Consider the following 55781-nt stretch of genomic DNA (forward strand, 5'->3'; position numbering starts at 1 on the left):
CGCCGGCCGTGCCGAATGGTCTCGTTACATGCAGATTCTTGATCGGCAGCTCGCCGCCACCGGTGCGTATGTGGCCGGCGACATGTTCACCCTGGCTGACATCCCCATCGGCCTTTCGGTCAACCGGTGGTTCGAGACGCCTTTCGAGCATCCTCATTTGCCAGCCGTCAGGGCGTATTACGAACGCTTGAGCAAGCGCCGGGCATTTTGCCTGCATGGCAGAAACGGCACCCCCTGAGCGCACTGCTGCCACACTCGACCGCTGCGCCGCCCTGGCAGAACTGATCTATAGGGCTGCGTAGCGGCCCACGTGCCCACCGCCCACGGACTACCCTCATGCCGCACACTTATCAAGGCAGCTGCCTTTGCGCCGCTGTCAGCTATCAGCTGCTCACAGCCCCCAAAGCGCTCACCCATTGCCATTGCAGCCAGTGCCGCAAAGGCCACGGGGCGGCGTTTGCTAGCTATGCCAGCGTACCCCGCAACGCACTCAAGGTACTGACCGGCGCAGACACGATCAGCACCTATCACTCCTCGCCTTCGGTACAACGCGAATTCTGCGCACGCTGTGGCTCGAACCTGTTCTGGTCACGCGCCGAGGGTGAATTCAGCGACTGGGTATCGGTGGCCCTGGCCACACTGGACACGCCCTTCACGCCACACAGCCAAAAGCACATTTACCTCGACGCCAAGGCGCCTTGGTACACCCCTGTCGAACCCAGTGCGCCTGGCGCCTAGGCGCCTTGCAGCACGCTCTAGCGTGGCTGCAACAGCTTCGCCAAGACGAACGTCACAACCACCGCCAGCAACACCGCCAGCGAAATCGACAGCACTGCGCCCCACTGCAACAGCGTACTTTGCAGGGCCAGGTAGAAGCCCACCACGCCCACCGCGCCAATGGCATTGCCACGCACGATCGCGCCCAACTCGTGGCGCCCGCCCTGGACGTGGGCAAATACTGCAAGCGGCCATGCGATTACCGGGACCGGCGCCAGCATCCCACTGACCACCGGCCCGAGCATCGTTGCACTGGCCGTGATCACCAACAGCAACAAGGTGGCGGTCATCATGCGCATCGGGATGACCCAGCGCGGCATCGGCACGTAACGCGCTGAACGGGCCTGGGCCGGTTGCGAGGTAGCGACGACGATGGCGACGACCAGTAACAGCGTGGCAACGACAGACAGCGCCACCCAGCCCAGGTGGCTGGTCGCCAAGGCGGCCACAGCAAAGAACAGCAGCGCTACGCTGCAGCCGACAAACGCACTGACGCGTTGGGTCACCCAGTAGTAGAACAAACAGGTCGCTTGCACGGCGGCCACCCCCGCCAATGCCCCAGGTACGGCCTGCGACGCGAACACCTCGCCCTGTTCAAGGCTGAGAAACAGCATCACCAGCGCTGAGGTGACAGGCAGCCCCGAGAGCAGCCCGCCAATTTGCGTACCCCAACGTTTGCCCGCCAGCGAGATGGCCAGCATGAGGGTGGGTGTCATGAGTAGTTTGAGGTAGAAGGCAGTCATGCAGAGGTTCGGATCAGAAGGGAGGGATCAAGCCTTGCGCAGTCGCGCGCGGGTTGCTTGGCAGAGCCTCATGCTAGCCGAATTGCACTTCTGCCCACCAGCGGCGAACGCGCCGGCCCCGTCACAAATGCGCCAGCCGCTCCCGCAAGAACCCGACAAAGGTTTGCACCGCCCGCGCCACCTGGCGATGCTGCGGATACACCGCCGACAACTGCAACGCCGGCGGCGTCCAGTCTTCCAGCAACGTCACCAAGCGGCCATCCGTCAGTGCCTGGCCAACGATGAACGTTGGCAGGTACGTCACGCCCATCCCCGCTATCGCCGCATCCCTGAGCATTTCGCCATTGTTGGCGCGCATCCGCCCCGCCACCGCAATTGCCTGCGTCTTGCCGCCCTGTTTGAACTGCCACTGCACCTGCCGTGAATGCCCATAAGGCAGGCAGTCATGCCGGGCCAACTGCTCGGGGAATGCGGGCACCCCCTGCGCCTCAAGATAGGCCGGGCTTGCGCAGTACACCCGTTCAACACCGGCAATACGCCGCGCGATGAGGCTGGAGTCCTCCAGCGCGCCAATGCGCAAGGCCAGGTCATAGCCTTCGCCGATCAGGTCCACGGCCCGGTCGCTGAGGTCCACTTCTACATCCACCTGCGGGTGCAACTGCAGAAATTCGGTCAGCAGGCACCCCAGGTGGGCCATGGCGAACGACAGCGGCGCACTCAGGCGCAAGGTGCCGCGCAAGGCCTGGGCCTGGCCGCTGATGTCGTGCTCCACCTGCTGCACTTCGCCCAGCAAGCGCAACGCCGACTGGTAATAGTGCTGCCCCAGCGGAGTGGCGTCCAGGCGCCGTGTCGAGCGGTTGAGCAGGCGCACGCCCAGGCGTTCTTCAAGTTGCATCAGGCGCCGGCTGACCGATTGCTTGGACATGCCCAGACGGTCCGCCGCAGCGGTGAAACTACCGGCTTCCATGACCTGGGCGAAGATCCGCATGTCTTCGTAAGGGTTCATTGTCTCGTTCCTGGTGACAGTCAAACGCTTTATAGCCGCTTTTTCCCACGAAGGCATCTCCTTAATCTACTCGCAAGTCACAGCGATGGCCCTTAAGGCCAGGCAATGCGCCCCTCTTAAACACTTGCATAGAAAAGGATTCGCACATGAACATTGTCCACAAGGCACTCACTACTAGCCTCCTTGCCCTCTCCGTTTCCACTGCGTTCGCAGCAGGCAGCCCAGGCGTCGAGCAGCACACCCAGGCCTTCCTCGAAGCCCTGGAAAAGGGCGGCGGCAAGCCTCTGGAACAGCTCGCGCCGAAGGACGCCCGTGCAGTGCTGACCGGTGCTCAATCGTCGGTCAAGGTTGACCTGTCCGGCATCGAAGTCAAAGCACACACGATCCAGGCCAACGGCGAGACAATCACGCTGCAAGTTGTCCGCCCGGCCAATGTGAAGGGTGAATTGCCGGTGTTCATGTTCTTCCACGGCGGCGGCTGGGTACTGGGCGATTTCCCGACTCACCAGCGGCTGATTCGCGACCTGGTGGTCGGTTCCGGCGCGGTAGCGGTGTACGTGGACTACACGCCTTCACCTGAAGCGCACTACCCCACTGCCATCAACCAGGCTTATGCCGCCACCCGCTGGGTGGCCGAGCATGGCAAAGCGATTGGCGTGGATGGCAAGCGCCTGGCCGTGGCCGGCAACAGCGTCGGCGGCAACATGGCCGCAGTGGTCGCGCTCAAGGCCAAGGAGGCCGGTACCCCTAAGCTGCGCTTCCAGTTGCTGCTGTGGCCGGTGACCGATGCCAGCTTCGAGACCGGCTCGTACAAGCAGTTCGCTGAGGGGCACTTCCTCACGACGGGCATGATGAAGTGGTTCTGGAATAACTACACCACTGACGCCAAGGCACGTGAGCAAATCTACGCCTCGCCGCTGCGCGCCAGCAGCGAGCAGCTTAAAGGCCTGCCGCCAGCGCTGGTGCAGACCGCAGAGTTCGATGTGTTGCGTGATGAGGGCGAGGCCTATGCACGCAAGCTGGATGCGGCGGGGGTGACGGTGACTGCGGTGCGGTACAACGGGATGATTCATGACTATGGGTTATTGAACCCGCTGAGCCAGGTACCTGAAGTGAAAGCGGCGATGCGCCAGGCGGCTGGGGAGCTGAAGGTGCACCTTCAATAAATCCAGACACAAAGGCCCGCGCGATCGGGTCTTTGTGGTTGCGCGTGCCATTGCTACCTGTTCTTCCGAAACCCACTTACAACGAGAGGGCGATGGCGTTCGGGTGCGCCAGGAGCAGTTGCTGCAACTTGGCAATGGCCAGGATGCAGAAGTCCTGGTTTTCGACTTGCGCCCTCATGAGTTGCCAGGCATGCCGTAAAACGATGCCGGCCCTGATCACCTCAGGGCTCAAACCCTTCGACGATGATCACTTCAGCCTTCGCCACACCTTGGCGGTGGCTGCAGGCCTCCTGATAAAGCGCGGACCGATAACAGGCCACCGCCTGCTCGTAAGAGTCGAACTCGATCACCACGCTGCGCTGCGGCGTCGGCCGCCCTTCCATCGCCTCGCTACGCCCGCCCCGCGCCAGAAACCGCCCACCGAATGCGGCGAAGGCAGCGGGCGCGCGCTGGGTGTATTGCTGGTATTGCTCGGGGTCGGTCACATCCACGTGGGCGATCCAATACGCTTTCATCCGCTGCTCTCCTGTTGCAAAAGTATTTGTGTATGATGGTATACCATAAAAATCACCCCACCACAGCGAGCGTGCAGCATGGCTTTCAACAGCATCGAAGAACTTCTCGAGGACTACCGGCAAGGCAAGATGGTCCTGCTGGTGGACGATGAGGACCGGGAAAACGAAGGCGACCTGCTGATCGCCGCCGAGCGCTGTGACGCCCAGGCCATCAACTTCATGGCCCGCGAAGCGCGTGGCCTGATCTGCCTGACGCTGACCGACGATCATTGTCAGCGCCTGGGCCTGGAGCAGATGGTACCGGCCAACGGCAGCGTGTTCAGCACCGCCTTCACCGTGTCGATCGAGGCCGCCACTGGCGTCACTACCGGTATTTCCGCTGCCGATCGTGCGCGCACCGTGGCAGCGGCCATGGCGCCGAACGCGCGCCCGGAAGACCTGGTGCAGCCTGGGCATATCTTCCCCCTGCGCGCCCGCGAAGGCGGCGTGCTGACCCGCGCCGGCCACACCGAAGCGGGCTGCGACCTGGCGCGCCTGGCCGGTTTCACAGCCGCCTCGGTGATCGTCGAAGTGCTCAATGACGACGGCACCATGGCGCGCCGCCCGGACCTGGAAGTGTTCGCCGCCAGGCACGGCATCAAGATCGGCACCATTGCCGATTTGATCCACTACCGCCTGAGCACCGAGCAGACCATCAAGCGCATCGGCGAGCGCGAATTGCCCACCGTGCACGGCACCTTCCGCCTGGTGACCTATGAAGACCGCATCGAAGGTGGCGTGCACATGGCCATGGTCATGGGCGACATCCGCCGCGAGCAACCGACGCTGGTGCGCGTGCATGTGATCGACCCGCTGCGCGACCTGGTCGGCGCCGAATACGCCGGCCCGGCCAACTGGACATTGTGGGCGGCGCTACAGAAGGTCGCAGAAGAAGGCACCGGCGTGGTGGTGATCCTGGCCAACCATGAGTCTTCGCAGGCGTTGCTCGAACGCGTTCCGCAGCTGACCCAGCCGGTGCGGCCTTACCAGCGCGGGCAGTCGAAGGTGTATTCGGAAGTCGGCACCGGTGCACAGATTTTGCAGGACCTGGGCGTAGGCAAGCTGCGCCACCTTGGGCCGCCGCTCAAGTATGCAGGGTTGGCAGGGTATGAGCTGGAGGTGGTGCAGAGCATACCGTTCGATCCAGAGCTGGCTAGCTGAAACCTCTGCCCTAACGCCCACGCCGTGTAGGAACAGCCTTGTGCTGCGAAGAGGCCGGTACTTACCCAAAGAAGGGTCCTGTTTGCACCGGCCTCTTCGCCGCACAAGGCTGCGCCTACAGCACGTGGAGGCGATGGTTGGAAAGGTTGGAGTGATGGCCGGTCGCCTCCGCCTCTTGCCAAAAGTTTGGAATACCATAATATGATATCCCGTAGACCTTGAATGTGCAGGCCGGCACCTACACTCACAATCGGCCACCGACACTTTGTTTTAGCTGCTCCCCGAATACTGTTGGCGGGCGCACCAAAAAGCCCCGCCTCGAATAACAAAAGCAACGAGGGCGTAACCATGCTGTTGAGCAAACGTGTAACCGCAGTGCTGTCCGCCAGCCTGCTGACCCTGGCGTGTCAGGCCACGCAGGCCGCTGACAGCCTGAACTTCGTCAGTTGGGGCGGTACCACCCAGGACGCCCAGAAAGAAGCATGGGCCGTACCCTTCTCCAAAGCGACCAACATCAAAGTCGTCCAAGACGGCCCTACCGACTACGGCAAGCTCAAGGCCATGGTCGAAAGCGGCAACGTGCAGTGGGACGTGGTCGACGTCGAAGCCGACTTCGCCCTGCGCGCCGCCAGTGAAGGCCTGCTCGAGCCGCTGGATTTCAACACCGTCAAAAAAGACCGCATCGACCCGCGCTTCGTGTCCGACCATGGCGTCGGCTCGTTCTTCTTCTCGTTCGTGCTCGGCTACAACGAAGGCAAGCTGGGTGCCAACAAGCCGGTAGACTGGACCTCGTTGTTCGACACCAAGACCTACCCCGGCAAGCGCGCCCTGTACAAATGGCCGAGCCCTGGCGTGCTGGAACTGGCGCTGCTGGCCGACGGCGTGCCCGCCGACAAGCTCTACCCGCTGGACCTGGACCGCGCTTTCAAAAAGCTCGACACCATCAAGAAAGATATCGTCTGGTGGGGTGGCGGCGCGCAGTCGCAGCAACTGCTGGCCTCTGGTGAAGCCTCGCTCGGCCAGTTCTGGAACGGCCGCGTGTATGCCTTGCAGCAAGACGGTGCACCGGTGGGCGTGAGCTGGAAGCAGAACCTGGTCATGGCCGACTTCCTGGTCATCCCCAAGGGTGCCAAGAACAAGGACGCGGCCATGAAGTTCCTGGCCAACGCCAGCAGCCCCGAAGGCCAGGCGGAGTTCGCCAACCTGACCGCTTACGCGCCGGTCAACCTGGACAGCGTGCCCAAGCTCAAAGCCGACCTGGCGCCTAATCTGCCGACCGCCTATGCCCAGGACCAGGTGACACTGGACTTTGCTTACTGGGCGAAAAACGGCCAGGCCATCGCCGCACGCTGGAATGAGTGGTTGGTCAAATGAAAGTCGCCATCAACGCCCTGCACAACGCGCAAGGTGCCCCCACGGGCGCCGGCGCCCCGGGAACGGCCCCCCGCCGTGTGAGCCTGGGCCAGCGCTGGAAAGGCAGCCGCAACCTGCTGCCTGCCCTGCTGTTCCTTGGCCTGTTCTTCTTCGCCCCGCTGATCGGCCTGTTGCTGCGCGGCGTGCTGGAGCCAGTGCCAGGCCTGGGTAACTACGAGCAGTTGTTCGCCAACTCGGCTTATGCGCGGGTGCTGTTCAACACCTTCTCGGTGGCAGGCGTGGTGACCCTGATCAGTGTGCTGCTGGGCTTCCCGCTGGCCTGGGCCATCACCCTGGTGCCTAACGGCTGGGGCCGCTGGTTGCTGAACATCGTGCTGCTGTCGATGTGGACCAGCCTGCTGGCGCGCACCTACTCGTGGCTGGTGCTGCTGCAAAGCTCGGGTGTGATCAACAAGGCGTTGATGGCCATGGGCATCATCGATACCCCGCTGGAGATGGTGCACAACCTCACCGGCGTGGTGATCGGCATGAGCTACATCATGATCCCGTTCATCGTGCTGCCGCTGCAGGCGACCATGCACGCCATCGACCCGATGGTGCTGCAAGCCGGGTCGATTTGCGGGGCCAGCCCGTGGACCAACTTCTGGAAGTTGTTCCTGCCGCTGTGCCGCTCGGGGCTGTTCTCGGGGGCGTTGATGGTGTTCGTCATGTCGCTCGGTTACTACGTTACGCCGGCCCTGCTCGGTGGTGCGCAGAACATGATGCTGCCCGAATTCATCATTCAACAGGTGCAGTCGTTCCTCAACTGGGGCCTGGCCAGCGCCGCCGCCGCACTGCTGGTGGTGATCACCTTGGTGCTCTTCTACCTGTACCTGAAGCTGCAGCCGGAATCCCCGGTCGGCAACGCGAGGTAATCCGCCATGCTCCTGTCACCCAATGCCATGGGCCGCCCGCTGCGTACGGGCCTGTACCTGACCACCGGGGTCATCGCGGCCTTCCTGCTGCTGCCGGTGGTGTTCATCGTGCTGCTGTCGTTCGGCTCTTCGCAGTGGCTGGTGTTCCCACCGCCGGGCTGGACCTTCAAGTGGTACGGCCAGTTCTTCTCTAACCCGGAGTGGATGGATGCCGCCCTGGCCAGCCTCAAGGTCGCCGTGCTGACCACTGTTGCCGCAGTGCTGCTGGGCCTGCCGACGGCGTTTGCCCTGGTGCGCGGCCGCTTCCCCGGCCGTGAGATGCTCTACGGCCTGTTCACCATGCCGATGATCGTGCCGCTGGTGATCATCGCCGTCGCGGTGTATGCGCTGTTTCTCAAACTGGGCTACACCGGCACGCTGTTCGCGTTCGTGGTCAGCCACGTGATCGTCGCCCTGCCCTTCACCATTATCTCGATCATCAACTCGCTGAAGCTGTTCGACCAGTCGATCGAAGATGCCGCGGTCATCTGCGGCGCCTCGCGCCTGCAGGCGATTTTCAAGGTGACCTTCCCGGCCATTCGCCCGGGCATGATCGCCGGCGGCCTGTTCGCCTTCCTCGTCTCGTGGGATGAAGTGGTGCTCAGCGTGATGATGGCCAGCCCCGACCTGCAGACCCTGCCCGTGAAGATGTGGACCACCCTGCGCCAGGACCTGAGCCCGGTGATCGCCGTCGCCTCGACGCTGCTGATCGGCCTGTCCCTGCTTGTGATGGTCATTGCCGCCGCTTTGCGCCGGCGCACCGAAGTCAACGCCTGAGCGCCCGGAGAAAACAACAATGAGTGCAGTGATCAAAGACAACGCGCACAACAAGACCCTGGTCAGCCTGCGCGGCCTGAACAAGCACTACGGCGACTTCACCGCCGTGGACAACCTGGACCTCGAAATCCAGGACGGCGAGTTCCTCACCTTCCTCGGCTCCAGCGGTTCGGGCAAGTCCACCACCCTGTCGATGCTAGCCGGTTTCGAAACCCCCAGCAGCGGCGAGATTCTGGTCGAGGGCCAGTCGCTGGTGAACGTACCGCCGCACAAGCGTGATATCGGCATGGTGTTCCAGCGTTATTCGCTGTTCCCGCACCTGAACGTGCGTGACAACATCGCCTTCCCCCTGGCCATCCGCAAACTCGGCGCCGCCGAGATCAACAAGCGGGTCGATGCCATGCTCAAGCTGGTGCAGCTGGAAAAGTTCGCTCACCGCAAGCCTTCGCAAATGTCGGGCGGCCAACAGCAACGGGTGGCGATCGCCCGCGCGCTGGTTTATGAGCCCCGCATCCTGCTGATGGACGAGCCGCTCGGCGCATTGGATAAAAAGCTGCGTGAGGACCTGCAGGACGAACTGCGCCAGTTGCACCGCCGCTTAGGCATCACCATCGTCTACGTCACCCACGACCAGGAAGAGGCCATGCGCCTGTCCCAGCGCATCGCCATCTTCAGCCATGGCAAGATCGTTGGGTTGGGCAGTGGCTATGACCTTTACCAGAACCCGCCGAACGCGTTCGTCGCCTCATTCCTGGGCAATTCCAACTTCCTGCGGATCAAGGCCAGCAGCAATGGCGCGGGCAGTTTCGAGGGCCAGCCGGTGGCCATCCGTCTGACCGCCGGGTTGGCTGCCGAGCAGCAGGCATTGATCATGGTACGCCCGGAAAAAGCCCTGGCACTGACCGCCGCCCAAGCCGCCGCGCAACCCCTGCCAGCGGGCTGGAACGAGGTGCGGGCCAAGGTCGCCGAAGTGTTGTTCCTGGGTGAAAGCCAAACGTGCCATGTGGTCACTGCCGGCGGTACCGAAATGACCGTGAAGGCGCTGTCTGCGGCAGGCATGCCGATGCAGCCGGGGGATACCGTGAACGTGCGCTGGGCCGTGGCCGATGCCTGCATCTATACCGAGTGGGCGGAGAGTGACCTGAGCAAGTCGGCAGGCGCGCACTGATTTAGCAGCAACCTGTGGGAGCACCTGTCTTGTGGTGCTTGTACCGGCCTCTTCGCGGGCAAACCAGCTCCCACAGGATTAACGCCCTCCCAACTGCCTGTCATATTTCTATCACGCCACCGTCGTAATCTGCCGGGCAACTCTGTGCCATAGGTTGCCCGGCATGCCCCGCCTGCTGCTCATTCTTCTTGCCCTGCTTCCGCTGTCGGCTCTGGCCGATTTTGCGCATTTGCGCGTGCAGGGCTCCAACACCATCGGCGCGGCCTTGCTGCCGGCTTTGGTGCAAGGGCAATTACGGGCTCAAGGTGCAACGGCGATTGAACAGGTCCCCGGCACACACACTAACGAAACCGTCATCACCGCCCGCGACGTTCGCGGGCAACCGCTGCGTATCGACATCGCCGCGCATGGTTCCAGCACCGGCTTTGCAGCGTTGGGCCGGGGCGAGGCCGACCTGGCTGCCGCCTCGCGGCCGATCAACGATACAGAAGTTCAGCAACTGCATGCCCTGGGTGACCTGCGTGCGGCCAGCGCCGAACAGGTCATCGGCCTCGATGGCGTGGCGGTGATCGTCCACCCCGACAACCCAGTGCCGCAACTGACCACGCTGCAACTGGCGCAGATCTTCTCCGGGCACATCCAGCGCTGGGACCAGGTGGGCATTGCGGGTGGGAAGATTCACCTTTATGCCCGCGACGACCGTTCCGGCACCTTCGAAACCTTCAAGGCACTGGTGCTCGACCCTAATCAAGGCGAGCTGTCTGCCAAGGCTCAGCGTTTTGAATCCAGCGACACGCTGGCCGAGCGGGTCACCGCCGACCGCCAGGCCATCGGTTTCAGCAGCCTGGCGGCAGTACACGGGGCCAAGGTGCTGGCCGTCGCCCAGGGCGATGCACCGGCCATGCTGCCGCAGCGCTCGCTCGTGGCCAGCGAGGACTACCCACTATCGCGGCGCCTGTATTTCTACCTGCCAGCCAACCCCAAGCCTCAGGCCAAGGCCCTGGCCGACTTCGCCCAGAGCCCAGCCGGCCAGGCCATCGTCGCGCAACTGGGTTTCGTTTCGCAGCAGGTCAAGGCCCAAGCGGTCCCCCCACAGGCCGACATGCCGCCACGCTACCGCACACTGGCCGAGCAAGCGCAGCGGTTGAGCGTGAATTTTCGCTTTCAGGAGGGCAGCGCCAGCCTCGACAACAAAGCGTTGCGCGATGTGCAGCGGGTAGCCGAGTACCTGCGCCAGGCCGGCAAGCTGCAGAGCAAGGCGGTGCTGGTGGGCTTTGGTGACCCCAAGGAGACACCCGGGCGCGCGGCGCTGCTTTCGCGCTTACGGGCGTTGGCGGTTCGTCGCGAGCTGGCACGCGATGGCGTGGACGTGCTGGAAGTGACCGGCATGGGCGACGAACTGCCCGTGGCAGGGAACGACCAGGAGCAAGGCCGCTTGCGCAATCGGCGGGTAGAAGTGTGGGTGTATTAAGGCGTCACCCGCCGGGTGCCAGGCAAAGAAATGTAACAGGTCTGCATTCGGCATCCCGCGCAAACGGGACTAGGCTCAAGCCCATGTGATACCGGGCCCCTCTGACGGCTGCCAAGCCGCCATGTCGGATCACTGTTGCCTTGCAACGTCGACAATCAAGGAGGGGCTCATGACGGCTCTGCAGACATTCCTCACCACTCCGTTTCTCGGTACCAGCACCTGGTTGTGGCTGGTGTTCATCGCCATCGTCATCGGTTTACTGGTACTCGACCTGGGCGTGCTGCACCGCCAGGACCGCGAGATCGAAATGCGCGAAAGCCTGCTGCTCTACTCGGGCTATTTCAGTGTCGGCGTGCTGTTTGGCGTCTGGGTCTGGTATGAGCTGGGCGCGCAGTCGGCGCTGGAGTTCTACACCGGGTTCCTGGTCGAGCAGTCGCTGTCGATGGACAACGTGTTCGTCATGGCGATGATCTTCGGCTTCTTCGCCATCCCCCGCCGCTATCAGCACCGCGTGCTGTTCTGGGGCATCCTGGGCGTAGTGTTCCTGCGGGCGATCATGATCGGCGTGGGTGCGACACTGGTGCAGAACTTCGAATGGGTACTGTACATCTTTGGCGCCTTCCTGCTGTTTACCGGGGTGAAGATGGCACTGTCGAAGGAGGACAGCCATCCGGACCTGGCCAACAACCCAATCTTGAAATTCGTGCGCCGGCACATGCGGGTTACCGACCAGATCCACGGCTCGCACTTCTTCGTGCGCCAGACCCCGCCAGGGCAAAGCAAGGCGCTGCGGTATGCCACCCCGCTGTTTCTGGCCCTGGTACTGATCGAACTGGCCGACCTGGTGTTTGCGGTCGACAGCGTGCCGGCGATCTTCGCCATTACCCAGGACCCGTTCATTGTCTATACCTCGAACATCTTTGCCATCCTCGGCTTGCGCTCGCTGTACTTCGCCTTGTCGGCGTTGATGCACCGGTTTATCTACCTCAAGTACGCGCTGGCGTTGGTGTTGATCTTCATTGGTTGCAAGATCTTCTACCACGGGATGGTCGGCAAGGTGCCGGCGTTGCTGTCGCTGGGGGTGACGTTTGGGTTGTTGCTGGGTGGGGTGGTGGTGTCGTTGGTCAAGACGCGGGGGGGTAAGGTAGCGGTGGATGAGGCCAGCATGGAGCCGCTTTCGGCGGGGAAAGCTGAGGGTGATAAAAAAGAGAAAGACCCGCAATTGCGGGTCTGAATCGGCTACTTATATTTGAACAGTGCCCATATAACAAACATCCAAATAGTGCCCGCCATGCTCAGCCACGCTGAGAGTGCAAGCTTGCGCTTAAGGCAAAGCGGTAAAGCCGCCAGCTCCTTCAAATCCAAGCGCCCTGCACGCGATTCGATCCAAGGAAACGCAACGAGCCCACTCACCGTGCAAACAAGAAGCCATCGCCACTTGAAACCGCCACTCCGCCAAGCACCCTTTACTGTTTGAAAATAAGGATTACTGGTGATAGCCGAACAGGCAACCTCGTAATCCTTAGTCATGGTTATATATGCACTTATAGCAATTCCCGGCAGACCTATTACAAAGGGGCTGAGTAAAAGCATAAGCTTTGCCATTGCTGGCCAGCCCGTAATGTCAATCATGGGTGACCTCGTAAATAAAATCTCCCGCTGACTCACCAAATGCCGCGCCAGCAGTACTTCCTGCTAGGCCTCCTGCCCCAACTAATACGATCCCGCATATCGGTATGGCGAGACCTGCCGTCCCAATGGACAAAGCGCCGCACAAAGTACCGGCTACCGTGCCTACAGCTGCAGAAGCAAGTGTCCCTCCGACAAATCCACCGGAAAAACTGCCCGCTTCAGTGAACCGAATTCTCTTGCAAGCGGCGGTCTCACCCGCTCGACATACGTCCTGAACCTTCAAGTACGACGAAGTGCCGCCGATCCCAACCCCCACATGTCCACCAGACTTTAAATACTGACTAAGTTTCGCAACCCTGTCCAAGTGCGTCGCATACCCCGGTATCTGCCCCGCCCCACCCGCTTTCGACCAATGGTGCACCAGGCTCTTGGTCGAAATATTCAGACTCTTCTTCAGCCGCTCATAACTCCCCAAGTTCAGCTGCTTGTTAAGCAATGCCGCCTTCAACTGTCCATCCAGTTGCTGCAACAGCTCACGCCGCGAGACGAAGAATTCGCGACTGTTCAAGTGCCCATGCCGCATAAACTCGCGCTGATGCAATTGCTCGATCTGGTTCAAGGTGTTGCGGACCTGTTTCAACCCTTGATCCAGCATGTCCTTGCCCACGCCCATCGATTGGCTGGCATTGCTGAGCAAGCCGGCAATATCAGCCTGGTGCTTCATCATGAAATCCGATTCGGCAAAATCCAGCGCCGCCAACGCGTGCCGGGCGTCCTGAGCGGCAGCCATCAGCTTGGCTTCCTCACGGGTACAGGCATCGCCATTATCTGGGTCACCAATGACGAAAATTTCCCCAGCCTTGAATCCTTGATCGTAGGTAGGATTAAGCCGCTGCAAACGGGAAATGGGTAACGTGGCGTCCTGCTCGGCCAACCGCAGCAGAACCTGAGAGAACGACATACTTCTGGGAACCACATAAAAGCCCGGTTCCATTGTCCCCGGCAATGCTGTAACTGACCCTCGCGAGCAGTTGCCTGCTTGAGCACCCGCGGATGGCACAATAGACATTACGCGGTTAGACGCCAAAGTCCGCAGAGGTGGCGGTGCCACATCCAGCGGTGCTACGACTCGGTTACTACCGGGCGGGCAACCACAGTTCACCAGCGCCCCATCCATGGCCACGGCATGGCCATCAGAGAAGAAATGCAAAACGCCTTCAGCGACGGTCCCTTCATCGCCGCAGAGGGGACAGGGTGTTGTCCTGTCGCCCTCCCTGAGCACCCTACGCCCGTCGCTCAAATAGCAGGGATCAGTCGCGATGCAAACAGCGCCCGTCGTGGTGACATCACCGTCTACCGCCTGACCTTTTCCTCCCAGGTTGACACGCATCGACACGCTCTCTGTGCATAGGTGAGGTGTCGAAACCTAACAGCTGCAACAGCGCTTTTAGTGCCTGAACGTCAAAACCAGACACTTCCTACAGCAATTACGAAATCTGCTTACAAATCACTTGGAACTACGCAACATCTCCACCGGCACATACTTGCCAATCTCATACTTTCCAATCGCGGCCCGATGCACTTCATCCGGCCCGTCGGCCAGGCGCAAGGTGCGCTGCATGGCGTACATATACGCCAGTGGGAAATCACCGCTCACCCCGGCGCCACCATGCATCTGGATCGCCCGGTCAATCACCTTCAAGGCCACATTCGGCGCCACTACTTTGATCTGCGCGATTTCGCTGCGGGCCACTTTGTTGCCGACCGTGTCCATCATGTAGGCCGCTTTCAGCGTCAACAGGCGGGCCATGTCGATTTCCATGCGCGAGTCGGCGATCTTGTCGACGTTGCCGCCCAGGCGGGCCAGCGGGCGGCCGAAGGCTGTGCGCTCCACGGAGCGTTTGCACATCAATTCCAGCGCCCGTTCGGCCATGCCGACCGAGCGCATGCAGTGGTGGATGCGGCCTGGGCCGAGGCGGCCCTGGGCGATTTCGAAGCCACGGCCCTCACCCAGAATCACGTTCTCGTAAGGCACCCGCACGTTCTCGAACAACACCTCGGCATGGCCATGCGGCGCGTCGTCGTAACCGAACACCGGCAGCGGCCGGACGATCTTCACGCCAGGCGCGTCGGTTGGCACCAGCACCATCGAGTGCTGCTGATGGCGCGGCCCTTCGGGGTCGGACAGGCCCATGAAGATCATGACCTTGCAGCGCGGGTCACAGGCCCCGGAGGTCCACCACTTGCGGCCATTGATCACCCACTCATCGCCATCACGCACAGCGGTGGCGGCCATGTTGGTGGCGTCCGAGGAGGCCACGTCCGGCTCGGTCATGGCGAAGGCCGAGCGGATCTCCCCGCGCAGCAGGGGCTCCAGCCACTGGCGTTTCTGCGCCTCGCTGCCATAACGCACCAGCACTTCCATGTTGCCGGTGTCCGGTGCCGAGCAGTTGAACGGCTCTGGCCCGAGCAGCGAGCGGCCCATGATTTCGGCCAGCGGGGCATATTCCAGGTTGCTCAGCCCGGCGCCGTACTCCGACTCAGGCAAGAAGAGGTTCCACAGCCCCTCGGCGCGGGCCTTGGCCTTGAGCTCTTCCATGATCGCGGTGGGCTGCCAGCGATCCCCCTCGGCGACCTGGCGCTCGAACACCGCCTCGGCGGGATAGACATAGGCATCCATGAACGCGGTGACGCGCTCACGCAATGCCTGGACCTTGGGCGAATAGGCGAAATCCATCGGGGCTACCTTCACGGTTCGTAGGACATGGGCCAGAGCCTAGAGCAGCACGCGCCCATCCACCTAGTCTATTTTCCGCGTGTATAAACATTCATAACCGATATATGATCGGGCAATAATTCCAACAACGAGCGGCGCACATGAACCTCAGCAAGGTCGACCTCAACCTGTTCATCGTCTTCGACGCGATCTACACCGAAGCCAACCTGACCCGCGCCGGGCAAATTGTCGGCATCACCCAACCGGCGGTGTCCAATGCCCTGTCGCGGCTGCGCGAAACCTTCAACGACCCGCTGTTCGTGCGCACCGCACAAGGCATGGTGCCCACGCCGATGGCGCAGAACATCATCGGCCCAGTGCGCAACGCCCTTGCCCTGCTGCGCACCTCGGTGCAAGAAAGCCGCATCTTCAACCCGCAACAGGCCAACAAGACCTTCCGCATCAGCATGACCGACCTGACCGAGGCGGTGATCCTGCCGCCGCTGTTCCAGCGCCTGCGCCGCCTGGCGCCTTCGGTGCTGATCGAGAGCTTCCTGTGCAAACGTCGCGAAACCACCAAGGAACTGGCAGCCGGGCGGCTGGACTTTGCCGTCGACGCCCCGCTGAACACCGACCCGCAGGTACGCCACGTCAAACTGATGCAAGACCGCTATGTCTGCGCCCTGCGCCAGGGCCACCCGCTGGCCGACAGCAAACTGACCCTCGACAGCTACCTGGGCATGACCCATATCCATATCTCCAGCCGCCGCAATGGCCTCGGCTATGTGGACCTGGCCCTGGGCAAGATGGGCGTGCAACGCAAGGTGGCCTTGCGCTCCCAGCACTACCTGATGGCGTCGCAGGTGCTGCAGCAGACCGACATGGTGATGACCGTCCCCGAGCGTTTCGCCCGCCGCCATCAACTGCGCTACCAGGCGTTGCCTGTGGATGTACCAGCGCTGGAAACCCACCTGTACTGGCATGAAAGCACGGATCAGGACCCCGCCAACCGCTGGATGCGCGAGCAGATCATCGAGTTGTGCGAACGGGTGGTGGCGGAGGAAGAACGCACGCTGGAACCGGCCTGACGCTGCTGTGATGGGACGGACGCCTGTCTGCTGGAGAATTTTTTTCTCCACCAGCCTAAATTAGAAGAATTATTTACCAAACAGGTGCGAATCAACTAAACAGAAGGCAAAAATTGTTGGCCAAGGGCCGGGTACGCTTACTGCAACGATCACTGAATCCCACGTGACAGACACGGACCCGCCCCATGCCCAGCGCCCCGCTCTACTTCGACTACGCCGCCACCACGCCCGTTGACGACCGCGTCATCGAAACGATGCTCGCCTGCCTTGGCCGCCAAGCCAACTTCGGTAACCCCGCATCCAGTGGCCACGCCTATGGCCAAGCAGCCCGCAATGCTGTGGAGCAGGCGCGCCAGCAGGTCGCCGAACGCGTCGGCGCCCGCGCCGATGAGCTGGTGTGGACATCAGGCGCTACCGAGTCCAACAACCTTGCGCTCAAGGGCATCGCCCAGGGCATTGGCGAGCCGGGACACCTGATCACCAGCCAGCTGGAACACAAGGCCGTGCTCGACACGGTCGCTGAACTGGAGCGCCAAGGTTGGGCCGTTACCCGCCTGGCTGTGGATGCTTCGGGCCTGATCCAGCCTGAAGCCGTGCAGGCGGCACTGCAGGCCGATACCCGCCTGGTCTCGCTGATGGCGGTCAATAACGAACTGGGCACCGTGACCGATTTTGCGGCGATTGGCGAGCGCGTGCGTGCCCACGGTGCGCTGTTGCATGTGGACGCCGCGCAGGCGGTGGGCAAACTGGCCATCGACCTGGCAGCAATGGCGGTGGACCTGATGTCGTTCTCGGCCCACAAAGTCTACGGCCCAAAAGGCATCGGCGCGCTCTACGTCGGGCCGCGCGCGCGCGAGCTGATGCGTGCGCAGATGCACGGTGGCGGGCATGAACACGGGCTGCGTTCGGGCACCCTGGCGACCCACCAGATTGTCGGCATGGGCAGCGCCTTTGCCCTGGCCGGCCAGCCGGGGGACAGCGAACACCAGCGCATCGAGCACCTGTCCCAGAAGCTGCGCGATGGGTTGTTGGCCTTGCCAGCGGTCAGCCTCAATGGTTGCGACACACAGCGCATTGCGCATACCTTGAACCTGTGCATCCAGAGCCGAGGCTTCAACAGTGCAGCGTTGGCCAGTGAGTTGGCATTGTCGACCACGTCAGCGTGTAATTCGGCGAGCAATGCGCCATCGCATGTGCTGCTGGCACTGGGGCTGGATGAAAGCCGGGCACGTAACAGCGTGCGGTTGAGCATTGGGCGGTTCAGCACCGAGGCTGAAGTGGACAAGGCAATCGAGGTGTTTGCCAGGGCTGTGACAGCGGCGTCAGTGTCGTTGTGGTAAAGCTGGCGCCGACGTCCTAGGCCGATGTAGGAGCAGCCTTGCGCTGCGAAGAGGCCGGTGAAATACAGCGAATCTTGGCTGCTTTCACCGGCCTCTTCGCAGCACAAGGCTGCTCCTACAGGCTCAGAGAAAGGCGCTCAGAGAAAGGTAAACACCTTCGAAGCCGGCAACCGCGACTTGCTCAGCCCCGCATTGAAGTCAGCCTCACTCCGATAGCCCAGGCTCATGATCACCACACTGGTGTAGCCCTGCTCGCGCAGCCCCAGCTCGGCATCCAGCGCCTTGCTGTCGAAGCCCTCGATCGGCGTCGCATCCAGGCCATGTGCCGCAGCCCCAAGCAGTGCAGTGCCCAAGGCCAGGTAGGTCTGCTTTTCCATCCAGTGCTGCACGTCTTTCTGGTCGAAGCGGTGCAGGTCGACGTAGTGACGACGGCTCTGGTTCTGCCCGGCGCGGGCCTGTTCATCGCGAAAACGGCCATCAGCGGCTTCCTGCGCGAGCACCGCATCCAAATGGGCCTCGGTCATCTCGGTACGGGTGCAGAACACGATCACATGGGACGCATCGAGAATCTTCGGCGTGTTGTAGGCGAAGCGCTCTTGGGTGCTCTTGGCCAACCGCGCCTTGCCTTCGGCGCTGTCAGCGACGATGAAGTGCCAAGGCTGTGAGTTGACCGACGATGGGCTGTGGCGCAGTTGCTCGAGCAACGCATCGAGGGTGGCCTGGGGAATGCGACGCGAGGCGTCATAAGCCTTGGTGGTGTAGCGGCGCTTGGCCAGGGAAACGGTATCCATGCAACAACTCCTGCAATGAAACGGGATTTGTCGCGCATCTTATCTTTCCTGCAGATAAGAAAAACCGGCAAACTACAGCAACACTTTCATCCTGCGAGTGAAAATGCTGCGCATCACCGACCTTGAACTGTTCGTACGCAGCAGCGTGCTGGGCAGCTTCACTGCCGCCGCCCATGAGGCCGAACTGCTGCCGGGCCAGGTGGCCGCCGCCATCAAACGCCTGGAGCGCGAGCTGGACGTGCGCCTGTTTGCGCGGACCACCCGCAGCCTGCGCCTGACCGCTGCGGGCGAGTTGTACTTGCCGACCGCGCAGAATGTGCTGGAAAGCCTGCGCCAGGGCCGCGAGGACCTGCACGGTAATGCCAGTAGCTTGCGCGGCATCCTGCAGGTTTCAGCCCCTTCGGACATGGGCCGCAACATGCTGCTGCCCTGGTTGAGCGCCTTTCGCCGCGAGCACCCAGCGCTGCACCTGCGCTTCTTTCTGTCCGACCAGATGGCCGACCTTAATCGCGACCCGGTGGACATCGCCATCCGCTACGGCCTCAACCAAGATGCCAACTACATCGCCCTGCCCCTGGCCAACTGGAACCGCCGGGTACTGGTCGCTTCCCCCGATTACCTCGCGCGCCACGGCCGGCCACTGACGCCAGAGGCCCTGCAGCAACATGCCTGCCTGTTGTACATGCAACAGAACCGGGTCTATGACAAATGGCGGGTGGGTAACCGCACCGTGCAGGTGCGTGGGCCGCTGGTCAGCGACGACGCCGATGTGATCCGCCGCCTGGCGCTGCTGGGTGAAGGTATCGTCTACAAGTCGTGGCTGGATGTCAGCGCCGACATCGAGGCAGGCGCACTGGAGATTCTGCTGCCCGAATACCTGGGCGAGCCAACGCCGGTCACCTTGGTCTGCCCGCACCGCAAGCAGCTGACGCCAGCAGTGACACAGCTGCACCTGTGGCTGCGCGAACGCTTCGAGGCCCTGCGGCCGCGGCTGCTGAACAAGGGCTGCACAATCGTTCCAGACTGAACCCCACGCGTGCGCTAAGGTAGCGTTTTACCCCCACGGCCTGCCCCCATGAGCAACTGGATCGACCTCAAACAAGACGCCGACACCGGCATCGAGTCGGTCCGCGCGCATTTTGTCGGGCATGCCTACGACCCGCACTGGCACGACAGTTTCCTGGTCGGCGTCACCGAGCAAGGTGTGCAGCAGTTCAACTGCCGGCGGGTACGCCATCGCAGCACGCCGGGCCAGGTGTTTCTGCTCGAGCCCGGCGACATCCACGACGGCCTTGCACCGACCGAGGAAGGCTTCACCTACTCGACGCTGTACCTGGAGCCTGCCTGGCTGGACGATCAATTGCGGGCCTTGTTCGAACACGCACCCAGCGCCGGCCTGCCCAGCTTTGCCGATACCTTGTGCCACGATGAGCGCCTGGCCCGCGCCACCGCGCTGGCCTTTAACAGCGTGCACTACCAGGACCTGCGCATTGTCCGCCAGACCGCCATGGACGACCTGCTGGCCTGCCTGACCCGCCATCTGCACTGGCGCAAACGCGTCAACCCCGACCCGCGCCTGCCGTTGACCGCGCAGCGGGCGCGTGACTACCTGCATGCTCACCTGGACCGCGACATCGGCCTGGAAGACCTGGCCCAGGCCTGCGGCGTCGACCGTTTTCGCCTGACCCGGGCGTTCAAAGCCGCCTTCGGCCTGGCCCCGCACGCCTACCTGATCCAGTTGCGCCTGGCCCGCGCGCGGCGCCTGCTCAGCCAAGGCCAGACACCTGCTGAAGTGGCCATGGCGCTGGGCTTTGCCGACCAGAGCCACTTGGGGCGCTGGTTCCGCCGGGCGTATCGGTTGACCCCGGCCGACTACCGCAGGCGCTGCTCAAACCTTCCAGACTGACTGCAGCCGGGCAGCGAACATGGCGCTTCGAACCCTCGGAGCCTTGTGCCATGTCGCAGACGTTGTTGCCTTTCATCCTCTTCGCCCTGGTGGCCAGCATCAGCCCCGGGCCGACCAATCTGTTGATCCTGGCACATGGCGCACGGCAGGGCTTGCGGGCAAGCGTGGCGCCCATCCTGGCCGGCTGTGGCGCGGCGGCGGCCGTGGTGTTGCTGGTCGGGCTGGGGCTGGGCGAGCTGTTACTGCGCCATCCACTGGCCCAGCGGCTGATGAGCTGGGCCGGCGTGCTGTGGTTGAGTTGGCTGGCGTGGCGCATTCTGCGCAGCGCTGGGCAGCCCGTGGACATCAACGCAGACAAGCCTTTGGATGCGCTCAGCGCGGCGTCGCTGCAAGTGGTGAACCCGAAAGTGTGGATGATGGCCGTGGCCGTGATCGGGGTATTTGCCGCGCCGGCACTGCCGGTGTGGCAGTTGGCGCTGGTGTTTCTGCTGATTGCCCTGCCGTGCATGACGGCCTGGGCACTGCTGGGGGTGGGAAGTGCACGCTGGTTGCAAGCGCCTGCGCGGTTGCTGTGGTTCAACCGGGGGTTGGCGGTGGTGTTGCTGGTGTCGGCTTGGGCGACGCTGCTGGGTTGATTGTGATGTTGGCTTTGCCGGCCTCTTCGCGGGCAAGCCCGCTCCCACAGGTACTGAACTACTCTCCAGACTGATGGGGATCCTGTGGGAGCGGGCTTGCCCGCGAAGAGGCCTGTACAGGCAAATCAGCCACCTAAGGCATCACGAAACCGCCGGGTACTGGCCGCCGCCAGCAGCAACCCGACAACCGCGACACAGCCTCCGACCAGGCCGATGTCGGCCACGTCCATCTGGCTGCTGACGATACTGCCCAGCAATGCCCCGCCACCAATACCGATGTTGTAAATGCCCGAGAACAAGGCCATGGCCACGTCCGTGGCATCGGACGCCAACTTCAGTGTCTTGGACTGCAGCGACAGGCTGAAGCTCAAGATCGCCACGCCCCAGAACATGCTCAACACAGCAAACGCATAGAAGTTGCCCGACAACGGCAACATCAACAGCAGGCAGGCCGCCAGCAGGCCAATCGAGCCCACCAGAAAACCCTGGGGGAAGCGGTCGCTGTAACGGCTGAACAGCACCGAGCCGAATACGCCGGCGCCACCAAACAACAGCAGCAGCAACGTGGTGCGCTCACCGCTGATCTGCGCCACATGCAGGGCAAACGGTTCGATGTAGCTGTAGGCGGTGAACTGCGCAGTGATCACCAGCGTCACCAACAGGTAGGTGATCACCAGGGCCGGGCGCTTGAACAGGATCGGCAAACTGCGCAGCGAACCGGAGTTCTGGCTGGGCAGCAGCGGCAACGACTTCATCAAGCACAGCATGGTGGCCAATGCCACCCCGGCAATGCTGAGGAACGTCACGCGCCAGCCCAGGGCCTCACCCACCACACGGCCCAGCGGGATACCCAACACCATCGCCAGGGTAGTGCCGGTGGCCAGCAGGCCCAGCGCTTTGGCCTGCTGGCCAGGCGGCGCCACACGCACGGCCAGCGACGCGGTAATCGCCCAGAACACGGCGTGGGCCAAGGCGATACCGATGCGGCTCACCAGCAACATGGCAAAGCTCTGCGACAGCCACGACAACAGGTGGCTGACGATGAACACCAGAAACACGAACAGCAGCAGGCGCCGGCGCTCGATGTTGCGGGTCAGCAGCATCATCGGCAGCGACGCCAGGGCCACGACCCAGGCATAGATGGTCAGCATCAGGCCGACCTGGGCAGTGCTCATGTCGAAACTGCGGCCAATGTCGCTGAGCAACGCCACCGGGACAAACTCGGTGGTGTTGAAGATGAAGGCCGCGAGGGCCAGGGCGATCACGCTCAGCCAGCTGCCGTTACCGGTGGTCGGCGGCACATCGGTGGGTAGGGGTCCGTTCATGGGTGGGGTTCTAGTCTCCGCAGGCATGGCGAAAAAACGCGCGTCAGGGGCCAAGTATCGGCCGCGCTGAGGCACGGGTTTGTTATTGGAAGGAATGCCGGCATGGTACGCGTCAATACCGGGCCTCACAACCAGCGGCACATTGCGAGTAACATGCCCGCTTAATGTGAATTGCAAGCGGAACAAGGAGCCCGATCCGCCCATGGACAAGCAACAACCCCAGCAGCAGTGGCAGCAGGCGGTCACCACCTACGCCCAGGCCATCAACCGCTACGTCGCGCAAGGCTGCGCACAGGGCTGGGACAACCTCGAAGAACCACAGCCTGCGGCCACCGAGCACCTGCTCGACGCCTGGCAGGCCGCCTTGGAAGCGATCAACCTGCCGGGTGTGGACGAACAGCAACGCCAAGCCTTCCGCGCCGCCTGGCCGCCTGCCCACCTGCCGCTGGTGCCGCTGCTCGATGCGCATGGGCAAGGCATCTGCAGCGTCCTGCTGCTGGACGACGGCAGCCTGCTCGCGCGCATTGGCATGCCCTATGAAAAGGGCCAAGTGGTTCGCATCGATCAACAAGGCGTGACGCCCGTCATCGGTATCGAGCACTTCGGGCGCTGCCCGCAGCGCCGCTACTTTGCCCTGGCCAACGCCGAGGGCGTGCGCGTGACCGATGGCTGGGGCGGCCCGCAGGTCGCTCGCCTGGCCTGGCCTAGCGGGCTCGAAGGCCTGCCAGCGGGTTACCCGTTCGAGCCGCTCGACCTGCCACCCACACCCACCAGCCTGGTGCCCTTCGCCGATGGCCAGCGGGTGCTGCTGGTGAGCGCCGAGGGTATTTACCTGCTGGCCGCCGAAGGTGCCACCCGGCTGCTGCCACGCCAGTCGCAGATACTCGAGGAACTGGCCGAAGGCACCGACCCGGACGATATTGCCCTGGGCCTGGCCATGGAGCACGGTGCAGTGTCGCCGGACGGGCGCCTGATCGTGGTGGGTGAACAATGCAGCCGCCACCTGGTGCTGAATGACCAGTTGGAGGAAGTGGCGCAGATCGGCCCCGGCGGCGAATACCCGCACTTCGCCCTGTTCAACCGCAGCGGCGACCAGTTGATCGTCAATGCCTGCCACTTCTACAACGGCGGCACACTGGGGGTACGCGTGGCAGACCTTGCGGGCCTGGACACCGACTATTACAGCGAAGACCCACGCACCCCACTGCTGCAAGACGGAGCGCGGGTGTATGCCGGGGTCGCAGGCGATGGCGAGTACATCGTCGGCGATGCCTACGGCTACCTGCGGGCCTTTGGCGAAGAGGGCACGGAACATTGGCAGCACTTCCTGGGGTCGACCATCAGCGCCATGGACATCAGCACCGATGGACGCACGCTGGTTGCGGCGAGCCATGCCGGGTTCATCTCGGTGATTGCGCTGGGCAGTGGACGGCCTGAGTGGCAGATCGGTACCGGCGAGCATGGTGAAGTGCGGCGCTGGTTGTTCTGGAAGGGGTGGGACAAGGCGCTGGTCTGGTAGATCTGCACTGGCTTCTTCGCGGGCAAGTCGGACCGCGAAGAGGCCAGTACAGACGACTACTCGATCAGCCCTGAAGCGTGGCCATGTCGATCACAAAGCGGTACTTCACATCCCCAGCAATCATCCGCTCGTAAGCCTGGTTGATATTACGAATATCGAGCATCTCGATATCGCAACGGATGTCGTGCTCCGCACAGAAATCCAGCACTTCCTGAGTCTCGGCGATGCCGCCGATCAGCGAGCCGGCCAGTACCCGACGCTTGAGCACCAAGTTGGCCGCGTGCAGCGCCGGTTCAATCGGTTCGATCAGGCCGACCAGAATATGCACACCATCGAAGGTGAGGGTTTCCAGGTACGGATTGAGGTCGTGCTGCACCGGAATGGTGTCGAGCAGGAAGTCGAAGCGACCTGCCGCGGCGCGCATCTGCTCGTCATCGGTGGACACGATCACATGGTCGGCACCCTGGCGGCGCGCTTCCTCGGCCTTGGCTGGCGAACGGGTGAACAAGGTCACTTCCGCGCCCAGCGCCTTGGCCAGTTTGATACCCATGTGGCCGAGGCCGCCCATGCCCAGGATGCCTACCTTGTGGCCAGGGCCAACGCCGTGGTGCTTGAGCGGCGAATAGGTGGTGATACCGGCGCACAATATCGGCGCGGCGCTGGGCAGGTCCATGCCGGCAGGGATACGCACCACAAAGTGCTCGCTGACGACGATGCTGCTGGAATAGCCACCCATGGTGTTGCTGCCATCGACCCGGTCAGGGGTGGCGTAGGTCATGGTCGGGCCTTCCACGCAGTATTGCTCCAGGTCCTTGGCGCACGCCTCACAGTGGCGGCAGGAATCAACCATGCAACCGACGCCTACCAGGTCGCCGACTTTGTGCGCAGACACCTTGTCGCCCACCGCGGTGACCCGGCCGATGATCTCGTGGCCCGGCATCAACGGGTACACGGCGATGCCCCATTCGTTGCGCGCCTGGTGGATGTCGGAGTGGCACACGCCGCAGTAGAGAATCTCGATGGCAACATCGTCCGGGCGCGGGCTGCGGCGTTCGAAGGTCATGGGAGCCAGAGGGCTGGTCGGGGTTTGGGCGGCATAACCGATGGCGGTGTACATGCGGGACCTCGCAGAGAAGTGAAACGATTCAGGCGGCGCATTTTGCGCGCCCTGCCTCCCCTCGCCCACCGCAGATTCTCCGGCATGCATGCCTGATTCTCCGGAGTTACCCGCAAGCATCTGACGCTAGACCTTCAATCTGCGATGATGCAACTGTCTGATTCTCTGCCCAGGTTCACCATGCAGCTCACCCGCCATGTCGACGCCAACGCCCCCCTCTGCGCGCTGATCCGCCGCCTCGCCACGCGCCCGGGTTTCGTGCCCACTCACCTGCCCCAGGTGCAGGTGCTGAGCTGGGACCACTATGTCGCCAGCAGCCCGCAAATCTACGAGCCAAGCCTGATGATCCTGGCCCAGGGCAGCAAACTCGCGCGGCTGGGGCCGCGCACCCTGGAGTACGGTGCGGGCCACTACTTGGTCCAGGCGTTGTCGGTGCCGTTCATGTGCGAAACCTTCGCCACCCGCGAGGCGCCGCTGTTGGGCGTGGCAGTGGACATTGACCGCAGCGTGCTGGGTGAACTGGTACAAAGCATGGACCTGGCACCGGATGCCGCCGTCCAGGCCCAGACCCCGCAATCCATGACGTCTGCAGCGCTGGATGCGCCCATGCGCGAAAGTGTCGAACGGCTGCTGAGCTGCCTGCAAGACCCGCTGGATGCCAAGGTGCTCGGCCCGGCCCGGGTGCGCGAAGTGCTCTATACCGCGCTACGCGGCCCGCAAGCCGGCGTGTTGCGGGCGTTGGTCGAACAGCAGGGGCATTTCGCGCGCATCGGTGCCGCCCTCGCCCACTTGCGTGAACACTACACCGAGCCGTTGAGCGTCGAGGCGCTGGCGGCACGCGCCAACATGAGCGTGTCGACCTTCCATGAGCATTTCAAACGCTGCACCGACATGGCACCGATGCAGTACCTCAAGCGCCTGCGGCTGCTCAAGGCGCAGCAGATGCTGATCGGCGAGGGCTTGGGGGTGGCGCAGACGGCGCACCGGGTGGGTTACCAGAGCACGTCGCAGTTCAGCCGTGAGTACAAACGCCAGTTTGATCGTAGCCCGGGGGATGAGGTGGCGTACCAGAGTTTGCCGGTTTGATGGTTGGATCTGGGGCGTGCGTGAGGTTTACAGGTGGATGGCTGGGGGGCTGTGGTGTGGCTGAAATCGAGCGCCGCCCGCGCGGCGCTTCGCAGCACAAGGCTGCTCCCACATCTGTTTCGGGCCAGTAAAGCCTGTGCCTGCGCGCGCGACCGCCTTGTTGGTCCGACTCGATATCAAGGTGGGCACCAAGGGGCCGCGCGCCCATGCCCCAGGAATAATTGGCCCGAAACAGATGTAGGAGCAGCCTTGTGCTGCGAAGCGCCGCGCGGGCGGCGCTCGGTTTCCGCCACACCATCAAACCCCAGCCATACACACCCAACATCTCACACACCCCATTGCTACCCACCAACCGACCCAGCTAATATTGAGAACGATTCACACTCACAACTGGATACCAGGCGTTGGACAGCACATCGACCCGCAAGCTGGGCTTCTTCTTCAGCGACCATCACCGCTGGCTGCTCCAACATGTCTTCAAACGCCTGCGTAATCGCGCCGATGCCGAGGACACGGCAGCCGAGGCGTTCTGCCAGATGCTGGGCGCACGCGTCGATCCGGACAGCATCGAGCAACCGCGTGCCTACCTCTCGACCATCGCCCGTCGGCTGATCTTCGATCGGTACCGCCGTCGCCAACTCGAGCAGGCGTACCTAGAGCGCCTGGCACTGCTGCCTGAACCCATCGCCCCTTCTGCCGAAGAGCAACTGCTGCTGCTCGAGGCACTGGTGACCATCGACAAGGTGCTGGACGGCTTGCCCGCCATGGTCAAGGCCGCCTTCCTCTACAGCCAGCTCGACGGCATGAGCTACGTCGACATCGCCGCCCGCTTGCAGATCAGCGAACGCACCGTCAGCCGCCACATGAAGCAGGCCCTGCGCCAGTGCTACCTGTGCGAGGTGCACGCATGAGCGCAACACGCCTAGACCCGATCAGCGAGCAAGCCATCGACTGGATGGTCGCACTCAAGGCCGGCACGCCTGACCAGGCGCTGCTGCAACGCCTGGCGCACTGGCTGCGCCAGGACCCCGCACACCAACGCGCCTGGGACCGCTTGCAACAACGCCTGGGCAGCCCGTTTGCGGCGCTGCACGCGCTGGACCAACGTGCCCCAGGGCAAGCCGCCGAAGCCCGCCAACTGCTGCTCACGCCCACCCACTCTCGCCGCGAAGTGCTGGGCGCGCTGGCAGGCATGGGGGTCGTCGCAGGCGCCTTGTGGAGCGGTTGGCGCAGCGACAGCGCGCAAAACTGGCTGGCCGACCTGCACACCGCCAGCGGCGAGCGGCGCAGTTTTACCCTGGCAGACGGCAGCCGCCTGAGCCTCAACAGCGCCAGTGCCGTCGACCTGCAGTTCGATGCCAGCCAACGCCTGCTGATACTGCGCCGTGGCGAAATGGTGATTCAGGTTGCGGCCGACCCTCAGCGGCCCCTGCGCGTGCGCACGCCCCAAGGACAAGTGCAGGCGCTGGGCACCCGCTTTCTGGTAAGCCAAGAGCAAGCCGCTACCCGCGTCGTGGTACTGGAGCACAGCGTGCGCGCCAGCCTGCGCGATGGCCGCTGGCAAGACGTGCAACAGGGGCAGGCAGCCCTGCTGCGCAGCGATGGCATCCAGCAACTGGGCGGCGAGCAGCAGCAACGCAGCGCCTGGCTGTATGGGCGCCTGGAAGTGCTCGACGAACCCCTGCACGCGGTCATCGATGCCCTGCGCCCCTACCAGCGCGGCTACATACGGCTGGCCCCGGCGGTGCGCGGGATGCACGTGCAAGGCGTGTTCCCGCTCGACCAGCCGCAGGAGGCGCTGGCTGCCCTGGCGGAAGCCCTGCCGATCAAGGTCGAACCGTTCGGCCCCTGGGTAACGTTGATCGGCCCCAGCCAAGGCTAATGAAAATATTTGTGAAAATCATTCGCGGGCGTGTCCGGTTTTCGTTTCTCGTCCCACCTATCTCCTGACAAGTCACTTCATTCGGGAGAATTCTGTGCTCAACCTCTGGCCCCGCGCCTTGCCCCTCGTCGTTGCCCTGAGCAGCCTCAATGCCCATGCCCAGGTGCAGACCCTGGCGTTCGACCTGCCGCCTGCCAGCCTGGCCACCACCCTTAACCGGATTGCCAGCCAGAGCGGCTACATCATCGCGCTCGAACCCCAGCTGGTACGCGGCAAGCAGGCGCCGGCAATCGTCGGCCAGATGAGTGCCGAGCAAGCCATGCAAACCGCGCTGGTCGGCAGCGGCCTGCAATTGCGGCTGACCAGCAGCGGCCACTTCAGCGTCGCCCCGGCAACCCCAGAGAGCGACGTGCTGGAGCTTGGCAGCACCAGCATCACCGACAATTACCTGGATGCCACCAGCGAAGGCAGCGGCTCGTACGCCGCCCGCGCGGTGACCCTTGGCAAAGGCACGCACACCCTCAAGGAAATCCCTCAGTCGGTAACGGTGATTACCCGTAAACAGCTGGATGACCAAGGCATCACCGACCTGCAGGAGGCGCTCAACCACACCACTGGGATCGTCGGCGCGCAAGGCATTGGCCCAGGCGTGGTGGTGACATCGCGCGGGTTCCAGATCGATGACTGGCAGTACGACGGCGTGCCTATCCCACGTAATAACTATTCGCTGGGCAACTGGGCGACCCAGGACCTGGTGTTCTTCGACCGCATCGAGGTCCTGCGCGGCGCCTCGGGCTTGTTGCAAGGCACCGGCAGCCCCGGCGGCGCGATCAACCTGGTGCGCAAACGCGGCCAGGCCACCCCGACCGTCACCGTCACCGGCAAGGCTGGCTCCTGGGACCACTACGGCCTGCAACTGGACGCTGGCGGCCCGCTGACCGCCGACGGCCGCGTGCGCGGCCGGATGGTGGCCGACGAGGACCAGAGCGACAGCTTCATCGACTACCAATGGAGCAAGTCCCACTCCCTGTATGGCGCGCTGGACATTGACCTGAACGACGCCACCACCGTAGGTGCCGGCATCAGCTACAACCGCCAGCAGTCGCGGCCAATGCTGCGTGGCATCCCCCGCTACACCGACGGCAAGCCGGTCGACCTGCCGCGCTCGACCTTCACCGGCGCCCGTTGGAACCGTGCCGAAACCGACGTGACCACCTACTACGCGGACCTCGAACACCGCTTCAACGACGACTGGGCGTTCAAGGCCGCCGCCGTGCGCATGGACGAAGTCAACACTTCCACGCACCAGCGCGTGCAGTCCACCGGCCAGGGCGTGGCGCCGGACGGCAGCGGCATCACCTATGCCGACTGGCTCACCGACTTCCACAACACCAAGCTGGGCCTGGACATGAACGTGGTGGGCCACTTCAACACCGGGCCGCTGGCCCATGAAATCACCGTCGGCGGCAACTACTCCAAGCTGACGTCGGACGACGCCTATTGGCGCAACTTCGCCGCGTCTGGCGACACCCTCTTCGACATCGACCACAACCGCCCCGAGCCTAGCCGTGACAGTGTGTTCGACGGCAAGCTCGCGCGCTCCAACAAGGCCAGCTATGACATCCGCCAAAAAGGCCTGTACGGCGTGTGGCGGGTCAAGCCGACCGATGACCTGACCCTGATCCTCGGCTCGCGGGTCAGCTGGTTCGACTACAGCTGGGACTCGATCGACTTCAACAGCCGCACCGACCCCGGCAGCCGCACCCCCACCAGCCGCATGACCGAGTCGGGCGAAGTCACCCCGTATGCCGGCTTCGTCTACGACCTGACCCGCGAATGGGCCTGGTACGCCAGCTACACCGACGTGTTCGTGCCGCAGACCGAGCGGGCCGTCAACAACGTGCCACTCAAGCCTGTGATCGGCAGCAACTACGAAACGGGCCTTAAGGGCGAATTGCTGGACGGCCGGGTCAACGCCTCGCTGGCGGTGTTCCGCTACGACCAGGAAAACCGCGCGGTGACCGACGTGGCTTCGGGCTTTGCCTGTGATGACTGGTACTGCTCCACTGCGGCGGGCAAGGTGCGTAGCCAGGGCATCGAGGCCGAGATCAGCGGCGAAGTGCTCAGCGGCCTGCAGCTGTTTGCTGGCTACACCTACAACACCACCAAGTTCCTCGACGACCCGGACGAAGAAGGCCGCGTGTTCAGCCAGTGGACGCCCAAGCACATGTTGCGCGCCTGGGCCGACTACACCCTGCCACTGGACGGCCAACGCTGGAGCACCGGCCTGGGCTTCACCAGCCAAAGCCACACCTTGGGCTACGAACGCACCTACACCGTGCCTGGCTACACCGTGTGGAGCGGGCGCCTGGCCTATCAGCTGACGCCGGAAGTGAACCTTGCAGTCAACGCCAACAACCTGTTCGACAAGAAGTACTGGGTTGCCGGCTTCAACCAGCTCAATGGCAGCAACAACTACGGCGAACCCCGCAACTTCATGTTGACGGTCAAGTACACGCCTGAGTTTTAAAACGCAGCACGCATCACTCGGTCAACGGCCATTGCGCAAGCGGCCAGTACACACCCTTGCGCGATTCATACAGGGCGAAGTGCCGCGCGGCCAGGAAGAACTCCGGCGCCGTGGCGGCCTCCGGCGGCTGGCCGCGGTAGTCCCTGGACAAGGTCAGGTGCGGGCGGTATTCACGGCTCGCCGCCTCTACCCCCAATGGCAGCAGCGCCTGCTGCAGGCCATACACCAGTTGCAGCAAGGCCGGCGGCGTTTGCTGCGGCTCAAGCACCAGTGCACTGGCGCGCGGCCACACCTGCAAACGGTCGAGCAACAGCCGCGGCGCCGCCGCCGGGCGCTTGAGCGCATCGACCGCAGCGCAGATCGAGGGCAGCAAGGCGGTGTCTACATCACCGAGAAACAGCAGCGTCACATGGAAGTTGTCGGCGGGTACCGGCTTGCCAGTGCGCAGGTTCAAACCGCGCCGCCACTGGGCCAGAGCACGGCGCTGGGCATCGCTGACCGGCAAGGCGAAAAACAGCCGTTTGAAAGGGACGCCACTGGGGCGAACGTCCTGAACCATGTGATCTCCTTGACATGAAACGTTTGCGCAAGCGCTAGGCCATTACACCTAAGTCGCGCGGTAGTCACGTAACAATAAGTACAAACTGCTCCCGTGATTGTTTATGCTGGCCAGCTTATGCCATGGCGCATGGCCATTTTTCGACAAGTAAACGTCCATGAAAATTGCACTCGTACTCCTCTTTGTTCTGTCGATCGCCTATGTTCACCTGCGCGGTCGCGTTCGCCACAAGCTGACTCGCCAGCTGGGCGACCACTCCAGCTTCCTGGCCCCGGTCAACAGTTTCCTCTACCTGTTTTCCAAGCACCCGGCCAAGCCCTACTTGCCGGTCGAAGCCTTCCCCGAACTGCAACCGCTGCAGGACCACTGGCAGGAAATCCGTGCCGAGGCCCAGCAGTTGCTCCACGTCGGTGAAATCAAGAAATCCGAGAATTACGATGACGTCGGTTTCAACTCATTCTTCAAGACCGGTTGGAAGCGCTTCTACCTGAAGTGGTACGGCGAAAGCCACCCTTCGGCCATGACCCTGTGCCCACGCACCACCGAACTGCTGCAAGGCATCGGCACGGTCAAGGCTGCGATGTTCGCCACCCTGCCACCGGGCGCCAAGCTGGTGCGCCACCGCGACCCGTATGCCGGCTCCTACCGCTACCACCTGGGCCTGGACACGCCGAACGATGACGGTTGCTACATCGACGTGGACGGCGAGAAGTACTCGTGGCGCGACGGTGAGGGCGTGATCTTCGACGAAACCTACATCCATTACGCGGCCAACACCACCGACCACAACCGCATCATCCTGTTCTGCGATGTCGAGCGCCCGCTCAAGTACCGCTGGGCAACGGCGTTCAACCGCTGGTTCAGCCGCAACGTGATGGCAGCCGCCGCCGCGCCCAACGATGCCAACGACAAGACGGGTGGCATCAACCGGCTATTCACCCGCATCTACAAGATCCGCGAACGCGGCAAGGCGCTGAAAAAGCGCAATCGCATGCGCTACTACCTGGAAAAATGGGCGGTGGTGGCTGCACTGGTGCTGGTGTTCATCTACATCTGATTCAGCGCTGCCTGTGCCGTCGGTACAGGCAGCAGATGCCCTCGCCTTTTTCGACTAGCCTGAAAGCTCCACTCGCAACCACCCCAAGGTGAAGACGATGAGCATGATGGACTGGGACGCCTACCGTAAGCAGTTGATGGCCGGCATCGGCGATCTCAAGCAGTTGTCTCCCGACACCGTGGCCGGCTACATGACCGCCAGCGGTGCGGGCGCCAAGACCAACCACCTGGACGCCAAGACCCGCGAACTGATCTCCCTCGCGGTGGCCGTGACCACCCGGTGTGACGGCTGCATCGCCGTGCATTCGCAGCAGGCAGTGAAACACGGCGCCAGCCGCGAAGAGATTGCCGAAGCCCTTGGCGTAGCGGTGGCGATGAACGCCGGCGCCGCATTGGTGTACTCGGCACGCGCCATGGACGCAGTGGGCAAGGCCAACGGCTGACCCCGCGTGGCGTCGCCGCCCTTGCGCGACGGCGCCGCGCCACCCAGACTTGGCGGTCCAGCCATTGCAGGAACCACCATGATCCACATCCGCCCCATGACGCCTGAGGACTTCAAGCGTTTCTGGCCCACCTTCCAGGCCATTGTCCAGGCCCGTGAAACCTACGCCTTCGACCCTGCCCTGAACTTCGACCAGGCCCGCCAGTTGTGGCTGGAGATGCCCCTTCGCACCTGGGTAGCAGAGGATGACGGTGAGCTGTTGGGTTCCTACTACCTCAAAGCCAATGCTGCCGGCCCCGGGGCCCACGTAGGCAACTGCGGTTACATGGTCTGCGAGGCCGCGCGTGGCCGTGGCGTGGCCCGGATGATGTGCGAGCATTCGCAGAAGCTGGCGCGCCAGGAGGGGTTTCTGGCGCTGCAGTTCAATTCGGTCGTGGCCAGCAACGACGTGGCCGTGGCGCTGTGGCACAAACTCGGTTTCGAAACGGTCGGCCGCCTACCCAAGGCTTTCCGGCATGCCCGGCTGGGCTTGGTGGATTGCCTGGTGATGTACAAGTGGCTGGCGGATGAGCCAGTGGTGGAAAAACCGCCACTGTTGATCGGGCGCAAGAACATCGAGGCCCGCGTGTCGCGCCGACGGGGGCGTTAGCCGACGGTAGGAGCAGCCTTGCGCTGCGAAGAGGCAGCGCATGCATCATGCTGGTCATCGCCTGCACTGGCCCCTTCGCAGCGCAAGGCTGCTCCTACACAAACCGCGGTCTTGGCAAATCGCTGCTTAGAACGCCAAGCCGACTTTGAAGCCAAACTCATCACGCTTGAGTTTGGTGTTGTCCGCCACGGGCGAGTCGCCATCCAGCTTGTACTCGGTGCGGGTGTAGTAGACCCCCGCCTGTACCGGCATGCCGCCCTGCTGGTTCATCAGCAGGCTGACCTCGGCATAGGGGTTGGTGCGGTCTTTAAGGTCCACGGTGTCACTGCCGAAATCATCGACCTTCAGGCGCGCACGGCCATCGAGGGTATGACGCGCGCCCACCTCCACGCGCAGGGTCGACGCATCGAACTGGTGGTTGTAACCCAAGGCCGCCTTGGCGAAGGGCGACTTGACCGTGAGTTTGGTGTCCAGGTCGTTGATTTCGGGCTCGAAGCGCGACCAGCTGTAGCCGCCGCCCACGGTCACATCGACAAAATTGCGCGCATCCAGTGCAGCACGCCAACCGAGGTCGAGATCGGCCTGGGCTTCCTTGAGTTTGTTGTCATTCTTCTTGCCGTACTTGGCCTCGGCACCGATCTGGTAGATGAAGCCGGACTCTGCGGTCATCTTGTTGCCGAAGGTGGCGAATACACCGCCCTGCCCCAAGTGTTCCTTGTCGGTTTCGCTGCCGCCTTCGAATTTGAAGTCGTTATAGGCACCCAGCAGGCCGAGGGTGAACAGCGGGTCGGTACTGGGCGCGGCGGTTGCGGTTAAAGGCGAAGCGATCAAGGCGAGCAGGCAAGTGTGACGCAACAGGTGACGAGCGGACATGCGTGAAGTCTCCATGACGTGAAAACAGTGATAACGAGCGGTTCGAGAGACACGCTTTGGAGAAAGTTCGAAAAAAATCATTGAGAGCGTATGCCTTGGGCTATGCAGCGCCTATGAGATCGAGCGCCGCCCGCGCGGCGCTTCGCAGCACAAGGCTGCTCCCACATCTGTTTCGGGCCAATTATTCCTGGGGCATGGGCGCGCGGCCCCTTGGTGCCCACCTTGATATCGCGTCGGACCAACAAGGGGGTGGCGCGCGCCGGCACAGGCGTTCCTGGCCCTAAACAACTGTAGGAGCAGCCTTGTGCTGCGAAGAGGCCGGTGACAACTGTTCTGTTCTCAGCGCCTGCCCCGGCCTCTTCGCAGCACAAGGCTGCTCCTACAGGCCGGTGTGCTTTACAACAGATAGCCAAAAGCCCCGACAAGTCGGGGCTTTTTTTTCAACGCGTTAGCTTCAACGTTTGGCGGTCTGGCCAACCACTGCAGCTTCCTGCTTGTCGGCCATCAGCGAGGCGTAGTACTGCTCGCCCTTGGCAGCGTCGTACATGCCTTCCCAGCGTGCGATAACCAGCGCGGCCAGGGCATTGCCGACCACGTTCAGTGCGGTACGGGCCATGTCCATGATGCGGTCGACACCGGCAATGAAGGCCAGGCCTTCCAGCGGGATGCCCACGCTGCCCAGGGTCGCCAGCAGTACCACGAAGGATACGCCCGGTACACCGGCAATGCCTTTGGAGGTGACCATCAGGGTCAGGACCAGCAGCAGCTGCTGGCTCCACGACAGGTCAATGCCGTACAGCTGGGCAATGAAGATTGCCGCGATGCTCTGGTACAGGGTCGAACCATCGAGGTTGAACGAGTAGCCAGTCGGTACCACGAACGAGCAGATCGACTTCGGCGCACCGTACTTCTCCATCTTCTCGATCACCCGTGGCAGCACGGTTTCGGAGCTGGAGGTGGAGTAGGCCAGGATCAGCTCATCTTTCATGATGCGCATGATCTTGATCACCGAGAAGCCGAACACGCGCGCCACCAGGCCCAGCACCATGAAGGCGAAGAAGGCGATGGCGAAGTACACCAGCAACACCAGCTTGGCCAGCGGCAGCAGCGAGCTGAAGCCGAAGTTGGCGACGGTGACGGCGATCAGGGCGAATACGCCGATCGGGGCGTAGTTCATGATCATGTGGGTGACCTTGAACATGGTCTCCGACACAGCCTGGAAGGTACGCACCAGCGGGTCGCGCAGTTCTGCCTGCAGGCTCGACAGGCCCAGGCCGAACATTACCGAGAAGAAGATGATCGGCAGCATTTCGCCACGCATCAGCGCTGCGAAGATGTTCGACGGGATCAGGTTCAGCAGGGTTTCGATGAACGCGTGCTCATGCTGCACTTCGGCCGCGGTGGCCTGGTACTTGGAGATGTCCACGGTACCCAGGGTGCTCATGTCGATGCCGGCGCCCGGGTGGAACAGGTTGGCCAACACCAGACCGACGACGATGGCGATGGTGGTCACCACTTCGAAGTAGATGATGGTCTTGAGGCCGATGCTGCCCAGTTTCTTCGCGTCGCCAACTCCGGCGATGCCCACGATCAGCGACGAAATCACGATCGGGACGACGATCATCTTGATCAGGCGAATGAAGATGTCACCAGCGGGCTGGAGGACGTTACTGATCCACCATGCCTTTTCCGCACTGAAATGATTCAGTAGCGCGCCGATTGCAACGCCCAGGACCAGACCGATAACGATCTGCCAGGCGAGGCTCAGTTTTGCCTTCTTCATGTCTTTACCCTTTGTTCTAGTGGTCATGGGCGTCGAACGAAAACGCGCGTAACAGAGCCGTTGGCAACGTCACGGTGAGCGAAAAAGCTTCCGTCCGGCGACCTCATGTAAGGACACCGCGAGCGAGCGACAGGGCGCTCGGGCCAGCGAAAAGGCGGCAACTATTGCGATGGGGAAGGGGGAAATCTAATGCCGGAAACGCATACCCCATGCCGATACTGCATAACGGTTTGCGCTGAAAATGGCATGTCGCAAGTGCTTGATTTATAACGTTCGGAAACCCGAACAAGACCAAAGCGCCATTTTTGGGCCGATATGGCAGTGCATAGGGAGGGGGATGAATGGCTTGTTCGACAATCCGAATGGCCGAAATGACACTTGCGGCAGCGGCACCGAACGGAAAAAAAATGTGATGTACGGTCGAGACAAAATGTGTCCCGAAGCGAAAAACACGCAAGAGGGGCCATTGGACGATGGCATTGATGAAATGGCTGATGGCTCCTCGGAAGTCAGGTCGGTGCGGTGTCCCCGATGACACCCCCGACCTGAGGCTTCCGATTCCGCCTTTCCTGACCCGGCCCAATACTGGAGGCACTCCCTGTACCCCTAGGCCACTCCGATCTTGCAACAATCAGAACAGCCCGGCCCCATGGTCATGTGCTGCCCCTCCTCGGGGCGGCGCATCATAGAAGCCTGAACTATAAAAAGGTTCAGCTTCTATTACGTGACAGTGCGTTACCGTTCATCAGCGCTGGCTAAACGCTCAGTACCATTTCGGGTCACGCTTGAGTTGCTCGCGCAACATCGCCTTCATGCCGTCATCCGGCTTGCCAAGCCAGCGGTACTGCGCGTGACGGGTAGGCGACTTGTCGCTCGGCAAGCCTTCGGGTACCTCCACGAGCATCCCGTAGGCATCGTCCTTGTCCCAACTGAACGCCACGATCAGGCGTTTGTAGGTGCAGTTGTCCGCCGTTTCGCACAGGGGGCCGACCAGGTACTGGTCGCCGTCCTCGGTGACTGCCGACATCTGCTCCTGGGCACTGCCGGTGAGGTTGACTACCCAATCGGGCAGCCGTTCCTCGCCCTTGATCGTGTCCTCCCAGGCTTCCCGGTATTCAGGGTCCGAGCCGAGCAACTGGTCGACCCGGACCTGGCCGTCATTGGCCGCCATCGCCCCTGCACTGCCGCCCAGCAACAAGGCGGCAGCCAGGGCAGTGCAAAGCTTCCTGCTCATCGTCAACCTCGACCACGTCCAAAGAAGAAGGAGGCTACGAACAGGACCAGGAAGACGATGAACAGGATCTTCGCGATACCCGTGGCGGCGCCAGCGATACCACCGAAGCCCAGTACGGCGGCGACAATGGCGATGATGAGGAAAGTGATAGCCCAACTCAGCATGGTGGTTCTCCTTTCTTTTTTGAAATCAATCCGGCCCTAGGCGTCCAGGACAGGCTCAGAACACCCAGCGATCCTGGGGTACGACAGTTTCTACGGTGGCCGGCGATGCATTGGCCTTAGGCGAAGGCAGCGGGTCAGCCGCCCTCACCAGGGTGCTGGCACGGGTTGCCTGAATCTGCGTCAACAGCGCGGTCTGCGCCGCCACTTGATCCGCCAGACGCGCGGTCTGCCAGCTGTAGTAGAAGAGGCCGGCGGCCAAAGTCATCAGCAGCGCCATGCCGAGAAACAGGAACTGGCGCAAAGGCAGTGCGGCGTTCTGCGAGCGGTTGACGGATTGGCGGTTCATGCCGGCTCCTCCTGCTGTAATTGTTGTTCAAACCTGAACAGGTAATTGCAGCCTGCATGCCAGCCTTTGAATTCAATAAAATTCCTTTAAAATCAAATACTTAAGATAATCACCCATGGCACCGAAGGACGTATCCTGCACGATGCCGTCCTTGGCGTCGTGCGAATTGCACGATCAGCCCTCGACCTTGGTCGCGACCTTGAGCAGGTCGGCGTCCACACCACGCACGCCGATGATCTGCCGGGCGATCTCCACGGCGATGGTTTTCTGCTCGCTGCTGACCACCTCTCCCGACAGCCGCACCAGGCCCTCTTGGCTGGCCACCTTAAGGTTCAGGCCATCGAGGTTGCGGCTGAAACGGAAGCTGTTCTGGATCTTGTCGACGATCCAGCTATCGCTGGGTTGCGGCCCGGTCGGGGCACCCACCGGGTTCTCGCGAGCCTTGGCCATGGCGGCGGTGTCCAGGCTGACCAGGTTGTTGACCAGGTGCACGCCGTCGGTGGTTCGCGCCACCACCCCGGCCAGCTCCTTGGCCTCTGCGCTGTCGACCCTGCCGCGAAGCGTCACCACGCCATCGCTGCTTTGCACCTCGATAGGCGCTTTCTCGGTCGTGCGGCTCCACAGCAGCCGTGCCCGGATCACGGCAGCCAACGTTGCATCTTCCAGCCGCTGTGCATAAGCCCGCAGTTCCAGCGGGCGCTCCACCAGCTGGGCATTGACCTTCAACTGGTTGTCGACCTTTTCGATACCGCGGGTAGCCAGGGCGACATGCTCGGCCAACTGGCGCTCGACATCGTTCTCGACCTCACCGGTCAGCCGCGCCTGCTGGCCGTCCACCTCGACATCGATGCGAAACGGGTTGAGCATGCGGTTGAGCGATAACGCGGTTTGCAGCGAGCCCTCCAGGCGGGCGTCCTGCACAGGGTCAGCGAATGCCGGGGTCAATACCGGCAGCAAGGTGGCCGCCAACACGGCCAGTCGTGGGGAAAAGGGCATGGGTGTGCCTCCTTTGTTGGCAAAAACAGAAAATAGTCGCAACCAATGTGCCAGCGCGTAGCTCTAAGCAAATCATCGAGATATCGCGGTTTTCGGGCTTACTTTGGCCATTGGCTAGCATGCAAAGGACAGAATCCTTCAGAATTGACCATGCAACTTGCCCGATTTTTCCCACACTAATTGAAGATCTATCCTAAGGAGCGCAGGAAATGGAATCAGCCCAGGACAACCAAGGCCGCATTCTGCTGGTGGATGACGAGTCCGCGATCCTGCGCACCTTCCGCTACTGCCTCGAAGACGAAGGCTATAGCGTGGCCACCGCCAACAGTGCCGCCCAAGCCGAAACCTTGCTGCAACGCCAGGTGTTCGACCTGTGCTTCCTCGACCTGCGCCTGGGCGAGGACAACGGCCTCGACGTGCTGGCGCAGATGCGCATCCAGGCCCCCTGGATGCGGGTGGTGATCGTGACCGCGCATTCGGCGATCGACACCGCGGTGGATGCCATCCAGGCAGGGGCGGCCGATTACTTGGTCAAGCCCTGCAGCCCAGACCAGCTGCGCCTGGCCACCGCCAAACAGCTGGAAGTGCGCCAACTGTCGGCACGCCTCGAAGCCCTTGAAGGCGAGGTGCGCAAACCCAAGGACGGCCTCGACTCGCACAGCCCGGCCATGATGGTGGTGCTGGAAACGGCGCGCCAGGTTGCAACCACCGATGCCAACATCCTCATCCTGGGCGAGTCCGGCACCGGTAAGGGCGAGCTGGCCCGCGCCATTCATGGCTGGAGCAAGCGTGCGCGCAAAGCCTGCGTCACCATCAACTGCCCCTCGCTGAATGCCGAGCTCATGGAAAGCGAGCTGTTCGGCCATACCCGCGGCGCCTTCACCGGTGCCAGCGAGAGCACCCTTGGCCGGGTCAGCCAGGCCGACGGAGGCACGTTGTTCCTGGATGAAATCGGTGATTTCCCACTGACCTTGCAGCCTAAGCTGCTGCGCTTTATCCAGGACAAGGAGTACGAGCGCGTGGGTGACCCGGTCACCCGACGCGCCGATGTGCGCATTCTGGCTGCCACCAACCTCAACCTCGAGGAGATGGTGCGCGAAAGCCGCTTCCGCGAAGACCTGCTGTACCGCCTGAACGTGATCACCTTGCACCTGCCGCCCCTGCGCGAGCGCAGCGAAGACATCCTGACCCTGGCCGACCGTTTTCTGGCCCGCTTCGTCAAGGAATACTCCCGGCCCGCCCGCGGCTTCAGCGACGAAGCCCGTGCAGCCCTGCTCAACTACCGCTGGCCTGGCAACATCCGTGAACTGCGCAACGTGGTCGAACGCGCCAGCATCATCTGCCCGCAGGAGCGCGTCGAAATCAGCCACCTGGGCATGGGCGAACAACCGGCCGGCAACGCACCACGGGTTGGCGCGGCGTTGAGCCTGGATGAACTGGAGCGCGCCCACATCGGCGCGGTGCTGGCTGCCAGCGATACCCTTGACCAGGCCGCCAAAACCCTGGGCATCGATGCCTCGACCCTGTATCGCAAACGTAAGCAGTACAACCTATGAAGTGGCAGATGAAGCTGCGCACGCGGCTTTTCCTCAGCATTTCGGCGCTGGTCACGGTGGCCTTGCTCGGCCTGATGCTGGGCCTGGTGAGCGTGCTGCAGATGGCCTCGGTGCAACAGCAGCTCGTGCGTGACACCACCCACGCCTTGGAAGTGGGGCTTAAATTGCGGCAGAACCTCGGCGAACAGCTGACCCTGATCCTCGACGAGGACACCGCGCCGCAAAGCCTGCAAGTGCTGCAAGACAACTTCCAGTCCCTGCTCAACCAAGGGCTTGAACAAGGCGGCGAACGCACCGGCTTCAGCAAGGCCAGCAGCAACTACCAGACCTTCCTCGAGGCCTACCGCGACAGCCCTGCACCGGCGCGCAGCATGGGTATGGACCAGCCCCTGGGGGCTGCCTTCAACCAAGTGCGCACCGACCTCATCGACGCCCACAAGCAAGCGCTGGATCACATTACCCGCAGCGAGGAACATACCCGCGATCGCGCCTTGATGGTCAGCGGCGTCCTTGGCCTGATGGGCTTGGTGATCCTGGTGCTGGGTTTCATCACGGCGCACAACATCGCGCGACGCTTCGGCCAACCGATCGAGGCCTTGGCCAAGGCGGCCGATCAACTCGGCAAGGGCGACTTCGATGTGACGCTGCCAGTCACTCAGGCCATCGAGCTGAACCAGCTGACCCGCCGTTTCGGGCTCATGGCCGACGCCCTGCGTAAGCACCAGGCAACCAACGTCGATGAACTGCTGGCCGGCCAGCAACGCCTGCAAGCGGTGCTAGACAGCATCGACGATGGCCTGCTGATCATTGACCGCCAAGGCCGCCTGGAACACCTCAACCCTGTGGCGCAGCGCCAGCTGGGCTGGAGCGACAGCCGCCTGGGCAACACCCTGGCCGAAGCCTTGCAACGCCCGGAGCTGGAGCAACAGCTACGCCAGGTGCTGCGCGGTGGCAGCCTAGATCGCCCACCCGACGACCTGAACATCGACGTCGATGAAGAAACCCGCCTTCTGACCTACAGCCTGACACCGGTCAGCCACCCCCAGGGGCCGATCCTGGGTGCGGTGATGGTGCTGCACGATGTCACCGAGCAACGGGCCTTCGAGCGCGTACGCAGCGAGTTCGTGCTGCGTGCCTCGCACGAGCTGCGCACCCCGGTCACGGGCATGCACATGGCGTTCGGCCTGCTGCGTGAGCGGGTGAAGTTCCCGCCCGAGGCGCGCGAGTACGACCTGCTCGAGACCATCGGCGAGGAAATGCAGCGGCTGACCCAACTGATCAACGACCTGCTCAATTTCTCCCGCTACCAGAGCGGCCTGCAGAAGCTCGACCTCGCCCCCTGTGCCATCGATGAACTGCTGGAGCGCGCGCAGCTGCGTTTTAACGAGCAGGCCGCGCACAAACAGATCGAGTTGATCAAGGAGCTGGAACTGCCGCTGCCACGTATTCAAGCCGACATCGCCCAGCTCGACCGGGTGCTGGACAACCTGCTGCACAACGCCGTCCGCCATACCCCCAGCGGTGGCCGTATACGGCTTCACGCCAGGCGGCATGCGGAGCGGGTGATCATCAGTGTCGAAGACAATGGTGAGGGTATCGCCTATGGGCAGCAAGGGCGCATCTTCGAGCCCTTTGTGCAGGTCGGGCGCAAAAAAGGTGGCGCGGGGCTTGGCCTGGCGTTGTGCAAAGAAATCGTGCAACTGCACGGCGGCAGAATGGGCGTGTTTTCCCGGCCGGGGCAGGGCACTCAGTTCTACATGGCATTGCCGGTCTGACGACAGGGTTTGCCCTCAAGACTCATCGGTACCCCGCCGCGCCGGCACCGCCCGCCACCCGCGGGTCACCAGCTCGGCAAACTGGCGGGCGTTCAACGGCCGGGCGAATAACCAGCCCTGGCCGTAATTGACCCCTTCACTGTTGAGCAACACCGCCTGGTCTTCGCATTCGATGCCTTCGGCAATCACCCGCAGGTGCAGGTCGTGGGCCATGCGGATGATGTGCGGGGCCACACCACTGCTGGCGGCATCGTGCCCCAAGGCATCAATGAAGGCCTTGTCGATCTTCAGGCAGTCCACGGGCAGCGTCTGCAGGTAGGCGAGGCTGCAATAACCCGTGCCAAAATCGTCGATCAATACTTGGTGGCCTACCGCACGCAGGGCCTGCAGGTTGTCGCGCGCTACCACCACGTCGATCAGGCCGCGTTCGGTCACCTCGAAGGCGATCTGGCTGGCCGCCACCCGGTGCAAGGCCAGCAGCCGCGCCGCCACCCGGCCAATGCGCGGGACCATCACATCACACGCCGCAAGGTTTACCGAGATGTACAGGTTGCGGTGCGACCGCAGCAACTGGCCCAACTGCTCAAGCACCCGCTGCAAGACAAAGTCAGTGATCTGGCGGATCTGCCCGGTATTTTCGGCCAACGGAATGAACAGGTCCGGGCTGGTCAAGGTGCCGTCCGGACGGCGCCAGCGCACCAGGGCCTCGGCACCGACACAACGCCGTGTGTCGAGTTCGATGATCGGCTGGTAAAGCACCTGCAGTTCGCCCCGGCGCAGTGCGTTCTGCAGCTCCGAGCTCATCGAGCGGCGCTGCAGAATCAGCTGCAACACCAGCCAGCCAATGCAGCAGGCGGCCAGCACGCTGCCAGGGAACAGCAGCCAGAGCATGCCGTTCATGCGCAGGGGTAGGCTGGCGCGTGGCGCAATCAGCACCAGTTGGTAATCCGGCGATTTGGTCGGCATGCGATAGATGAGGCGGTCGCTCAATTCGAGCAGCGACTTGTGGCTGGCCGACCAGGCTGAGGGTGGTGGCCACACCTGCGGCGGGCCTAGTACCGGGATGGCCCGGGTACCGTTGTCCAGCACCACCACCAGGCTGCCACCGGGCGGCAGGTCGACAACATCGGTCAGGTGCCCGCGCGACGTGGACACCACGAAATTGCCACGCCCCAGCATCAGGGCCGCCAGGTTTTCGTCGGGCTCGATCGTGGTGTTCAACCAGTAGCTGTAGGTCGGCCCCTTGATGTCGGGCGCACGCAGTGGCTCGAAGGCTCGTTCATCCCCCCGGTTGGAGCAGGCGACATGGGCATCGACGTACGCGGCCTCATAAATGAAGCGCGAACTCAGGCCCACCTGCTGCAATGCCGCCAGCATCTCTGGGCTGCAGCCGCGCAAGGGCTGTGCCTGCAGGGTGTCGACCCCTTCACGAAGCTGGCCGAATACCTGCTCAAGGCGATCGAGAAAGCGCTCGCCCTGCGCATTCATCTGTTCACTCTCGCTTTGTTTCATCTGCTGCAGGGCAATACCGATGCTGGCGGTGAGCAACAGTGCGGCGCTGGCCAGTGCTGCCAGTGAGGCCAGCATCCAGGGACGGTAAAAAATTTGGCGCAGCGTGGCGATGAGGGCTGACATCAAGGGCATCCAGTTGATTACCAAGGTATAGCAACTGAATCGAGAATCATCCTCGCCGTTGGGCGATTAACGGGTCAAGGGCTGCTGCGCAGCCCATTCCCCCTGCATCAACGCATGCGGTTGAGCACTTGCAGCATGGCGGCCGTCTGGGCATCGGGCATGCCATCGAAGCGTTGTGGGCGGAAGCGCATCTGGAACGCCGCGATCACATGCCGGGTGGCAACGTCCAGTTCGCCAGTTTGCGCGATGGCATAACCAAACCGCGCCAACTCCTGCTGGTACCAGTTCACGCTCGGCGGGTTGACGCTGAAGAAGGCTTGTTGCCGAGCCACTGCGTTAGGCTCGGGCCAGATACCGATACCCGCGTCGGCCAGGCGCTTCCACGGGAACAACGGGCCTGGGTCGAGCTTGCGCAACGGCGCGATATCGCTGTGGCCAACGATATGCCGGGGGTCGATGTTGTTGCGTTTGACGATGTCCTTGAGCAGCGCGATCAAGGCCTGAACCTGGGCTTCGCTGTAGGGGTGCCAGACTCGGCCATTCGGCGTATCGGTGAACCCTGGGTTGACGATTTCGATCCCGATCGAGGTCGAATTCAACCAGGTGCGCCGTTGCCATTGGCTGTCACCGGCGTGCCAGGCGCGGCGGCTTTCATCCACCAGCTGATAGACCGTGGCCGGGCCATCGCCAATCAGGTAGTGGCTGCTGACCTCGCCATGGGTCAGTAGCGCCAATGAGCGCTCGAGCGAGGCATTGGTGTAGTGCAGGACGACAAACTGGATACGCTCGTCCTGGTTGGCCGACGGGTGGCTGCGGTCAATGCGCAGGCCCGTCGAGCAACCCGCAACAGCAATCAGCAAGCAGGTGAGCAGTGTTTTTTTAACGGTGGAAAGCACGTCGGCGGCCTCAGCGTGTAAGCGCTACAGTATAACGTGCTCTGAATGGCCTGTGCTCGCCGTGAGTCAGCGCCGCCCCTTACCCCTGCTCGACACGGTTGCGCCCCAAGTCCTTGGCACGGTACAGCGCGGTGTCGGCGCGCTTGAGCACCTGGTCACCGCGCTCGCCGGAGCGGAATGCACCCAAGCCAATGGAGGCGGTGATCACCACGCGCTCGCCTTTGAAATGGAACGGGCAGGCTTCGATGGTCGCACGCAGTAGCTCAGCCATCTGTGCGGCCGCGGCGGGTGAAGTCTGCGGGAACAGCAGGACGAATTCCTCACCGCCAAAGCGGGCGATGAAGTCGCGCCCGCGCAGGCGCTTGCGCAGCTGGTCGGCGACGATCTTCAGCACCTTGTCACCCGCCAGGTGCCCATAGTTGTCGTTGATGCGCTTGAAGTGGTCCAGGTCGAGAATCGCCATGGCCAAGTGGCCGCCGTTTTCATGCCAGTCGAGCATCTCGCGTTCCAGGTGCTCGCTCCAAGCCGCGCGATTGGGCAGGCCGGTCAGCGGGTCGAGCAAGGCCTTTTGCCGCTGCTCTTCAAGGTGCTCGCGATAGCCAAGCGCCTCGTGCTCCATGTTCGCCACGCGCTCGGACAGGCCCTGCAGGCGACCGGCAAGCTCCTGCTCGCGGCGATCACGCTCATGCTTGTGCTCGTCCATGGTCACCAGCAAGCCCTCGAGCCGGTTTTCCAGGATGTGCTTGAGGCTGTCCACGTCGGCGGCGCCCTTCACACTGCTCTGCAGCCCATCGACCTGCTGGCGCAGCTGGGTGTCCAGCGCCTCGGCGGCGGTGCTGTTGTCGGCATGCCCGGCACTGGCTTCGTGCAGGTGGCTCTGGAAGCCTTCCAGGCGCTCGTTGAGCTGTTGCAGGTAGGTCTCGAATTCGTGCTGGCCGCTGTCGGTGATCGCCAGCATCAGCACCGCCAAGTCGTCGAGCACCGGGATCAGTTCGTACCAATTCAGCCCCCGCGCCACCCGCTCGCGCATTTCCAGGGCCTGGGCCTTGTGCCGCTCGGGCAGGCTGAGGTCGTCGAGCAGGCCGATCAGGGTCTGCTCGATATGGGCGGCCACTTGGCTGTAGGGCGGCTCTACCGCGTAGGGCAGGGCATAGGGGCCATCTTCACCGAACGTTTCTTCCAGCGTCTGCGGCGGTACGGCCTCTGGCGTGGGTTGGCTGAGGGCTGGCTCTGGCGCTGTCGCCTCATCCGGCACAGGCTCGGGTGGCGGCGCGCTCGGCACGTCTGCGGTTTCGATCAGCGCCGGCCCTTCCAGCTCCGCTACCAAGGCTGGCTCAGCCAGTGCTGGGGGTGCCAGGGGCAGCAGTGCGTCTACATCCTCGGGCTGCGCGTCTTCAGCAACGCGCTGAACGGGGGCGGCAACGGGCGGCACCACGGCCTCAGCCATTGCCACAACAGGCGCCGCCGCCAGTGCAACCTCTGCTTCGTCGGGCTGCTCGCTGTCACGACCACCAAACAAGCGCTGCAAAAAGCCTGGCCGCTCTTCTTCAGGCTTGCCCAACGCATCCAGCGCGCGACCTTGCAGGCCGCTCAGCTCCCCCAGCAACGGGGGCAGCTCACGCGACTGGGCAACCCCGCCGTCGAGTTTTTTCGCCAGTTTTTTCAGCGGCCGCGAGATGTCGCTTGGCAGCGGCAAGCCTTGCAGCTGGGTGACCAGCGCCGTCAGCGCATCGCTGACCTGGTTCATGCGGGTTTCCCGGCGTTGCTCGGAATCCAGCACGGCTTTTTCCAGGCGCGGAATCAGCCCGGCAAGGCCTGCGTCCATGTTGTCGCTGCGGATGACCTCGCGCATTTCCTTCATGCACTGGTCCACCACCTTGTCACTGCCTTCGGCGGCCAGGGTGCTGCGCACCAGCCCACGACGCAGCAGGTCGAGACGCGCGTCCCAACGGCGTTCAAGCTTCTCTTGCTGCTCGATGCTCTTAAGGTATTTCTCTTTCCAGCGTTCAGCGTCGTCAGTCATGCCCGGGCCCGCAAACGGTGATGGCAATTAGCTCAAAACCGGCAGCGTATCCACAGTCAATGCATCAGGCAATCGAATCTCGACGGCAACGGGAAGGTGATCGGAAATTGGCTGCGCCAACACCTCGACGCGCTCAAGGGTGAGGCTTGGGCTGAGCAGGATATGGTCCAGGCAACGCTGCGGTCGCCAACTGGGGAAGGTGGCCTCGACTTGCGGGGCGACCAGGCCCAGGTCGCGCAGGGGGGAATGCTCCAGCAGGTCGGTGGCATGGGTGTTCATGTCACCCATCAACACCTGATGGCGGTAGCCGCCAATCAGCTCGCGAATGTAGCCAAGCTGCAGGGCGCGGGTTTTGGCGCCGAGCGCCAGGTGCATCATCACCACGATCAGCGCATCTTCACCCTCGCCGAAGCGCACCAGAATGGCACCGCGACCGGCCGGGCCGGGCAGGGGGTGGTCCTCAAGGTGTTGCGGCTTGAGGCGGCTGAGCACGCCGTTGCTGTGCTGGGCGAAGCGCCCGAGGTTACGGTTGAGCTGCTGGTACCAGTAAGGGAAGGCGCCCAGTTGGGCCAGGTGTTCGACCTGGTTGATGTAGCCCGAACGCAGGCTGCCGCCATCGGCTTCCTGCAAGGCCACCAGGTCGAAGTCACTGAGCAGCTTGCCGATTTTTTGCAGGTTGCTGGCACGCCCGGTGTGCGGCAGCAGGTGCTGCCAGCTGCGGGTCAGGTAATGCCGGTAGCGCTCGGTGCTGATGCCGACCTGAATATTGAAACTGAGCAGCCGCAGGCGCCCATCCTCTGGCAGGCCGGGCGCCTGCAGGTGATGTTCGTTGACCTGCGGCTGGTGCAGGCCAATGCCACGCGTGCTTCGGAAGCGGGGCATAGGTACGCCGCTTACTTAGCGGCGCGCTCCTTGGCGATCAGCTGGTCGGCGACATTCAGCACGCCCTCTGGCCCGCCTGCAGTGCCCAGGTCGAAGCGGTACTTGCCGTTGACGACCATGCTCGGGACGCCGGTGATTTCGTACTTATTCGCCAGTTCCTTGGCCTGGTTGACCTGTCCTTTGATGGCGAAGGAGTTGAAGGTGGCGAGGAATTTGTCCTTGTCCACGCCTTGGGTGGCGAGGAAGTCGGCCATGTCCTGAGGCTCGGTCAGGCGCTTTTTCTGGTTCTGGATGGCATCGAACACTGCGGCATGCACCTTGTGCTCGACGCCCATGGCTTCGAGGGTCAGGAACATCTGGCCGTGAGCGTCCCACGCGCCACCGAACATGGCCGGTACGCGCTTGAAGTTGACGTCTTTCGGCAGTTTTTCAGCCCACGGGTTGATTACCGGCTCGAAGTGGTAGCAGTGAGGGCAGCCGTACCAGAACAACTCGACCACTTCGATCTTGCCAGGCACGGAAACCGGAACAGGGTTGCTCAGCTCGAGATATTCCTTGCCGGCAACAGGCTCGGCGGCCTGTACGGCGGTCATACCGAATACGCTGGCGGCGACCAGCGCAGCGCTGAGAATCAGTTTACGCATGCTTTACTCCTGAGCATTCATGGGTCGCCTCGACGCGACCTGTGTTGAGACAGGCCGGGCCAGGCCCGAGTTCTGTAGTGTAACGGCTGCGGACGTAAAAAAGGGCGGTCCGGCCGCCCTTTCATCTTTGGCTTACAACATTAACCGAATGTTAATACGCCAGCTTCTTCGCGGGTTTGCCCGCGAAGAACTCGCCATTTACCTCAGTGCAGGCCCTGGATGTAGCTGGCCAACGCTTCGATATCGTGGTTGCTCAGCTTGCCCGCGATGGTACGCATGGTCATGGCATCGCCATCGTTGGTACGCACGCCTTCACGGAACTCGGTCAGTTGCTTGGTCACGTACTGCGAGTGCTGCCCGCCCAGGTGCGGGAAGCCCGCCAAGGCGATACCTGCGCCGTTCGGTGAGTGGCAGCCGGTACAGGCGGGCATGCCTTTTTCCAGGTCGCCGCCATTGAACAAGGCGCGGCCGCGTTCGACGAGCTTGGGGTCGGCCGCCCCGACGCTACCTTTTTGGCTGGCGAAGTACGCCGCGATATCGGCCAGGTCCTGGTCACTGAAGGCAGCCAGCATGCCGGTCATCTCCAGCACGGTGCGCTTGCCGGACTTGATATCGTGCAGTTGTTTTTCGAGGTAACGCTGGCCCTGGCCTGCCAATTTCGGGAAGTTCGGTGCCAGGCTATTGCCGTCGGGGTTGTGGCAGGCACCACAGACGGCCGTCTTGGCCTGGCCGGCGGCGGCATCGCCTTTGATAGGTTCCGCAGCAATGGCCGCACCTGCGACACCCATGGTCAACAGCAGACTCACGACTAGTTTGTTCATCAGCTAATCCAACACGGCTAAGGGTGAAATGTTATGTATCGGGACTGCCGCTCATCCAAAGGATGACCAAACGGTAGTCCTCGGCACTGCAGTCCATGCACAATCCACGCGGCGGCATAGCCTTGAAACCCTGGGTCACATGCCTCACGAGTACATCCACACCTTGCGCCAGCCTTGGCTCCCATGCTGCCCGGTCACCCTGCTGGGGGGCCTGTGGCAACTGACCGGCGTGACAGGCCGCACACGTGCGGTTGTACAACACCTCGGGATCCTGTGTAGCCTGTGCGCTGAAAAACGGCAGGAACATACCGACAGCAAGCAGCCATTTCGCCATGCGGAACGACCTTCAGGGTTGGGGGCCGCGCTGCGTTCTGATGCGCGAGCTATTGTTCGACACCCCATGCTCGCTCTCCTTCGCTGGGAGAATGAGCACACAAAAACTGGGGCATTATATACTTCCGCCATCCAAACGGAAACGACACCGCTTGCCAGGCTCGAGCCTTCAGAGTCAGGCAACACCCACATCGGATATCCCATGCAAGTCAAGAACCCCATCCTCGGCCTCTGCCAGAAAGCCACATTCGCCCTCAGCGCAGCCAAGGTCGAACAATGCCCGGACGACCAGGGTTACGAGGTGGCTTTCGCCGGCCGTTCCAACGCCGGCAAATCCAGCGCCCTCAATACCCTGACTCATGCCAGCCTGGCGCGTACCTCGAAAACCCCGGGGCGCACCCAGCTGTTGAATTTCTTCAGTCTGGACGATGAACGGCGTTTGGTCGACCTGCCGGGCTACGGTTATGCAAAAGTACCGATTCCACTCAAGCAGCACTGGCAGCGCCACCTGGAAGCCTACCTGGGCAGCCGGGAGTGCCTGCGCGGTGTAATTCTGATGATGGACGTGCGCCATCCGATGACCGACTTCGACAAGATGATGCTCGACTGGGCCAAGGCCAGCGGCATGCCGATGCACATCCTGCTGACCAAGGCCGACAAACTCACCCACGGCGCCGGCAAGAACACCTTGCTCAAGGTGCAGTCGGAGATCCGCAAGGGCTGGGGCGACGCAGTGACCATCCAACTGTTCTCGGCACCGAAGCGCCTGGGGCTGGACGAAGCCTACCGCGTGCTGGCGGACTGGATGGAGCTGGAAGACAAGCCCGTGGCCTGAAAACCTGCATAGACTCCAGTAGGAGCAGCCTTGTGCTGCGAAGAGGCCATGTCAGGCTGTAGATATCTGTTGCCCATATTGGCCCTTTCGCAGCACAAGGCTGCTCCTACAGTGGGGAGCAGCAGCGCCTGTCAGGCAAATCGCAGGCAAAAAAAACCCCGGACTTCGTATGGGGAGGGGGAAGTTCGGGGTCCAAGTCCGGACCGCTAGGGCGGGGTCCAGATATCTGCCAACACTTAACACAACATAGGAGCATCGAAGGGCTTCACCAGCCATTCAGTTACTCTGAGTTCCGCTTCACCGGTTTAGTTCCGAAGCCCTGAAAACTATTTGCGATAGTTTCATGAAACTCCAGCACTAATGGCATCTAGCCATGCCAGGATCCGCGTCACCACGTCGCAGATCCTACACAGCTTTGCCGGCTCAATCAGTGAGCTTCGTCCCAATTCGCGCCAATTCCTACCTCCACCAGCAACGGTACATCCAGTTGCGCGGCGCGGCTCATGTGCAGACGAATTTCATCTTTTACCTGCTCGACCAGCTCCTCACGCACCTCCAGCACCAATTCGTCGTGCACCTGGAGGATCACGCGGGCATCCAGGCCGCTCTCGGTCAGCCAGTTGTCCACATAGACCATCGCCCGCTTGATGATATCGGCAGCCGTACCCTGCATCGGTGCGTTGATCGCCGTCCGCTCAGCGCCTTTGCGCAGGGCCGGGTTCTTGGCGTTGATGTCTGGCAGGTACAGGCGACGGCCAAAGAGCGTTTCGACGAAGCCTTGCTCGGCGGCCTGGGCGCGGGTGCGCTCCATGTAGGCCAGCACGCCCGGGTAGCGGGCGAAATAGCGGTCGATGTAGTCCTGGGACTGCTTGCGGTCGACGCCGATCTGCTTGGCCAGGCCAAAGGCGCTCATGCCGTAGATCAGGCCGAAGTTGATGGCCTTGGCGCTGCGGCGCTGGTCGGTGGTTACCGCCTCAAGCGGCACGCCGAACACTTCAGCTGCAGTGGCGCGGTGCACGTCGAGGTTGTTGCGGAAGGCGTGCAGCAAACCTTCGTCCTTGGCCAGGTGAGCCATGATGCGCAGCTCGATCTGCGAATAGTCCGCCGCCAGCAGCTTGTAGCCAGGGCTGGCCACGAAGGCCTGGCGGATACGCCGCCCTTCCGCGGTGCGAATCGGGATGTTCTGCAGGTTCGGGTCGCTCGACGACAGGCGCCCGGTGGCCGCCACCGCCTGTTGGTAAGAGGTGTGAATGCGCCCGGTGCGTGGGTTGATCTGCCCAGGCAGCTTGTCGGTGTAGGTGCTCTTGAGCTTGCTCAGGCTGCGGTACTGCATCAGTACCTCAGGCAGCGGGTAGCCTTGCTCGGCCAGTTCGTCGAGTACCGCCTCGGCGGTAGACGGCTGGCCCTTGGCGGTCTTGCTCAGCACCGGCATGCCCAGTTTGTCGTAGAGGATCGCACCCAACTGCTTGGGCGAGCCCAGGTTGAAGGTCTCGCCAGCCAGTTCGTAGGCGCGGCGCTCCAATTCGGCCATCTTCACGCCCAGTTCGCCGCTCTGCACGTGCAGCAGCTCGGCATCCACCAGCGCACCCTGGCGCTCGATCTTGGCCAGCACCGGCACCAGCGGCATCTCGATGTCCATCAACACCGGCTGCACGCTTGGGGTTTTGGCCAGGCGCGCCTGCAGCGCCTGGTGCAGGCGCAGGGTGATGTCGGCGTCCTCGGCGGCGTACGGGCCGGCCTTGTCCAACGGGATCTGGTTGAAGGTCAGCTGTTTCGCGCCCTTGCCGGCAATCTGCTCGAAGGTGATGGTGGTGTGGTCGAGGTACTTCTGCGCCAGGCTGTCCATGTCGTGGCGGGTGGCCGTGGAGTCCAGCACATAGGACTCGAGCATGGTGTCGTAGGCCACGCCGCGCATGTGGATAGCCGGGGCGCCATTGGCCAGGATGTTGATATCGTACTTGGCGTTTTGCCCGACCTTGGCTTTGGCTGCGTCTTCCAGCAGGGGTTTGAGCGCCAGCAGCACAGCCTCGCGGTCCAGCTGAACCGGCGCGCCTTCGTAGTCATGGGTCAGCGGCACATAGGCGGCTTCGAACGGCTCGACTGCGAACGACAGGCCGACCAGTTGCGCCTGCTGCGCGTCCAGGCCGGTGGTTTCGGTGTCGAACGCAAACAGCGGGGCCTGGCGCAGTTTGTCCAGCCAGGCGTCGAAACGGGCCTGGTCGAGGACCGTCTCGTACTTCGGTTCGACCTTGGCCGCCGGTGCTGCGTCTTCAGGCACGGCCACGGTTGCCCCGGCCCTGGCAGCTTCACGCTGAACGTCGGCGACCCAGCTCTTGAACTCCATCTCGGTGTACAACGCCAGCAGCGCATCGCGGTCTGGCTCGCCGCAGACCAGCGCCTCGACTTCGATATCCAGCGGCACATCGATCTTGATGGTGGCCAGCTCATAGGACAGGAACGCCGCCTCACGGTGTTCCTCAAGCTTGGCCGGCAAGGTCTTGGCGCCACGGATGCTCAGGCCCGGGACCTTGTCGAGGTTGTCGTAGACATCACGCAGGCCGCCACCGATCCCGGTCAGCAGGCCGGCAGCGGTCTTCTCGCCCACACCCGGCACGCCTGGGATGTTGTCGACCTTGTCGCCCATCAGGGCCAGGAAATCGATGATGTGCTCGGGGCCGACGCCGAACTTTTCGTGCACGCCGGCAACATCCATCACGCTACCGGTCATGGTGTTAACCAAGGTGACGTGGCCGTCCACCAACTGCGCCATGTCCTTGTCACCCGTCGAAATGATCACCGGCCGGCCTTGCGCCGCGCTGCTGCGCGCCAGGGTGCCGATCACATCGTCGGCCTCCACGCCTTCGACGCACAGCAAGGGGTAGCCCAAGGCCTTGACGCTGGCATGCAGGGGTTCGATCTGCACCCGCAGGTCATCGGGCATGCTCGGGCGGTTGGCCTTGTACTCGGCGAACATCGCATCGCGGAAGGTACCGCCCTTGGCGTCGAACACCACTGCGAACAGGCTGTCAGGGTATTGCTTGCGCAGGCTCTTGAGCATGTTCAGCACACCCTTGACCGCGCCGGTAGGCATGCCTTTGGAGGTGGTCAGCGGCGGCAATGCGTGGAAAGCGCGGTAGAGGTAGGAGGAACCGTCCACCAGGACGAGGGGCGCTTGGCTCATGAGCAGAATCAACCTTTTCGGCGGGTCCGGAGCTAGAATAGCCGGATCAATGACGACAAAGGGACAAGGTTATCATGCGTACACTCAATCGCCTGTTACTGCTCGGTCTGTTGGCAACCATGCCAGTCGTCACCCTGGCGGCGGACGACGCCCCCTCGGCCGATCCCGAGGTGACCATTCGCACGGAAGGCGATAAAACCATCCAGGAATACCGTCAGAACGGCTTCCTGTATGCGATCAAGATCACGCCAAAAAACGGCAAGCCTTATTTCCTGGTACGCGCCGACGGCACTGATGCCAATTTCATTCGTTCCGACCAGCCGGACATGCTGATTCCGTCCTGGAAGATCTTCGAGTGGTAAGCTGACGCGTATCGTTCACATTAACTTGGCACTTCCCGGCGGAAGTGCCCGTATGGGCATTTTTCATCATGTCAGTTTTCACCCCCGTGACCCGGCCTGAGCTGGAAACCTTTCTGGCGCCGTACCAGCTGGGCCGTCTGCTCGACTTCCAGGGCATCGCCGCCGGTACCGAAAACAGCAACTTCTTCGTCAGCCTGGAACAGGGTGAGTTCGTCCTGACGCTGATCGAGCGCGGCCCGAGCGAAGACATGCCGTTCTTCATCGAGCTGCTCGACGTGCTGCATGACGCCGACATGCCCGTGCCGTACGCCCTGCGTGACCGTGATGGCAATGGCCTGCGCGAACTGTGTGGCAAGCCGGCGTTGCTGCAGCCGCGGCTGTCGGGCAAGCACATCAAGGTACCCAACAACCAGCACTGCGCCCAGGTTGGCGAGTTGCTCGCTCACATCCACCTGGCCACCCGCAACCACGTCATCGAGCGCAAGACCGACCGTGGCCTGGACTGGATGCTGGCGTCTGGCGCCGAGCTGATGCCGCGCCTGAGTGCCGAACAGGTTGCGCTGCTGCAGCCAGCGCTGGACGAAATCAATGCACACAAGGCGCAGATCCTGGCCTTGCCACGGGCCAACCTGCACGCCGACCTGTTCCGCGACAACGTGATGTTCGAAGGCACCCACCTGACCGGTGTAATCGACTTCTACAACGCCTGCTCGGGGCCGATGCTGTATGACATCGCCATCACCGTGAACGACTGGTGTATCGATGAGCACGGGGCCCTCGATGTGCCACGCGCCCAGGCGCTGCTGGCGGCCTACGCGGCGCTGCGCCCGTTCACCGCCGCCGAGGCCGAACTGTGGCCCGAGATGTTGCGGGTCGGGTGTGTGCGTTTCTGGCTGTCGCGCCTGATTGCGGCGGAATCGTTTGCCGGGATGGACGTGATGATCCACGACCCGAGCGAGTTCGAGGTGCGCCTGGCGCAGCGCCAGCAGGTGGCATTACACCTGCCGTTCGCCCTCTGAACCCACCAAGGGCGATGATTAACCTGTAGGAGCAGCCTTGTGCTGCGAAGAGGCCGGTAAACACACAGAGGATCTTTGCTGTTATTACCGGCCTCTTCGCAGCACAAGGCTGCTCCTACCAGGGTCGCGCATGGCCGCAGGCCGGGCGCAACCCCGCCAAAAGGCCGCGCGCCTTAGAGCTGTTCCAGGCACCCCGCCAGGTCGCTACCCAGCTTCTCCAGCAGGCGCTCATAGCCCTTGGCATCTACCGGGTCCGTGCCACCCAAGGCATCCAGTTCGGCCAACCGCACCGGCAACCCCGCCGTCAGTGTCTCCGCCAACCGCGGGCGCAGCGGCGGCTCGCTGAACACGCAGGTCTTGCCCACTTCCTGCAGGCGCTTGCGCATGGCGGCCACATGCTGCGCGCCCGGCTGCACCTCGGAAGCCACACTGAATACCCCGGTGTGCTTCAGACCATAATTGGCCTCGAAGTAATCGAACGCCTCGTGAAACACGAAGTACGGCTTGTCGGCGATACCCGCCACCCGCGCCTTGATACGCCCATCCAGGGCATCAAGACGCTCGACAAAGGCCTTCAGGTTGGCCTGGTAACGCGCGGCATTGGCGGGGTCGACCTCGGCCAGGTCCGCCGCCATCTTCGCTGCGATCACCCGGGCATTGACCGACGACAGCCACAGGTGCGCGTCGAGGCTGCCTGGGCGGTGATCGTGGTCATGGTCGTCGTGGTCGTCTTCATCATGCGAGTGGCTGTCTTCGCCAAAATGGCGCAACTGCATGCCAGTCAGCGACTGAACCGCAACGGTGGCCTTGTCCCGCCCTTTCAGCACGCGCGGCAGAAAGTTCTCCATGTCCGGCCCGATCCAGTACAGCAGGTCGGCATCCGCGACGCGCCGTACGTCGGAGGGGCGCAGGGCGTAATGGTGCGGCGAAGCGCCAGGCGGCAACAGCACATCCGGGCTGCCAACCCCGTCCTGTACGGCGGCGGCAATCTGCTGCAGCG

Annotated in this window: 53 protein-coding genes and 1 pseudogene (2 of these 54 running past the window's edge); 29 read left to right on the top strand and 25 right to left on the bottom strand. The window is 62.7% G+C overall.

Annotated features, from left to right (window positions below; translation table 11 throughout):
* Both OO306_RS01035 and OO306_RS01040 read left to right on the top strand, forming a co-directional pair.
* Window positions 1-238, top strand: the 3' portion of a protein-coding gene (locus tag OO306_RS01035) for a glutathione S-transferase family protein (RefSeq protein WP_186703331.1). The gene continues 386 nt to the left of window position 1, outside the view; the window shows 238 of its 624 coding nt (coding positions 387-624); its start codon lies beyond the left edge, outside the window; its stop codon occupies window positions 236-238.
* Window positions 239-336: 98 nt separating this feature from the next.
* A complete protein-coding gene (locus tag OO306_RS01040; RefSeq protein ID WP_238211972.1) occupies window positions 337-738 on the top strand; it encodes a GFA family protein in 402 nt (133 codons plus the stop codon).
* Window positions 739-755: 17 nt separating this feature from the next.
* Here the strand turns inward: OO306_RS01040 and OO306_RS01045 are convergent, their stop codons facing one another.
* Complete coding sequence (locus OO306_RS01045; protein ID WP_265967430.1) at window positions 756-1520, bottom strand: hypothetical protein; 765 nt, start codon at window positions 1518-1520, stop codon at window positions 756-758.
* A 121-nt stretch (window positions 1521-1641) separates the two neighbouring features.
* Entirely contained in the window at window positions 1642-2526 is an 885-nt protein-coding gene (locus tag OO306_RS01050) for a LysR family transcriptional regulator (protein WP_265967431.1), read from the bottom strand.
* A gap of 146 nt (window positions 2527-2672) precedes the next feature.
* On the opposite strand from OO306_RS01050, the gene OO306_RS01055 reads away from it, so the two are divergent.
* Together OO306_RS01055 and OO306_RS01060 are read left to right on the top strand one after the other, a co-directional pair.
* Window positions 2673-3692, top strand: a complete 1020-nt coding sequence (locus tag OO306_RS01055; RefSeq protein ID WP_265967432.1) for an alpha/beta hydrolase — start codon at window positions 2673-2675, stop codon at window positions 3690-3692.
* A gap of 82 nt (window positions 3693-3774) precedes the next feature.
* Window positions 3775-3891: pseudogene (locus OO306_RS01060) on the top strand (quercetin 2,3-dioxygenase); the annotation flags it as partial.
* A 22-nt stretch (window positions 3892-3913) separates the two neighbouring features.
* On the opposite strand, the gene OO306_RS01065 reads toward OO306_RS01060, so the two are convergent.
* Window positions 3914-4207, bottom strand: coding sequence for a DUF1330 domain-containing protein (locus tag OO306_RS01065; RefSeq protein WP_099429848.1), 294 nt, complete (start codon window positions 4205-4207; stop codon window positions 3914-3916).
* Between the two features lie 78 nt (window positions 4208-4285).
* Between OO306_RS01065 and ribBA the strand changes: the two genes are divergently transcribed.
* The 7 genes from ribBA (at window position 4286) to OO306_RS01100 (ending at window position 12384) form a co-directional block, all read left to right on the top strand.
* Window positions 4286-5407, top strand: a complete 1122-nt coding sequence (gene ribBA / locus OO306_RS01070) for a bifunctional 3,4-dihydroxy-2-butanone-4-phosphate synthase/GTP cyclohydrolase II (protein ID WP_265967433.1) — start codon at window positions 4286-4288, stop codon at window positions 5405-5407.
* Between the two features lie 348 nt (window positions 5408-5755).
* The gene (locus OO306_RS01075; RefSeq protein WP_099429850.1) at window positions 5756-6781 is read left to right on the top strand and encodes a polyamine ABC transporter substrate-binding protein; all 1026 of its coding nucleotides are present in this window, start codon (window positions 5756-5758) and stop codon (window positions 6779-6781) included.
* Complete coding sequence (locus OO306_RS01080; RefSeq protein WP_265967434.1) at window positions 6778-7695, top strand: ABC transporter permease; 918 nt, start codon at window positions 6778-6780, stop codon at window positions 7693-7695. Before OO306_RS01075 ends, OO306_RS01080 begins: the two co-directional genes overlap by 4 nt.
* Before the next feature lie 6 nt (window positions 7696-7701).
* Window positions 7702-8511: an ABC transporter permease gene (locus OO306_RS01085; RefSeq protein ID WP_027593811.1), complete on the top strand. Its 810-nt coding sequence runs from the start codon at window positions 7702-7704 to the stop codon at window positions 8509-8511.
* 19 nt (window positions 8512-8530) lie between these two features.
* Window positions 8531-9679 (top strand): ABC transporter ATP-binding protein, encoded by a 1149-nt coding sequence (locus OO306_RS01090; protein ID WP_027593812.1) that lies wholly within the window; start codon window positions 8531-8533, stop codon window positions 9677-9679.
* A 163-nt stretch (window positions 9680-9842) separates the two neighbouring features.
* Window positions 9843-11150, top strand: coding sequence for a substrate-binding domain-containing protein (locus tag OO306_RS01095; RefSeq protein WP_265967435.1), 1308 nt, complete (start codon window positions 9843-9845; stop codon window positions 11148-11150).
* Between the two features lie 169 nt (window positions 11151-11319).
* Window positions 11320-12384, top strand: a complete 1065-nt coding sequence (locus OO306_RS01100) for a TerC family protein (RefSeq protein WP_265967436.1) — start codon at window positions 11320-11322, stop codon at window positions 12382-12384.
* A 5-nt stretch (window positions 12385-12389) separates the two neighbouring features.
* Here the strand turns inward: OO306_RS01100 and OO306_RS01105 are convergent, their stop codons facing one another.
* From OO306_RS01105 to OO306_RS01115, 3 genes are all read right to left on the bottom strand, one after another.
* Window positions 12390-12782, bottom strand: coding sequence for a hypothetical protein (locus tag OO306_RS01105; RefSeq protein ID WP_265967437.1), 393 nt, complete (start codon window positions 12780-12782; stop codon window positions 12390-12392).
* Complete coding sequence (locus OO306_RS01110; protein ID WP_265967438.1) at window positions 12775-14172, bottom strand: PAAR domain-containing protein; 1398 nt, start codon at window positions 14170-14172, stop codon at window positions 12775-12777. The genes OO306_RS01105 and OO306_RS01110 overlap by 8 nt, the downstream gene beginning before the upstream one ends.
* A 117-nt stretch (window positions 14173-14289) precedes the next feature.
* Entirely contained in the window at window positions 14290-15519 is a 1230-nt protein-coding gene (locus tag OO306_RS01115; protein ID WP_085273281.1) for an acyl-CoA dehydrogenase, read from the bottom strand.
* Between the two features lie 140 nt (window positions 15520-15659).
* On the opposite strand from OO306_RS01115, the gene OO306_RS01120 reads away from it, so the two are divergent.
* Window positions 15660-16586, top strand: coding sequence for a LysR family transcriptional regulator (locus tag OO306_RS01120; RefSeq protein WP_085273280.1), 927 nt, complete (start codon window positions 15660-15662; stop codon window positions 16584-16586).
* 185 nt (window positions 16587-16771) lie between these two features.
* Complete coding sequence (locus OO306_RS01125) at window positions 16772-17926, top strand: cysteine desulfurase family protein (RefSeq protein WP_265967439.1); 1155 nt, start codon at window positions 16772-16774, stop codon at window positions 17924-17926.
* Window positions 17927-18063: 137 nt separating this feature from the next.
* On the opposite strand, the gene nfsB is transcribed toward OO306_RS01125, so the two are convergent.
* A complete protein-coding gene (nfsB, locus tag OO306_RS01130; RefSeq protein ID WP_099429856.1) occupies window positions 18064-18717 on the bottom strand; it encodes an oxygen-insensitive NAD(P)H nitroreductase in 654 nt (217 codons plus the stop codon).
* A gap of 103 nt (window positions 18718-18820) precedes the next feature.
* Here nfsB and OO306_RS01135 point away from each other — a divergent pair, with 103 nt between their 5' ends.
* Genes OO306_RS01135 through OO306_RS01145 form a run of 3 tightly spaced genes read left to right on the top strand, consistent with a single transcriptional unit; the run spans window position 18821 to window position 21258 of the window.
* Entirely contained in the window at window positions 18821-19744 is a 924-nt protein-coding gene (locus OO306_RS01135; RefSeq protein WP_265967440.1) for a LysR family transcriptional regulator, read from the top strand.
* A gap of 48 nt (window positions 19745-19792) precedes the next feature.
* Window positions 19793-20623, top strand: a complete 831-nt coding sequence (locus OO306_RS01140; protein ID WP_099429858.1) for an AraC family transcriptional regulator — start codon at window positions 19793-19795, stop codon at window positions 20621-20623.
* 50 nt (window positions 20624-20673) lie between these two features.
* Window positions 20674-21258 carry a LysE family translocator gene (locus OO306_RS01145; RefSeq protein ID WP_265967441.1) on the top strand — a complete coding sequence of 195 codons (585 nt, stop codon included), beginning with the start codon at window positions 20674-20676 and terminating at the stop codon, window positions 21256-21258.
* Between the two features lie 125 nt (window positions 21259-21383).
* On the opposite strand, the gene OO306_RS01150 is transcribed toward OO306_RS01145, so the two are convergent.
* Window positions 21384-22583 carry a sugar transporter gene (locus tag OO306_RS01150; protein WP_027593822.1) on the bottom strand — a complete coding sequence of 400 codons (1200 nt, stop codon included), beginning with the start codon at window positions 22581-22583 and terminating at the stop codon, window positions 21384-21386.
* Window positions 22584-22785: 202 nt separating this feature from the next.
* Here OO306_RS01150 and OO306_RS01155 point away from each other — a divergent pair, with 202 nt between their 5' ends.
* Window positions 22786-24102, top strand: a complete 1317-nt coding sequence (locus OO306_RS01155) for a hypothetical protein (RefSeq protein WP_265967442.1) — start codon at window positions 22786-22788, stop codon at window positions 24100-24102.
* 64 nt (window positions 24103-24166) lie between these two features.
* On the opposite strand, the gene calA is transcribed toward OO306_RS01155, so the two are convergent.
* On the bottom strand, window positions 24167-25219 hold the full coding sequence (calA, locus tag OO306_RS01160; RefSeq protein ID WP_186678760.1) for a vanillin reductase: 1053 nt from the start codon (window positions 25217-25219) through the stop codon (window positions 24167-24169).
* A gap of 180 nt (window positions 25220-25399) precedes the next feature.
* Between calA and OO306_RS01165 the strand changes: the two genes are divergently transcribed.
* The 4 genes from OO306_RS01165 to OO306_RS01180 all read left to right on the top strand — a co-directional run bounded on the left by OO306_RS01165 (window position 25400) and on the right by OO306_RS01180 (window position 30717).
* Window positions 25400-26305: an AraC family transcriptional regulator gene (locus OO306_RS01165; protein ID WP_085273275.1), complete on the top strand. Its 906-nt coding sequence runs from the start codon at window positions 25400-25402 to the stop codon at window positions 26303-26305.
* 404 nt (window positions 26306-26709) lie between these two features.
* Window positions 26710-27216: a sigma-70 family RNA polymerase sigma factor gene (locus tag OO306_RS01170; protein ID WP_265967443.1), complete on the top strand. Its 507-nt coding sequence runs from the start codon at window positions 26710-26712 to the stop codon at window positions 27214-27216.
* Window positions 27213-28187, top strand: coding sequence for a FecR domain-containing protein (locus OO306_RS01175; protein WP_265967444.1), 975 nt, complete (start codon window positions 27213-27215; stop codon window positions 28185-28187). Before OO306_RS01170 ends, OO306_RS01175 begins: the two co-directional genes overlap by 4 nt.
* A 94-nt stretch (window positions 28188-28281) precedes the next feature.
* A complete protein-coding gene (locus tag OO306_RS01180; RefSeq protein WP_265967445.1) occupies window positions 28282-30717 on the top strand; it encodes a TonB-dependent receptor in 2436 nt (811 codons plus the stop codon).
* 13 nt (window positions 30718-30730) lie between these two features.
* Here OO306_RS01180 and thpR read toward each other — a convergent pair whose 3' ends face one another.
* Window positions 30731-31276 (bottom strand): RNA 2',3'-cyclic phosphodiesterase, encoded by a 546-nt coding sequence (thpR, locus tag OO306_RS01185; RefSeq protein ID WP_265967446.1) that lies wholly within the window; start codon window positions 31274-31276, stop codon window positions 30731-30733.
* Between the two features lie 157 nt (window positions 31277-31433).
* Here thpR and lpxO point away from each other — a divergent pair, with 157 nt between their 5' ends.
* The 3 genes from lpxO (at window position 31434) to OO306_RS01200 (ending at window position 33423) form a co-directional block, all read left to right on the top strand.
* A complete protein-coding gene (gene lpxO / locus OO306_RS01190) occupies window positions 31434-32333 on the top strand; it encodes a lipid A hydroxylase LpxO (protein WP_027593830.1) in 900 nt (299 codons plus the stop codon).
* A 97-nt stretch (window positions 32334-32430) separates the two neighbouring features.
* Window positions 32431-32775 carry a carboxymuconolactone decarboxylase family protein gene (locus OO306_RS01195; protein ID WP_013973174.1) on the top strand — a complete coding sequence of 115 codons (345 nt, stop codon included), beginning with the start codon at window positions 32431-32433 and terminating at the stop codon, window positions 32773-32775.
* 78 nt (window positions 32776-32853) lie between these two features.
* Complete coding sequence (locus OO306_RS01200) at window positions 32854-33423, top strand: GNAT family N-acetyltransferase (protein WP_265967447.1); 570 nt, start codon at window positions 32854-32856, stop codon at window positions 33421-33423.
* Between the two features lie 126 nt (window positions 33424-33549).
* On the opposite strand, the gene OO306_RS01205 is transcribed toward OO306_RS01200, so the two are convergent.
* The 6 genes from OO306_RS01205 to OO306_RS01230 all read right to left on the bottom strand — a co-directional run bounded on the left by OO306_RS01205 (window position 33550) and on the right by OO306_RS01230 (window position 38819).
* Window positions 33550-34296, bottom strand: a complete 747-nt coding sequence (locus OO306_RS01205; protein ID WP_265967448.1) for an outer membrane beta-barrel protein — start codon at window positions 34294-34296, stop codon at window positions 33550-33552.
* A 454-nt stretch (window positions 34297-34750) separates the two neighbouring features.
* Window positions 34751-36079: a glutamate/aspartate:proton symporter GltP gene (gltP, locus tag OO306_RS01210; RefSeq protein ID WP_027591962.1), complete on the bottom strand. Its 1329-nt coding sequence runs from the start codon at window positions 36077-36079 to the stop codon at window positions 34751-34753.
* 763 nt (window positions 36080-36842) lie between these two features.
* Entirely contained in the window at window positions 36843-37313 is a 471-nt protein-coding gene (locus OO306_RS01215) for an inhibitor of vertebrate lysozyme family protein (RefSeq protein ID WP_027591963.1), read from the bottom strand.
* A 2-nt stretch (window positions 37314-37315) separates the two neighbouring features.
* Window positions 37316-37477: a DUF1328 domain-containing protein gene (locus tag OO306_RS01220; protein WP_003252966.1), complete on the bottom strand. Its 162-nt coding sequence runs from the start codon at window positions 37475-37477 to the stop codon at window positions 37316-37318.
* Window positions 37478-37532: 55 nt separating this feature from the next.
* Window positions 37533-37823 carry a hypothetical protein gene (locus OO306_RS01225; protein WP_085272104.1) on the bottom strand — a complete coding sequence of 97 codons (291 nt, stop codon included), beginning with the start codon at window positions 37821-37823 and terminating at the stop codon, window positions 37533-37535.
* A 174-nt stretch (window positions 37824-37997) separates the two neighbouring features.
* A complete protein-coding gene (locus OO306_RS01230; protein WP_027591965.1) occupies window positions 37998-38819 on the bottom strand; it encodes a BON domain-containing protein in 822 nt (273 codons plus the stop codon).
* 209 nt (window positions 38820-39028) lie between these two features.
* On the opposite strand from OO306_RS01230, the gene algB reads away from it, so the two are divergent.
* Window positions 39029-40375 (top strand): sigma-54-dependent response regulator transcription factor AlgB, encoded by a 1347-nt coding sequence (gene algB, locus OO306_RS01235; protein ID WP_027591966.1) that lies wholly within the window; start codon window positions 39029-39031, stop codon window positions 40373-40375.
* Complete coding sequence (locus OO306_RS01240) at window positions 40372-42150, top strand: KinB sensor domain-containing domain (protein ID WP_099428016.1); 1779 nt, start codon at window positions 40372-40374, stop codon at window positions 42148-42150. The genes algB and OO306_RS01240 overlap by 4 nt, the downstream gene beginning before the upstream one ends.
* A gap of 15 nt (window positions 42151-42165) precedes the next feature.
* On the opposite strand, the gene OO306_RS01245 is transcribed toward OO306_RS01240, so the two are convergent.
* The 7 genes from OO306_RS01245 to OO306_RS01275 all read right to left on the bottom strand — a co-directional run bounded on the left by OO306_RS01245 (window position 42166) and on the right by OO306_RS01275 (window position 49385).
* Window positions 42166-43785, bottom strand: a complete 1620-nt coding sequence (locus OO306_RS01245; protein ID WP_099428015.1) for an EAL domain-containing protein — start codon at window positions 43783-43785, stop codon at window positions 42166-42168.
* Window positions 43786-43892: 107 nt separating this feature from the next.
* Window positions 43893-44681: an N-acetylmuramoyl-L-alanine amidase gene (locus OO306_RS01250; RefSeq protein ID WP_265967449.1), complete on the bottom strand. Its 789-nt coding sequence runs from the start codon at window positions 44679-44681 to the stop codon at window positions 43893-43895.
* Between the two features lie 79 nt (window positions 44682-44760).
* Complete coding sequence (locus OO306_RS01255) at window positions 44761-46704, bottom strand: GGDEF domain-containing protein (RefSeq protein WP_265967450.1); 1944 nt, start codon at window positions 46702-46704, stop codon at window positions 44761-44763.
* Between the two features lie 27 nt (window positions 46705-46731).
* Window positions 46732-47586, bottom strand: coding sequence for an endonuclease/exonuclease/phosphatase family protein (locus OO306_RS01260; RefSeq protein WP_027591971.1), 855 nt, complete (start codon window positions 47584-47586; stop codon window positions 46732-46734).
* An 11-nt stretch (window positions 47587-47597) separates the two neighbouring features.
* On the bottom strand, window positions 47598-48230 hold the full coding sequence (gene dsbA, locus OO306_RS01265; protein ID WP_265967451.1) for a thiol:disulfide interchange protein DsbA: 633 nt from the start codon (window positions 48228-48230) through the stop codon (window positions 47598-47600).
* 203 nt (window positions 48231-48433) lie between these two features.
* On the bottom strand, window positions 48434-49051 hold the full coding sequence (locus OO306_RS01270; protein ID WP_099452557.1) for a cytochrome c: 618 nt from the start codon (window positions 49049-49051) through the stop codon (window positions 48434-48436).
* A gap of 31 nt (window positions 49052-49082) precedes the next feature.
* Window positions 49083-49385: a cytochrome c5 family protein gene (locus OO306_RS01275; RefSeq protein ID WP_027591974.1), complete on the bottom strand. Its 303-nt coding sequence runs from the start codon at window positions 49383-49385 to the stop codon at window positions 49083-49085.
* 201 nt (window positions 49386-49586) lie between these two features.
* Here OO306_RS01275 and yihA point away from each other — a divergent pair, with 201 nt between their 5' ends.
* Window positions 49587-50219 carry a ribosome biogenesis GTP-binding protein YihA/YsxC gene (yihA, locus tag OO306_RS01280; RefSeq protein ID WP_099428013.1) on the top strand — a complete coding sequence of 211 codons (633 nt, stop codon included), beginning with the start codon at window positions 49587-49589 and terminating at the stop codon, window positions 50217-50219.
* A 427-nt stretch (window positions 50220-50646) separates the two neighbouring features.
* Here yihA and polA read toward each other — a convergent pair whose 3' ends face one another.
* On the bottom strand, window positions 50647-53400 hold the full coding sequence (polA, locus tag OO306_RS01285; RefSeq protein WP_265967452.1) for a DNA polymerase I: 2754 nt from the start codon (window positions 53398-53400) through the stop codon (window positions 50647-50649).
* Between the two features lie 74 nt (window positions 53401-53474).
* On the opposite strand from polA, the gene OO306_RS01290 reads away from it, so the two are divergent.
* Both OO306_RS01290 and OO306_RS01295 read left to right on the top strand, forming a co-directional pair.
* Complete coding sequence (locus tag OO306_RS01290; protein ID WP_010951520.1) at window positions 53475-53762, top strand: DUF2782 domain-containing protein; 288 nt, start codon at window positions 53475-53477, stop codon at window positions 53760-53762.
* Window positions 53763-53830: 68 nt separating this feature from the next.
* Window positions 53831-54781 (top strand): homoserine kinase, encoded by a 951-nt coding sequence (locus tag OO306_RS01295; protein ID WP_099452553.1) that lies wholly within the window; start codon window positions 53831-53833, stop codon window positions 54779-54781.
* 173 nt (window positions 54782-54954) lie between these two features.
* Here the strand turns inward: OO306_RS01295 and OO306_RS01300 are convergent, their stop codons facing one another.
* Window positions 54955-55781: the 3' portion of a zinc ABC transporter substrate-binding protein gene (locus OO306_RS01300; protein WP_265967453.1), read on the bottom strand. Its footprint extends 130 nt past the window's final position; the window shows 827 of its 957 coding nt (coding positions 131-957); the start codon falls outside the window, past its right edge; it ends in the stop codon at window positions 54955-54957.

This window comes from Pseudomonas sp. DCB_AW (genome assembly GCF_026240895.1).
Taxonomy (GTDB): domain Bacteria; phylum Pseudomonadota; class Gammaproteobacteria; order Pseudomonadales; family Pseudomonadaceae; genus Aquipseudomonas; species Aquipseudomonas kermanshahensis.

Excerpts from the sequence above, each read along its gene's own strand:
- OO306_RS01100 (WP_265967436.1), top strand. The coding sequence starts at position 11,320 with ATGACGGCTCTGCAGACATTCCTCACCACTCCGTTTCTCGGTACCAGC.
- OO306_RS01260 (WP_027591971.1), bottom strand. The coding sequence starts at position 47,586 with ATGCCCCGCTTCCGAAGCACGCGTGGCATTGGCCTGCACCAGCCGCAG.
- OO306_RS01225 (WP_085272104.1), bottom strand. The coding sequence starts at position 37,823 with ATGAACCGCCAATCCGTCAACCGCTCGCAGAACGCCGCACTGCCTTTG.
- OO306_RS01140 (WP_099429858.1), top strand. The coding sequence starts at position 19,793 with ATGAGCAACTGGATCGACCTCAAACAAGACGCCGACACCGGCATCGAG.
- OO306_RS01240 (WP_099428016.1), top strand. The coding sequence starts at position 40,372 with ATGAAGTGGCAGATGAAGCTGCGCACGCGGCTTTTCCTCAGCATTTCG.
- OO306_RS01255 (WP_265967450.1), bottom strand. The coding sequence starts at position 46,704 with ATGACTGACGACGCTGAACGCTGGAAAGAGAAATACCTTAAGAGCATC.
- OO306_RS01105 (WP_265967437.1), bottom strand. The coding sequence starts at position 12,782 with ATGATTGACATTACGGGCTGGCCAGCAATGGCAAAGCTTATGCTTTTA.
- OO306_RS01055 (WP_265967432.1), top strand. The coding sequence starts at position 2,673 with ATGAACATTGTCCACAAGGCACTCACTACTAGCCTCCTTGCCCTCTCC.
- OO306_RS01205 (WP_265967448.1), bottom strand. The coding sequence starts at position 34,296 with ATGTCCGCTCGTCACCTGTTGCGTCACACTTGCCTGCTCGCCTTGATC.
- OO306_RS01275 (WP_027591974.1), bottom strand. The coding sequence starts at position 49,385 with ATGGCGAAATGGCTGCTTGCTGTCGGTATGTTCCTGCCGTTTTTCAGC.
- OO306_RS01050 (WP_265967431.1), bottom strand. The coding sequence starts at position 2,526 with ATGAACCCTTACGAAGACATGCGGATCTTCGCCCAGGTCATGGAAGCC.
- algB (WP_027591966.1), top strand. The coding sequence starts at position 39,029 with ATGGAATCAGCCCAGGACAACCAAGGCCGCATTCTGCTGGTGGATGAC.
- OO306_RS01095 (WP_265967435.1), top strand. The coding sequence starts at position 9,843 with ATGCCCCGCCTGCTGCTCATTCTTCTTGCCCTGCTTCCGCTGTCGGCT.
- OO306_RS01245 (WP_099428015.1), bottom strand. The coding sequence starts at position 43,785 with ATGTCAGCCCTCATCGCCACGCTGCGCCAAATTTTTTACCGTCCCTGG.
- OO306_RS01080 (WP_265967434.1), top strand. The coding sequence starts at position 6,778 with ATGAAAGTCGCCATCAACGCCCTGCACAACGCGCAAGGTGCCCCCACG.
- OO306_RS01090 (WP_027593812.1), top strand. The coding sequence starts at position 8,531 with ATGAGTGCAGTGATCAAAGACAACGCGCACAACAAGACCCTGGTCAGC.
- OO306_RS01040 (WP_238211972.1), top strand. The coding sequence starts at position 337 with ATGCCGCACACTTATCAAGGCAGCTGCCTTTGCGCCGCTGTCAGCTAT.
- polA (WP_265967452.1), bottom strand. The coding sequence starts at position 53,400 with ATGAGCCAAGCGCCCCTCGTCCTGGTGGACGGTTCCTCCTACCTCTAC.
- thpR (WP_265967446.1), bottom strand. The coding sequence starts at position 31,276 with ATGGTTCAGGACGTTCGCCCCAGTGGCGTCCCTTTCAAACGGCTGTTT.
- lpxO (WP_027593830.1), top strand. The coding sequence starts at position 31,434 with ATGAAAATTGCACTCGTACTCCTCTTTGTTCTGTCGATCGCCTATGTT.
- dsbA (WP_265967451.1), bottom strand. The coding sequence starts at position 48,230 with ATGCGTAAACTGATTCTCAGCGCTGCGCTGGTCGCCGCCAGCGTATTC.
- OO306_RS01290 (WP_010951520.1), top strand. The coding sequence starts at position 53,475 with ATGCGTACACTCAATCGCCTGTTACTGCTCGGTCTGTTGGCAACCATG.
- ribBA (WP_265967433.1), top strand. The coding sequence starts at position 4,286 with ATGGCTTTCAACAGCATCGAAGAACTTCTCGAGGACTACCGGCAAGGC.
- OO306_RS01150 (WP_027593822.1), bottom strand. The coding sequence starts at position 22,583 with ATGAACGGACCCCTACCCACCGATGTGCCGCCGACCACCGGTAACGGC.
- gltP (WP_027591962.1), bottom strand. The coding sequence starts at position 36,079 with ATGAAGAAGGCAAAACTGAGCCTCGCCTGGCAGATCGTTATCGGTCTG.
- OO306_RS01155 (WP_265967442.1), top strand. The coding sequence starts at position 22,786 with ATGGACAAGCAACAACCCCAGCAGCAGTGGCAGCAGGCGGTCACCACC.
- OO306_RS01215 (WP_027591963.1), bottom strand. The coding sequence starts at position 37,313 with ATGAGCAGGAAGCTTTGCACTGCCCTGGCTGCCGCCTTGTTGCTGGGC.
- OO306_RS01295 (WP_099452553.1), top strand. The coding sequence starts at position 53,831 with ATGTCAGTTTTCACCCCCGTGACCCGGCCTGAGCTGGAAACCTTTCTG.
- OO306_RS01115 (WP_085273281.1), bottom strand. The coding sequence starts at position 15,519 with ATGGATTTCGCCTATTCGCCCAAGGTCCAGGCATTGCGTGAGCGCGTC.
- OO306_RS01085 (WP_027593811.1), top strand. The coding sequence starts at position 7,702 with ATGCTCCTGTCACCCAATGCCATGGGCCGCCCGCTGCGTACGGGCCTG.
- nfsB (WP_099429856.1), bottom strand. The coding sequence starts at position 18,717 with ATGGATACCGTTTCCCTGGCCAAGCGCCGCTACACCACCAAGGCTTAT.
- OO306_RS01125 (WP_265967439.1), top strand. The coding sequence starts at position 16,772 with ATGCCCAGCGCCCCGCTCTACTTCGACTACGCCGCCACCACGCCCGTT.
- OO306_RS01145 (WP_265967441.1), top strand. The coding sequence starts at position 20,674 with ATGTCGCAGACGTTGTTGCCTTTCATCCTCTTCGCCCTGGTGGCCAGC.
- OO306_RS01230 (WP_027591965.1), bottom strand. The coding sequence starts at position 38,819 with ATGCCCTTTTCCCCACGACTGGCCGTGTTGGCGGCCACCTTGCTGCCG.
- OO306_RS01075 (WP_099429850.1), top strand. The coding sequence starts at position 5,756 with ATGCTGTTGAGCAAACGTGTAACCGCAGTGCTGTCCGCCAGCCTGCTG.
- OO306_RS01175 (WP_265967444.1), top strand. The coding sequence starts at position 27,213 with ATGAGCGCAACACGCCTAGACCCGATCAGCGAGCAAGCCATCGACTGG.
- OO306_RS01135 (WP_265967440.1), top strand. The coding sequence starts at position 18,821 with ATGCTGCGCATCACCGACCTTGAACTGTTCGTACGCAGCAGCGTGCTG.
- yihA (WP_099428013.1), top strand. The coding sequence starts at position 49,587 with ATGCAAGTCAAGAACCCCATCCTCGGCCTCTGCCAGAAAGCCACATTC.
- OO306_RS01270 (WP_099452557.1), bottom strand. The coding sequence starts at position 49,051 with ATGAACAAACTAGTCGTGAGTCTGCTGTTGACCATGGGTGTCGCAGGT.
- OO306_RS01045 (WP_265967430.1), bottom strand. The coding sequence starts at position 1,520 with ATGACTGCCTTCTACCTCAAACTACTCATGACACCCACCCTCATGCTG.
- OO306_RS01220 (WP_003252966.1), bottom strand. The coding sequence starts at position 37,477 with ATGCTGAGTTGGGCTATCACTTTCCTCATCATCGCCATTGTCGCCGCC.
- OO306_RS01120 (WP_085273280.1), top strand. The coding sequence starts at position 15,660 with ATGAACCTCAGCAAGGTCGACCTCAACCTGTTCATCGTCTTCGACGCG.
- calA (WP_186678760.1), bottom strand. The coding sequence starts at position 25,219 with ATGTACACCGCCATCGGTTATGCCGCCCAAACCCCGACCAGCCCTCTG.
- OO306_RS01195 (WP_013973174.1), top strand. The coding sequence starts at position 32,431 with ATGAGCATGATGGACTGGGACGCCTACCGTAAGCAGTTGATGGCCGGC.
- OO306_RS01065 (WP_099429848.1), bottom strand. The coding sequence starts at position 4,207 with ATGAAAGCGTATTGGATCGCCCACGTGGATGTGACCGACCCCGAGCAA.
- OO306_RS01200 (WP_265967447.1), top strand. The coding sequence starts at position 32,854 with ATGATCCACATCCGCCCCATGACGCCTGAGGACTTCAAGCGTTTCTGG.
- OO306_RS01110 (WP_265967438.1), bottom strand. The coding sequence starts at position 14,172 with ATGCGTGTCAACCTGGGAGGAAAAGGTCAGGCGGTAGACGGTGATGTC.
- OO306_RS01165 (WP_085273275.1), top strand. The coding sequence starts at position 25,400 with ATGCAGCTCACCCGCCATGTCGACGCCAACGCCCCCCTCTGCGCGCTG.